Below are 45,536 nucleotides of genomic sequence, written 5' to 3'. Positions count from 1 at the left end.
GAGTCCCGTCCAATTCTTCGCGAGACAGCAGCCTTGACTCAACCTCGAATAGCTTGGGATCGCGAGCCGAAATCTACGCGGGACGTAACAACGTTTGCGGCGGTGCCCGCCGCGGCAGTCGTCCTTGGAGGCGTCGCTGCGGCCGTGCGCACGCCGGGACCGCGAGTGCAGAGTGCCGTCCAGCACATCGCGGCTGGCGTGCTGTTCGCAGCGCTCGCGACGGAACGGCTGCCCGACGTCGTGCACCGCCGCCTGCCGTGGGTGACGCTCGGCGGCTTCGCTTTGGGCGTCATCGCGATGCTGCTGCTCAAGGCGCTGGCACGCCGACTTGAAGCGCGGGAGGAGGAGACATCTTCGCCGTTGGCACTTCCCATCAGCCTGTTGTTGGCATCGGCACTCGACATCGCTCTGGATGGACTGCTGATCGGCGTGAGCTTTGCTGCCGGCGAGCGCCAGGGATTGCTGATCACGATCGCGATGACGCTGGAGGTGCTGTTCCTCGGCGTCGCAACCGCAGCGGCGATGCGCGGGCCTAAAGCGAGAAGCCAGGTGCTGGCCACCACGATCACCTTTGCCGTGCTGCTTATGGCAGGCGCCGGAATCGGTGCGTACTTCCTCGCGAGCGCCAGCCCGCCCGTGCTGGACGGCGTGCTGTCGTTTGGCGTTGCGGCGCTGCTCTACCTGGTCACCGAGGAGCTGCTGACTGAGGCGCACGAGGTCGACGAGACTCCGCTGCTTACGTCGATGTTCTTCGTCGGCTTCCTGGCGTTGCTGATGATCGAGATGATGGTTTGACTTCGACCTGACCTCATGGGACGCATGAAGTACCGAGCGTCGAATGCCGGGCCGACCCCTGCAGCACCCCGGCCGTTCCTGGCCTCAATGTCGCGGCGGCCGCCGTCTACTCAGCGGCGCGGGTCGGTGATCGCCATCTTGAACTCCTTCAACTCGTCGTCCAGCGATGCCACGGCGAGCTGATGAAGGATGGAATTCTGGGCGAATGACGCTCGCTCGCGGTCCATGTCGACGGTGTTGCTGTCGAGACCGGTCTGGGATTGCAGTGCGTGCTGGGCGAACTGCAGCGTGCTGCGTGGCGCGACCAGGCTGGGCGCAAGGTGGCCTGGCGACGTGGTCGCCATCGGCGCGGCAGGTCGAGCCCGATTGGCATCTTTGAGCGCTGCCGAGAAGCTGATGTCACGCGCCTGGTAGTTGGGCGTGTCAGCATTGGCGATGTTGCTGGCAATCAGCGCCTGGCGCTGACCTCTGAAAACCAGCGCTGTGGCCTTCCAGTCGTCATCGATCGCCGTGGTGGGGGCACCGCTGCTGGGGGTGGGACGGAGTGCGTTGGACATGGGCACCTCCTGCGGAAAAAGGGGAGCGCCGAAGCGCTTCCCCTCACAGTTGCCGTGGTGATCAGAAGCTGTGGCGCACGCCGACTTCCATGCCGGACGAGCTTTCGCCACCGCGCATGCCGGTCGGCGTCGTGTAGAGCACCGAGCTGCGCGCTGCACCCTTGTTGCTGATCTTGGCGTAGGTGCCGTACAGCGCAGTGCGCTTGGACAGGTCGTGCACGTAGCCCAGCGCGACGCGCGTGCTGTCGTCGGCGTCTGCATATCCAGAGCCGGCCACGCCACCCGAGCGGTTCACGTTGGTGTAGCCAACTCGGATCGAGCCTGCCTGGGTCACCGGGACGGTGGCGCCAACCGAGAGCTCTTGCGCCTTGCGCTGACCCCACTTCTTCACGTCAAAGAGGGTGTGCAGCGTGCCCCAAGGCGACTTGTAGTTGAACAGCAGGTTGTAGTTCTTGAACTTGGGCTGCGTGCTGCCGACGTCGGTCTGGCCAACAGCACCACTGAGGAGGAAGGTGCTGTTCTCAAAGCCCAGGCGGCCGCCGGTGTATTTGTTGCCGACCACGCCTTCGCCAGCGGCCACGTGCGCCTGACCGAACCAGCCACCCAGGTTCTTGGGCAGGAAGTAGCTGACGCCGTTGTCGCTGCGCTGAGTGGTCGTCGCGCCGCTACCCAGGGCTGCACTGGAGCCGTAGACGAAGACGCCGCGCGACCCTACGCCGACGATTCCGAACTCGTCGTTGAGCGCGTTGTTGTAGGTGGGCGTGGTGTCCCGTCCCAGGCGGATTTCGCCGAAGTCGCCCATGAGGCTGACAGTAGAGCGGCGGTTCCAAAATTTGCTGGCGTTGGAGGCGCCAGTGTCCAACTCGATGCCGGATTCCAGGTGAAAGCCTGCAGACAGGCCGCCACCCAATTGTTCAACTCCGCGAACGCCCAGGCGGCTGGTCGTGTTTGCACCGGACGCCACACCCTTCACAGTGCCGGCGCTGCCGTTCTTCACCTGGCGTACTGCCGCGTCAGCAACGCCATACAGCGTGACGGACGACGTTTGCGCGAAGGCAGAACCGGCAACTGCGCTGCATGCCAAGGCCAAGAGGACTGGCTTGTTCATGTACTTCTCCTATTCATTGGTCGATGCCAGAGGGCTGGATCGCCTCCAGCGCCTTGAAGGCTAGGGAAGCGGGCTAGGGAAATCCATTACTTCAACCATTTGGGCGGGTTCCCGCTGGTACGAGGCCATCCAAACCTTGGGTTCACGTGCCTCCAAATCGACACGACTGCTTTTTACGGACAGCGTCTCCCTCATTCACGCCGCCGTCACAGCTTTGAGCATTTTGGAACGCGGCGCACCGACCTGACAAAACCGTAATGTGTTGGACTGGCAGCGGTCATCTGCCGTTCCTTAAGCTCCTTGGTAAAAGCGACGTCTAAGACGTCGATCAATTTCCAACAGAGGGCTTGGCAATGCGCCAGTGCATTGAAGGCGCAGGATGCGACGGCCCGATGCTCAGTTGATTTCGAGGGCGAGGCGGGGAGATGTCGCCGCATGCTTCGAGGCTGGCAGGAAGTACCTACAGGGTACGAATGGGTTTCCACGTCACGTCCCGCTAGGTCTGGAGTACCTGCAGCAGGCTGAGCCGATCCGCGCAGATGATGCGCAGCAGCTGATCGTCGAATCACTGGACCTCTATGAGATCGTGGCGCATGGGCGCATCGCGACGCTGCAGCAGGCCGCGCATTCGGGACGTGTGACTGCGCAATTTAAGTTGGCAATCTGGACCTCGCTGACCGCGGCCGATTCTGACGAAGGGCTGCGTTGGTTCCGCAGCGCCGCAGCGGGTGGCGACGAAGCGTCGAGAAAGGTGCTCTGCCGCTACGCCCCGCACGAGCGCTCCGACGAGGAGATCGTGTCGCGTCTGAGATCGTTGAAAGACTTGCCGGGCATCGGCTGGCCTCACTTGCTGACATTCGCGATGGATCGGGCGCTGATGAGGCAGGAACCGCAGTTGCTGTTCCGCGCGCTAGCGCTTGGTCTGAAGCCAGGCGCGACGCCGGATGCTGGTCTCGCAGACAAGGTATTCGAAGCCTTGACGCATGCGAGTTCGATTCCCGGCGCGTCCATCGCCGTGGACCGCCGGGCGATTGAGACCTTGCTGGATGACTGCGTGGCACGGGGAAGCAGCGGCGCGGCTCTGATGCTCGGCCAAGCGCTGAGCGGAAACGACGTCGGAAGCCTCGGCTGGAACTCGCTGGTCGCGGGGCAAAACTTCCGGAAGGCCTCGGCGCTGCTGATGCGGGCAGCCGACGGTGGACACCTGGACGCTTGGACCCGGCTCTACGAGATGCACTCGAATCACAACGGTTCGGTGGCCAATCCGCCTATGGCGAGGTTCTGCCTCGAAAAGGCCGCAGCCAATGGCGTGGTGTTGGCTCAGCGCCGGCTTGGTGCGACCATCCTGCGGTCATCCGGGTCGTTGCGTGAGGTGGAACAGGGAATGAACTGGCTGTTCATCGCTGCGCAGTCCGGTGACAACCATGCGTTCAGGCTGCTATGCACCTTCGTTCTGCCCGTTGACGGGCGAGACGAGGACTACAGTATTGCTCTCACGGCTATTGGGCAGTCCGATCCTGGTCTGGCACTTCGACTGCAGGTGGCAAGGGACTTCGGGCTCACGAAGCTAGAGGCAATGACGGTAGACCTGGTGGACGGGCAACGACCCTGGGGCCTGGTGGTTGGGCGCAACCCTTTCATTCGTCATGCCAAGCTGTCATCCCCACGGGCGGTGCCGGCGCTGTCAACAGCGGTCCAGGAAAACCTTCGGCATATCGCAGCTCAAGTGGCAGGCGGTGGCGTGCGCGGTGCGGAGTCCCAAGATTTCGACTTGCGCTATCGCATGGCCAGGGTCAAACAGGTGCTGCATGCTCACGGACTTGCCGAATCGATGTTTTTTGCCCGGGCGCGCTCCAGCGACCTCGAGATCCTGCGTGGTGGCGGCCGGTGGGCGCGAACGGCCAAGATTGAACTCGACGCCGCGATGGCAACGCCCTTGGGCGAGGCCGAAGCGAAGGTGAACGCGCAGGCATTGCACCGGCCGTCCAGAAGGTTGGAAACCATTCGCAAGGTCGGGCCGGATGCGCAAGAAAAGATGACGCCGCTCTGCGCGCCCCAGTGATTTCACGCTGCCATGGCATGGACCAGCAACGGCGGCATATTCAGACATTGGCCCGGGAGATGTCATGAAACCCAGCCCCCTGCTGCGAGCGAATCGGCGTGTCACGTCCGCCCAGCGCATTTGCAGCGCAGCACTTGATCGATTGCAACTGGGCAACACGGCATCGATGACTAGGCTGAGCAAAGCCTCGTACGTCCTCGGCCTGGCTCGAGAGCGCTACGTGCAGCTCTCGAAACTGAACTCTCGCCTCGACATCTGAGGGATCTGGGCGACGCAACGGGCGCCATCGCCACGATGCATTGCGGGTGATGCCCCGCGAGGTGGTGTAAGTTTTTAGGCGAGGCTGCCCGTAGAGGGTGGCCATCGTGGTCCCGGATAAGGTTGAGGTGCGACCCAATAACCCTTGTCCAAAGGAAGACACGATGACCGCCTCAACTATCGCATTGGCCGAACTTGCCGAGAAGGGAGCCGACGTTGATGTGCTGCGCCAGATGGTGCAGTTCATGGCCCAGCGGCTCATGGAGATCGACGCCGAAGGGCGCTGCGGCGCCGGCTATGACGAGAAGAGCGCCGAGCGCATCAACAGTCGCAACGGCTTTCGAGATCGAACCTGGGAGACGCGTGCCGGCAGCGTCGAGCTCAAGATCCCCAAGCTGCGCCAGGGCAGCTACTTCCCCGAGTTCCTGGAGCCGCGCAGGACCGCCGAGAAGGCGCTGACGGCGGTGATCTAGGAGGCCTACATCAAGGGCATCTCCACGCGCTCGGTGGACGATCTGGTCAAGGCCATGGGCATGAGCGGCGTGTCCAAGAGCCAGGTGTCGCGGCTGTGCGCCGAGCTCGATGAGCGCGTCGGCGCGTTCCTGAACCGGCAGATCGAGGGCGACTGGCTATACCTGTGGATCGACGCGACCTACGTGAAGACGCGCGAGGCTGGTCGCATCGTGAGCGTCGCGGTGATAGTGGCCGTGGGCGTCAACACCGAGGGACAGCGCGAAGTGCTGGGCATCAAGGTTGGGGCCAGCGAGGCCGAGCCGTTCTGGACGGAGTTCCTGCGAAGCCTGAACCGACGTGGCCTGCGTGGCGTCAAGCTCGTCATCAGCGACAGCCATGAGGGCATCAAGGCGGCTGCGGCAAAGACGCTCAAGGCCACCTGGCAGCGCTGCCGCGTGCACTTCATGCGCAACGTCCTGGCCTACGCCAACAAGACGCAGCGGCGCATGGTGAGTGCGGCCATCGGCACGGTGTTCGTGCAGGAGACGCCGCAGGCGGCGAGGATGCAATGGCGCAGCGTGGCGGACCAGTTCCGAGAGAAGCTGCCCAAGCTCAGCGCCATGATGGACGCGGCAGAGCACGACGTGCTGGCCTTCATGGGCTTCCCCAGGGCGCACTGGCCGCAGATCTACAGCACCAACCCGCTGGAGCGGCTCAACGCAGAGATCAAGCGCAGGACCAACGTGGTGGGCATCTTCCCCAACGACGCCTCGATCACGCGGCTCGTCGGCGCCATGATGCTCGAGCAGAACGACGAGTGGAGTCTGAACCGCCGCTACATGCAGCTCGAGGGCCTGCAGACCCTCAGTGATACTGTTCCCACTCGGCTGTCCGCAGTGGCACGCTGAGTAACCCCGCGCATCCCAGCCTGTCCGGGCTGTGGACTTACACCACGCGCCGGGACATCACCGTGCTTGACCGCCGAAGGCGAGCAATCCGTCCTTGCAAAGCGACGGAACCACACAGACGACGGAAGACGAAAAAGAGCTTGACCCTGTAGCTACTTCATGGATTGAAATTCGACCCGTTGCGATAGGTGTCGATCGATGAAGAACGTTGAAGCGCGTGCGATCCAAGAACAGAACGGCGTTTGCTCCGCCGTCCAGTGCCGGAACCCTTCCATTTCCCCGCCACACTGCGCCATGGAAGTGCCCAGGCGGTCCGGCCGATCACCTTCAGGGGCGCGGTCTGGTCGGAGGGGTTGGCCATCGTGCGCGTCGTTGGCCCTGACCACGGCCGTGCTCCTCGCTCCTGGTTTAAGCTGCGCGCAACCGGATCAGGCTCAGCCAATGGCCGGGCCGGCAAGTTCCCCAGCTTCGTTGAGCACATTCACTCTCGAACAGGTCTTGGCACTCGCCGAAGCGGCCAACCCCGTGCTCCAGGGAAAGCAAGCGCAGTTGGCGGCTGCGGAGGGCGCTGTCACGGATGCCGTCGCCCTGTTTCAGAACAACCCTCAGGTATCGATCGAGAGCACCCGGAGGAAGGTGCCCGATGCGTCGTCTTTGGAGCGTCGCAAAGAATGGAGCGCCGGCGTTTCTCAGACCTTCGAGATCAGCGGACAACCAGGACATCGCCGTCAGGCCAGCGCAGCCGCCCTGCAGGCCCTGCGACTGGAAATAGATGACATGCGGCTGCAGCAGCGCGCCGAGGTGGCGCAGCGCTTTTACCGGGTGTTGGCCTTCCAGCGGCGCGTCGAGCTTGAGACCCAAGCCGTCCGGATGTTCGATGAAACGGCTCGGGCCGTCGAGAAGCGCCGTGCGGCCGGCGAAGACACGCGACTCGATGCCAATGTGGCGCTGGTGGAAGCCGAGCGCGCTCGCAATCAGCTCGCAACTGTCCAGGAGCAGCTGATTGAAGCCCGCAGTGCTCTCGCAGTGCCACTGCAACTGCCACCCTCGGGCCTGCCTGAGGTGGCCGGGGCTCTTGAAGCTGCGCGATTGCCGTATTCAGAGGGCGAGTTGCTCGATCTGGCACAAACGCAGCCCCGCCTGCGCGCGCTTGCATCCCGCCAGGACAGCGCTTCCGCTCGCCTGCAGCTCGAGCGCGCCGCTCGCTATCCGGATGTGACCGTCGGGCTCAACGTCGGGCGCGAAGGCGCCATGGACGCTCGCGAACGGCTGACAACGTTGACGGTGTCGCTGCCGCTACCGCTGTTCAAGCGAAACGCAGCAGGGATAGGCGTCGCGGCGACCGAAGCTGCGCAGGCTGATATCGAGCGCCGCGCCGCCGCGCGGAACGTCCCGGCCGACATCCATGCACTCTGGGTGCGACTCCAAAGCATGCAGCAACGGGTTGATCGCCTGCAGCTCTCCGTGATGCCAACGCTGGCGAAGAACGAAGAGCTATCCAAGAAGTCGCTGCATGCCGGCCAGATTGGCTTGATGGAGCTGATCTTGACGAACCGTCAACTGATCGACGCAAGGCGTGACCTGGTTGAGGCACTGCTCGACTACCAGACCACCCGGCTGAACCTGGAAGCGGCTGCCGGTTGGACCGTGCAGCCGTGAAGAACCAAAGAATGTCAAACCAGACGATGAATTCAATGACTTCCTTTCAAGCGTTCGGGTTGCTGACGCTCGCCCTCGCATTGACCGCATGCACCGGCGCCGACAAGGACGGCCAAGCAGCGCGCACGGACTCATCGCCAGCAAGCGGACCGGCTTCCAAGCGCGCTGAAGCAGGCGAGCGCGGTGGTCCGGAAATGGAAGGATCACCTGGCGTCGAAAACAAGGAGGCGGGCGACATCAAGATGTCTGCCGAAGATGTCAAGCGAGCCGGAATCCAGGTTGTGGAGCTCCAGCCGCGTTCGGAGGCCGACGTGGTGACGGTCACCGCGACCGTGAAGCCAAATCAGGATCTCCTCGCGCGTATTGCTCCCCGTGTTGAAGGGCGCATTTTGCGAGTCGACGCGAATCTGGGTGACAGCGTGCGCGCTGGCCAGCCCCTGGCAACGTTGGATAGCGTGACGCTCGGTGAAGCGCAGTCCAACTTGCTCCAGGTGCAGGCGACAAACCGAGTCGCTCAGGCCGACTTCCAGCGGGCACAGAGCCTGGCGGCCGAGGAAATCATTCCGCAGCGAGAGTTGCTTCGTGCCAAGGCCGAACTGGAGAAGTCCAATGCCGAACTCCGGGGCGCACAGGACAAATTGCGGCTGCTTGGTGCATCGGCATCGACCGGCACCGAAGGAACGTTCTTGCTTCGGGCGCCCTTCGCCGGCACCGTCGTGCAAAGAAAGGCTACCTTGGGTGAACTCGCTACTCCGAGCGAAACAGCGTTCACCATAGCCGACCTGTCGCGAGTCTGGATCGAGGCCAACATCACTGAAGATCTGCTCAGCCGCGTCAGGTCCGGTGCTGTTGCGACAGTGACGGTCGCCGCATACCCCGGCGTCATCTTCACCGGGAAGGTCACCTACATTGGCCGACTGCTCACGCCCGAGACTCGCACAGTCGCCGCGCGCATCGAGGTGAACAACAAGGATGGGCGGTTGAAGCCCGAGATGTTCGCAACGGCGAATATCGAAGTGGGCCAGATGACGTCCAACGTGCTTAGCGTGCCCGACGCTGCGGTGGTCCTGCTCCAGGGACAGCCGACCGTGTTCGTCGCCGAAGGAGACGGTTTCGAACCCCGCCCTGTCGAGACGGGCGACAAGCTAGGCGGCAGGACCGTGATCCGCTCAGGCGTCCAGGCTGGCGATCAAATCGTGATTGCCGGCGCGTACGCGTTGAAGGCCCGCCTGCTGAAATCGCAAATCAGCGACGAACATTGAACGAGGCCAACCAGCATGCTCAATGCCATCGTCGACGCTTCACTGCGTTACAAGGTCCTCGTACTCGTTGCCTTCGTCGTCATCATCGGCCTGGGCGTGCGCGCCTTCAAGCAGGTACCGGTGGACGCCTTTCCAGACGTGACCCCGATCCAGGTCAACATCTACACCGAGTCACCCGGTCTCGCCGCTGAAGACGTTGAAAAATTGCTCACGACGCCTATCGAGGGCGCCATGGCGGGCCTACCGGGCGTCGAAGAAGTGCGATCCGTGTCGCTCTTCGGCCTGTCGTATGTGGGGGTCTATTTCAAGGACGACGTCGACATCTACTTCGCCCGCCGCTTGGTCGGCGAAAAGTTGCAAGAGGCCAAGGAGCGTTTGCCAGACGGATATGGCGAGCCCGTGTTGGGACCGAACAGTTCAGGCCTCGGCCAAGTCTTTTGGTACACCATTGAGTCGGCTGACAACAAGTTGTCAACGATGGATCTGCGCTCGTTGCAAGACTGGACGGTGCGGTTGATTGTGCGGACCGCACCTGGCGTGGACGATGTCATGTCCTGGGGCGGCCACGAAAAGCAGTACCAGGTGCAGATAGACCCGCAGCGGCTGATCAAGTACGGTCTGACCTTCAAGGAGGTGATGGAGCGACTGACGGCGAACAACCGGCAGGTGGGCGGCCAGTACATCAACCTGGGGCCTGAGCAGTACCTGGTGCGAGGGCTCGGCCTGGTCAGCAACACCGTCGAGATCGCCGGCATCATGGTGGCGGAGCGCAACGGCGCGCCGATCTACGTGCGTGACGTGGCACAGGTCAAAGAGTCGCCCGCCCTGCGCTCGGGCGCCGTGACGACCAACGGCAAGGAGGCTGTGCTGGGCATCGCGCTGGCGCGCGTCAATGAGAACGCGAAGAACGTCGTTGACGCCGTGAAGGCCAAGCTCGCCACCGCGCAAGCGGCCCTGCCCAAAGGCGTGACGCTCAAACCGATCTACGACCGCACGGAGCTCGTGGACAAGGCGCTGCACACCGCGGAGAGCTCTCTCGTCGAGGGCTCGATCCTTGTGGCGGTGATCCTGTTCCTGTTCCTTGGAGAAATCCGCTCCGCGGTGGTGGTGATCGTGACGCTCCCGCTGGCCATGCTGATCGCGTTCATCCTCATGCAACAGTTCGGTCTGACGGCCAACCTGATGTCGCTGGCAGGCTTGGCGATCGGTACCGGCATGATGGTCGATGGTGCTGTGGTGATGGTGGAAAACGCTTTCCGGCTGCTGTCTCACGCCAAGGAGTCGGGCCAACCCATCAACAAGACGCACCTGATCCTCCAGGCGGCCCGCGAGGTGGTGAACCCGATCGCGTTCGCAATCCTCATCATCATCGTGGTGTTCCTGCCGCTGTTCTCGTTGACCGGCCTGGAGGGCAAGCTCTTCAAGCCGATGGCGCTGACCATCACGTTCGCCATGGCCGGCTCGCTGCTGCTGTCGCTGACGCTGGTACCTGTGCTGGCCGCGCTCATCCTCAAGCCCAAGGAAGAGCGTGACACTTTCTTGGTGGCGCGCGCCAAGCGGCTGTACTTGCCCTTGCTGGATTGGGCACTGGAGCGCAAGAAGCTGGTGTTCATCGGCGCGGTGGTCCTGCTGGTCGGATCCCTGGCGATGTTCCCTTTCCTGGGCAAGGAGTTCATGCCGACGCTGCAGGAAGGGGCGATCATGTTCCGCATCACCGGCATCCCTTCCACGTCGTTGGACGAATCCATCCGTGTGTCCCAAGTCGTTGACGTTGAGTTGCGCAAGCAGTTTCCACAGGTGAAAACTGTGCTGGCAACGATTGGCCGGGCCGAGCGCGGCGACACGGCCGACGTGAACTACATGGAGGTGCTGCTCGACTTGAAGCCGCCAGAGGAATGGCCCGAAAAGAGGTCCTACACCGCACTGGGCCACGACATGCAGGAAGCCCTCGAAAAGGTGGTCCCGACTGCCGTGTTTGGTGCCACCCAGCCGATCCAGATGCGCGTGGAGGAGCTCATCTCGGGCGTGCGTGCCACGCTCGCCTTGAAGCTCTATGGGGAAGATCTGACAACGCTGGACCGCCTCACAGGGCAGATCCAGGGCGTTCTCAAAACGATCCCCGGGGTGGCTGACCTCTCAGCCGAGGCCAACAAGGGCAAGCCACAGCTCGTGATCAGGGTGGATCGGGCGGCCGCATCACGTTACGGCATCAACGCCGACGAGATCCTCGAGGTGGTGCAATCCGGAATCGGCGGCAGCAAGGTTTCCACGTTGATCGAAGGCACCAAGCGCTTTGACATCACCGTGCGCCTGGCGGACGAGTACCGCGCTTCGCCCAGCACCATCGCCTCGATTCCGCTGCGCACTGCCGAAGGTGCCCTGGTGCCGTTTTCCCAGGTGGCCAAGATCGAACTCGACGAAGGCTACTCGTTCGTGCGTCGTGAATCACTGCAGCGCTATGCGGTGCTTCAGATGGACGTGAAGGGGCGCGACGTCGATGGATTTGTGAAGGACGCCGACGCCAAACTCAAGGCTTCGGTGCAACTGCCACCTGGTTATTGGATGGAATGGGGCGGTGCCTTCGAGAACCAGCAGCGGGCCATGGCTCGCCTGGCAGTGATCGTGCCGCTGACTATTGGTCTGATTTTCATCCTGTTGTACACGGCCTTCAACTCCTTGCGTCATGCAACGTTGATCATCTCGAACGTGCCGTTCGCCATCATTGGCGGAATCGTTGGCTTGTTCGTCAGCGGTCAGTACCTGTCGGTCCCATCTGCAATTGGGTTCATCGCGGTGTTTGGCGTGGCGATGCTCAACGGCATCGTGCTGGTGTCCTTCCTCAACGGCTTGCGGCAGCAGGGACTGCCGCTGCGCGAGGTTGTGAAGCAAGGCGCTTCATTGCGGCTGCGACCCGTGCTCATGACCGCCTCGGTCGCCATCTTGGGTCTGGTCCCGATGTTGTTGTCCACCGGGGTGGGCGCGGAGACCCAGCGGCCGCTGGCAACCGTGGTTGTTGGTGGGCTCATCACCTCCACCGCGCTCACGCTGCTGTTGCTGCCCATGATGTATGAATGGGCCGAAGGACGTGCCGATCGGCGCGCCGCCGGGGCGCATGCATCGTCTGAAGGAGAGTCCGCATGAAAGAGATCAAGGCGTACGTCCATGCCAATCGCATTGGTGAGTTGATGGCAGCCCTCAAGTCGTCCAATGCTTGGGGCGCCGCCGCCGTCGACGAACACAACCTGACCGTGTACGTGGTCCAGGGCACGCTGCTGCCTATTGATGATCGCGAGCGCCACTTCTCGGTGGAGCTGGGCGATGAGGTGGTCAACGAATACAAGCTCGAACTGGTCTGCGACGACGGCCAAGTCGACGGGCTGGTGCAGCTGATTCGCACCGTGGCACGAACTGGTCAGGCAACGGCTGGCTGGGTGTACGTGACGGATGTTCGGGAAGCGCATCGGATCCAATAGCTTGATCTATAGCAGCTGGTGCAGTGTTTTGAATAGCCGCGGAAAACTAGATTTGTCCTGCAGCATGGGCAGCTCGTTGCGGTCGCTTTTCCTGTGGCTGACTCTTGCTTTCATCACGGCAGGACTCGGATCTCCCAGTGTCTGGGCGGGCAGTCCCCAAGGGCCAACGGGTCGGGCGCCGGGGCAAGTCCGCGTCATCGGCAGTGGAGCCTGCGTTCTTGCCTCACGGTGCTGTCGGCCCTTGGCACAGACAATCACGGCAGGAGATCAAAGCGGCGCTGCTTCAAAGTCCTGCGGAGCTTCAGCGAAGCGCTGTGTTTGTGAAGCGTGTTGTACGACCCTTTGCCTCCCCAGAGCGCAGGCTTCGTCACTTGGAGCGGCGTTGTTGCACGTCTGGCGGTCTGCATCACTGTTTGAGCCCATCGCGCATGTGCCGCAGGTGCCGAGGCGTCCTCCTAGGAGGCTTTCCTAGACTGCTGTGCCAGTAGGTACGCAGGCTATTGGCAACGACCCCACTTTCTGAACGATGGCAGACCCCAGCTGATGCTGCCATTTCTACTCTCAATTAGGAACACTATGAAAACCTTTGTCCAAGTTGCGTTCGCCGCTTCCATTGCTCTGGCGAACCAGGCATTCGCTCAAGTCCCCAATCCATATGGCTCGGCTGCATCCACGGCGGAGGCAGAGCGAACAATCGAAATACTGCCCACGACGCGATTCATCAATGTGACTCGATTTGAGACAGTTCGGCTGGCTATCAAGGAAGGCAATGAGGTGAAATACGTCGTCTGGCGTTTTGACACCCTGTCTTTGCAGCCGTTCGATCTCGGTACAGTTGTCCCGTCACTCGCGGCGCGTTCTGTCAAGGTCTACGTCGCCCGTAGCCACCTGGACAGGAACTGATGTTTGAGGGCCGCCTTTAAACGGTGGCCCTTTTTTGGCGGTGCGCCCGGCAGGGCGCACCTACTTGGAGGTGGAAGTCCTCTACCAGCCCGGCAAGGGGAATGGTTACGTGTTCGGCAACCGGCGCGCCAACCGCATGAAGGTTCTCGTGCACGACGGCATCGGCGTGTGGCACGCGGCTAGGCGGCTCAATGCCGGCCGGTTGCCCACCCACTCCAAAGCCGGATCGACGAGTTGCTGCCGCACCGCTGGTCAGCGCGAAGCTGACTGCGTAGCGGCAAATCCCATCCCCGGTGTCCGGGGCTGGGAATCTGTGCCGGCCCCAGGGCTGCAACCGTCAGGACAACCTTGCCTCGACAAACGGAAACCTTGACTCTGTACCCACTACAGGGTGTGCAATCACGGCAGATCAAGGGACGACATGACCGCTCACGAACACCTCCCGGGCGCCAGATCGCCCGGAAACGAAACCTTCTTCACGATTTCGGACATGGACTGCCGCAGCGAGGAGGCGGCGATCCGTGAAAGGCTCAACGGGATGCAAGGGGTCGAATCGTTGGTGTTCGATCTCCCGCGCCATCGATTGACTGTCCTGCACACGCTAGCGACGGCAGAGCCGCTTTTGGACGCTCTAACAAGCATCGGCATGCAAGCTGCCATTGAGCCCGGCCCGGCTCCCACAGCCGCTGCATCCTGCAGGGCTGCGTGTTCTTCCGGTGGCAGCAGTGCCGCCTCAACGAAAACGGTGTTCGTCGTCTCGAATATGAACTGCCGCAATGAGGAGAGTGCAATCCGAGCCAGGCTCGAAGCGCTCGACGGCGTGAAAGGGTTGTCCTTCGACCTGCCAGCAAGACGGCTTGTGGTGTCTCACACCTTGCCTTCGTCGGAGCCGATCCTCACGCGCCTTCGCGAGATCGGCATGGATGCCCGCCTTGCCGGAGCGGTGGATGGACCTGCCGCAACGACGGTCGCCGAAGTGCCGCCACCTGACAACGCGATATCCGCTTGTCGCCCGTGCGGCACATTGACTTCGACGCCGTCTCCGGCCGCCAACGGGAACACGACCCAGTTCATCATCACGAACATGGACTGTCCTACCGAGGAAGCGCTGATCCGCAAGCGCCTGGGCCGCGTGGAGGGCGTGGACCAACTCGAGTTCGACCTCATCAACCACCGGCTGGCTGTCCAGCACCGCCTGGGCGACCCCGCGCCGGTGCTGGACGCACTGCGTGAGATCGGCATGAAAGCCACCGTCGAGCGGGAGGCCGGCGCGAGTCCGAAGGGTCAGGCCATCTACCTGATCGAAAAGATGGACTGCCCGACCGAGGAAGCCCTGCTTCGCAAGGCCTTGGAAGGGCTGCCAGGCGTGAGTGCGCTCCAGTTTGACCTCCTGGGCCGCAAGCTGACCGTCGCCCATACGCTAGACGACCTGGCGCCAGTCACGGCGGCCATCGGCCGGCTGGGCATGTCGCCCGTCCTGCAAGACAGCAGCCAGCCGGCGCCATCCGTCACCCGCGAGTTCGGATCTGGCATCTCGAAGATGCAGTGGCTGAAGATGGGAGCCGCCGGCGTCCTTGCGCTCGGAGCTGAGGCCATGGCTTACGGCGGTTTCGGAGAGTCGTCTCTGCCTGTGGTGGGTGCCTCATTGGCGGCCATCGCCTTGGGCGGCATCGAGACCCTCAAGAAAGGGTGGATCGCGCTGCGGACGCTTTCCTTGAACATGAACTTGCTGATGACGATCGCCGTGATTGGCGCAGCGCTCATCGGACAGTGGCCTGAAGCCGCCGTCGTGATCTGGCTGTTCGCCATCGCCGAGATGATTGAAGCGCTCAGCCTTGATCGCGCTCGCAATGCGATCCGCAGCCTGATGGAACTGGCGCCGGAAACGGCTTTGGTCAAGCAACCGGACGGCCGCTGGGAAGAGGTCAAGGCGGAGACCGTCGATTTGGGTGCGCTGGTGCGGGTGCGCCCAGGCGAGCGCATTGCGCTCGACGGCGTCATTCGGTCAGGAGCGTCCGCGGTCAACCAGGCTCCGATCACCGGCGAGAGCATGCCGGTGGCCAAGGAGGTCGGCGACACGGTCTTCGCAGGCACGATCAACGAACGCGGCACGCTTGAGTTCGAAGTGCGCTCACGCAAGGGCAACACCACGCTCGACCGCATCGCCCGGTCGGTGCAGGAGGCACAAGGCCAGCGGGCGCCGACCCAGCGGTTCGTGGATCGGTTCGCGAGCATCTACACGCCGTTGGTGTTCGCGCTGGCCGTGGGCATCGCTGTGATTCCGCCCTTGTTCTTCGGCGGCGTGTGGTCTGACTGGGCCTACAAGGCGCTGGTGATGCTGGTCATCGCATGCCCTTGCGCCTTGGTGATCTCAACGCCGGTCACAGTCGTGAGCGGCCTCGCTGCCGCGGCTCGCAGGGGCATCCTCGTCAAAGGTGGTCTGTACCTTGAGCAGGGGCGTTTGCTGCGCGCGGTGGCGCTGGACAAGACCGGCACGCTGACGCATGGCCGTCCCGCGCTGACGGACACCTTGCCGGTTGGGGACTTGTCGCAGGCGGAGGTTCTGCGGATCGCTGCCAGCATCGATGCCTTGTCAGAGCATCCAGTGGCCACGGCGATCGTCCGCGCGTACGGCGACCTCCCGCATGCGACCGTCGACCGGTTCGAGGCGCTCGCAGGCCGCGGCGTGAAGGGCGATATCGACGGGCAAACCTACTACATCGGCAACCAGCGGCTGGCCACCGAGCTGGGCGTCGCTTCAGAGGCAGTCCGGGCTCAGCTCGAACGGTTGGAAGCCGAGGCGAAAACCGCCGTGGTGCTGTCCACGGACAAGGTCGCGCTCGCCGTGCTGGCCGTGGCGGACACCGTGCGCGACAGCAGCAAGGAGGCGGTCGCTTCGCTCAAGCGGCTTGGCGTGGAGCCTGTGATGTTGACAGGTGACAACGGCAAGACCGCCGCGGCCGTCGCTAAGTTGGTGGGCATCAATGACGCACGCGGCGATCTGCTTCCCCAGGACAAACTGGAGGCGATCGAGCGACTGGCGGCCCAAGGGCCCGTCGGGATGGTGGGCGACGGTGTCAACGACGCACCAGCTCTGGCGAAGTCGAACATCGGCTTTGCGATGGGCGCGGCGGGCACCGACACCGCCATCGAGACGGCCGACGTGGCGCTGATGCAGGACGACTTGCGCAAGCTGCCGGAATTCATCGCCTTGTCGCGCCGCGTGGGCGGCGTGCTCAAGGCCAACATTGCCTTCGCGATCGGGACCAAAGTCATTTTCATGGTGCTGGCCTTCACCGGCCACGCGAGCCTCTGGTTGGCCATCCTTGCCGACATGGGCGCGAGTCTGGTGGTCGTGTTCAATGGGTTGCGGCTCCTGCGCAGTTCCAAGCCAGAGGATCGAAGCCATGGAGCCTGACCGCGGCGCTCGGCGGGGCTTTGTGCTGGCTGCGACAGTTCTCGGCGCGGATCTGGCGACGAAGGCGGCCATCGTCGCGACGGTGGACTTCGGGGCGACGCATCAACTGGCGCCCGTGCTGAACATCGTGCATGTGCTGAACCGCGGCGCCGCCTTCAGCTTCTTGCATGACGAGGGCGGCTGGCAACGCTACTTCTTCATCACTATCGCGCTGGCGGCCTCGGCGTTCCTTGTCGCCATGCTCCGGCGAGCCTCCACCTCGAACACTGAGCGGATCAGCTTTGGATTGATCCTGGGAGGCGCGTTGGCCAACATGTTCGACCGGATCGGCCGGGGCGCCGTCGTTGACTGGATCGACCTGCATTGGGGGCCGCATCACTGGCCGGCCTTCAATATCGCGGACATCGGCATCACCGCAGGGGCGGCCCTCTTGGTGGCACACGAGCTCTTCCGCAGGAAGCCGGCTCGACAGACGGGCGACTGAAACCCGGGTGCGGTTTGATCGACCGCAGTTGAGCATCGGCCGGGGATGGCCGCCTAACTACGCAAGGTAACCGGAGAACTCATGAGTCCCATGTCGTCGACTACCGGATCTGCATCAAGAACCGTCGCCATTGCGCTTTTGGCGTGCTCCTCCATATTGATGGCCGGCTGTGCCAGCCCTCGTCAGCCGCCTGACAAGGACGGCGAACCGTACTGCTTTCGCGTTGGTCGCGGCCACAAGCGCGCCACTTGTACGCAAGGAGCGGTCCCTGGCAGGGCAGTGGAGAGCGAGGCCAAGCAGTTCGTTGCTCGCCCTGACGTACTGACCTTGTACATCGTGCGTAGTCGTTGGCGTGATCTGGTCTATCGCGTCGCCGTGAGCATCGATGACGGCCAGCCAATTCAGACGGTGCCCAACTCCTTCGTGCGAATCCGCCTGTCGCCCGGAGAGCATCAAGTCGTGCTGCAGTGGAAAGACGTCCGACAGGTCATCATCGTCCGCGGCGCAACGGGGAGCATCGCCTTTCTTGAACTGGCCGGTAGCACCGGCCTCTTCCACACAGAGTACGGCTGGGCGAACGTTTCTGACGTGGACGCAAAGCGCAAGATCACCGCCGCCCATCTGATCGCTGACTTGGATTCCCCGACCTGACTTCTTTTCCTTCTAGGCCTCAGCCAATGCGGTCCACTGAACGCACAGCCAGGCAGGCGATCACGTTCTGGCGCCCTCGCGCGCCTTCAACGCATTGAAGCCGAAGCCGGCCAGCGCGGCCAGCAGCACCAGGATCTGGGCAAGATTGGTTTGCAGCGTCGGATAGACACCCAACACCGGTAGTCGAAGCCAGTCAATGGGTGTCGCGGACAGCCACCCTGCCTCCTGCAACCCGGCGATGCCCTTGCCGACAAGCACGACGGCCAGAACGGCCACCAGGACCGAGCTTGCTGCAAAGAACTTGCCGATCGGCATGCGCGCGCTTGTGCGCAGAAAGATGAATGCGATCAAAGCCAAAAGTGCCGATCCGGTGATGAGGCCGGCGACCATGGCGGAACCGTAGCCATCGGCGGCGAGGGCCGAGAAGAACAAGACCGTTTCAAAAACCTCGCGGTAGACCGCAATGAAGGCCAGTGCGAACAGCGCCCATGCTGAGCGTCTGGTGAGAGCCGCGGACAAATGCGCCTTCAAGTAGGCCTGCCAACGCCCGGCACTGCTCTTTTGATGCATCCACAGGCCAACCGAAAGAAGGACCACAGCGGCGAACAGCGACGACAAACCTTCGGTCACTTCTCGGCTGGCGCCACTGACGCTCACGAAATAGGTGGCGACCCACCAAGTGAGCCCCCCCGCCGCCAAGGCTGCGACCCATCCGCCGTGGACATAGCGAAGCGCTTCCTGACGATCAGCCTTGCGCAGGAAGGCAATCATCGCAACCACGATCAGCAGCGCTTCGACCCCTTCACGCAGCAGGATGGTCAGCGCCCCGAGAAATGTCGTGAGGGGATCGGCCGCGCCGGCGCTGAGTTCCGCTTCGGCGCTCGTGATCAAGGCCTCGAGCTGCTTGGCCGCTGCCGCGGCTTCCTCGACCTTGCCGGCGCTCAGCGCTGATCGATACGCCAGCATCTTGGTCTCTACCTCGGCCAAGAGCGCCTTGTTCCTGACGCCAAGCGTTGGCTCGACCGGCTCGAAGCCGTCCAGGTATGCCGACAGTGCGAGCCGGGTCGCTTCGGATGAGTCACCAGCGCGGGCGGCAGCCAGGCTCTTGGTGAGTTGCAAACGCGCAAGGGCGAGCCCGCTGGGCTGGTTGGCGACCAGCACTTTGGGGTCGCTGCGCAGGTAGGCGGTGACATCCTGGGCGCGCTCTTCGCCGAGTGTTTCAGCTGCCACTGCTTCGGATGAGGTTGTGAGCTTGGCCAGGTCAGGGAAGGCGGCCCGAGCCGCCGCGTCGTTCTTCCACGTGGCCTCACCGCGATCCCGCCTGGCCGCGTCGTACGACAGCGTGCCGGCGTAAAAGGCGACGGCCCAGCGATCTGCTTCGGGCAGCGCCGCGAAACTGGCCATCGACGTGCCTGACACCCCCTGCGTGACAACTTGGTACAGCGCCAGCAAGCTGCGGGACCGGGCGCGCTCATGTTCGGAGAAAGCGACGGGTCTCGGATCCAGCTTGGCCGAGAGCGGGCCGTCCGCATGGCCAGTCGCGCCGTGGCAGGCCGCGCACTGTGCGCGATAGACCTCGGCACCACGTTGCAGGTCGGGCACGACGCGCGGAGCGACAGGGACCGGGTACTGCGCCAGCAGCAGCTCGCTCGCTCGACGCGACAGTTGGGACACCTCGGCAGGTTCGGCTCGCCGCTCGACAGCCTGGTTCAGCGCCTCGATGGCGGCGATCACTTGGCTGCGGCCTGCACTCGGCGGCAACCCGCGTGCGCCGGTCAAGGCGTTGCCGACGAACTCACGCATCTCCGCGTACTCGGAAGCGCTGGCCACTTGCCCATGCGCCACAGCGCCGCCGTAGTCCACACCGACATAGTCGATCTGCTGCCAGATCTGCCGCACGGCTGTCTCCGGCACCACCGCCTGCGCAGTTGCCGCAGTGCTGCCGAGCAGGTTCAACACCAGGAGGGCGCCAAGGAATCGAGTGAAGAAGGTCCGCATTTGCAAATGATTCTCGTTTCCCGCATTAGAAACCCTGTAGCAGGTATAAAGTCAAGTACGACTGCTCAAAGCAGAGCTGGGCTAGAGGTGAATATGAAGATCGGTGAGCTTTCAACTGCGACGGGAACGCCCGTAGAGACAGTGCGGTTCTATGAACGTGTCGGGCTGCTGCCGGCTCCCAAGCGAACGAGCGGCAACTTCCGGATCTACGACGAGACCCATGCGGAGCGGCTCGCGTTTGTCAGGCACTGTCGGTCGCTGGATATGACGTTGGATGAGGTGCGGGTACTGCTGCAGTTCCGCGACGCGCCTGAGCGAGGCTGCGGTGAGGTCAACGAGATGGTCGACGCCCACATTGCTCATGTGGCCACCCGCATCCAGGAGCTTCGAGCCCTGGAGAAGCAGCTCAAAGAGCTTCGCAGGACCTGCGGTGATGCCCGGGCCGGCGGTGAGTGCGGAATTCTGAGTGGCCTGTCCTCCGCGGCAGCGACCTCGTCCAAGCCGTCGAAAAGCCATGTACGGGGCATGCACGGTGAGAAGCCGCGGATGCAACCGCCCGGTCGTGCCACCGGCTGATCTCGGCGCATGTCAGCCAGCCTCGGAGTCGTTCAGGTCATAGCACGAGGTCTGCAGAACGCGAGCCGCCAGGTATGGCGTTCACGCTTGCCTCGCATCAGCACATAGGCTGCCGGAATCACGAACATCGACAGTAGCGGCGCCGTGATCATGCCTCCCGCCATGGGCGCGGCGATCCGCTGCATTACCTCCGAGGTGGCCGAACTGCAGACCCGGGAAGGGCAAGACACGTACCGTCGACGCAAGGCCATCGTCGAGCCGCCCAACGCCTGGATTCAGCAGGTGGTGAGGTTCCGGCAGTTCAGCTTAACGGGGTACGTCCATGTTTAACGGCGGCGCATCGGGTGAGAGCGGTCCGTAGTCGTGGCCATTAGCCTATTTACAAATGATAATGCGTCTCATTATGAATTAACATGCGGCCCCACCGAAGCCAGCGGCGTTTCACGCCGCTCACTTCCAACCGCTCCGTTTTCATCAGATGCCCCCTACGTTTACCCTGGTACGCCTGAGCCCGCTCGCCGTCGCCACCCTTGCCGCCCTCGCCGTTCCACCGGCGACCGCCCAGCCCACCGACCCCACACTCGAACGCGTCGTCGTGACCGCCACCCGTGGCAGCAAGGCGATCGACAAGATTCCCGGTGCCGTCTCCGTCATCACCGCCCAGGAGATCGAGACCCAGACGCTGATCGCCGAGGACCTGAGCGCCGTGCTGTCCGTGCTGGCGCCTTCGTATGCGCCGTCGCGGCAGAAGCTCACCAGCTTCGGCGAGTCGATGCGTGGCCGCACCGCGCTGCTGCTGTTCGACGGCGTTCCGCAGAGCAACCCGCTGCGCAACGGCGCCCGCGAGGGCTACTTTGCCGATCCGTCGCTGATCGAGCGCATCGAGGTCATCTCCGGCGCCTCTGCAGCGCAGGGCCTGGGCGCGACGGGCGGCATCATCAACTTCATCTCGCGCACGCCGCGCGAGCCAGGCACCCGCCACAAGGTCGAGCTGAAATACGGCACCCAGGGCCGCAGTGACGACGCGCTGTGGAAGGCCGGCTACACGCTGGAGCACAAAGGCAGCTTCGACGCGCTGCTGCACATCGGCATGACTCTGCGCGGCTTGGGCGTCGACGGCAACGGCCAGCGGCTCGGTCTGGAGGCTGTACAGGGCGACACGCAGGACTCGCGTGCCGGCGACCTTTTCCTCAAGCTCGGCCACGACTTCGGAACTCAACGTCTTCAGCTGTCGGTCAACAAGTTCCGGCTCGAAGGCGACGGCGACTGGAAGCCCCTGCCGGGCAACCGGGCCGCGGGCCAGCTCACAGGCGCGGCGCCCGGCACGCCGCCCGGCAAACCGCCGCGGAACGACGTGCGCACCGTCTCGCTGGACTGGACCCACAACGACCTCGCCGGTGGCCAGGCGCGCGCCCAGGTCTATAAGCAGGACTTCGCCGCCCTCTACGGCGCGACTGCCGCGACGACCTTTCAGGACGTGCGCATCGCGCCGCAAGGCCAGCTCATCGACCAGTCCGAAGTCGTCGCCGACAAGGCCGGCGTCAAGCTCAGCTGGGTGCGCCCCGATCTCTTCGTCAACGGCCTGGAGCTGACGAGCGGCCTGGACTGGCTGAAGGATACCTCGCAGCAGCGCCTGGCGCTGACCAACCGCACCTGGGTGCCGCCGCTGAAGTTCACCAGCACGGCGCCGTTCGCGCAGCTGGAGTACGAACTCGGCCCCGTCACCGTCCGGGGCGGCGCGCGACGCGAAAGCGCCATTCTGGAGGTCGACAGCTACCGGACGCTGGCCTTCTACAAGAATACCGCCGTGCAGGGCGGCGAGCGCAGCTTCAGCCAGTGGGTGAAGAGCCTGGGCGCGGTGTGGCGGCTGGGTGGCGGCTGGTCCACCTTCGTCTCCTATAACGAAGGCTTCGGCGTGCCGGACGTGGGCCTGGTGCTGCGCGCGGTCAACACAGCCAGTCAGTCGGTGGACAAGCTGATCTCGCTGGAGCCCGTCGTCACCGACAACCGCGAGATCGGCCTGGCCTGGCGCGGCCGCCTGGGCAGCTTCTCGGCGTCGGCCTATGACTCGCGCTCCGACCTCGGCTCGCAGATCCGCGTCGACGCCGCCACCGGCGTCGGCAGCGTGCTGCGCGTGCCCGTGCAGGTCAAGGGCTTGGAGTTCAGCGGCGAGTTCAAGCCCGCGCCGGACTGGACATTGAGCGCCAGCTACGCCCGCACCCGCGGCAAGACGGCGGCCCTGCCCGACACGCCGCTGGACGTGACCCTGGGCGCCCGCTCGCAGGGGCCAGACAAGCTCGTCTTGGCAGCGGCCTGGCAGTTCGCATCCAAGGGCAACGTACGCCTGCAGGCCACGCGGCTCGCGTCGCGAGACATCAACGTCGGCCGTGTCGTCGGCACCGCCAAGCTGGAAGAGCACTTCAGTGGCTACACGCTGGCCGACTTGGCCGCGACCTACGGCACGGCCTGGGGCGATTTCGGCGTCGGCATCGAGAACCTGTTCGACCGCCAGTACGTGGGCTACTACGCGCAGTCCAACCCGGCCGGCACCAACGATGACTACTTCGCCGGCCGAGGCCGCACGCTGACGCTCAGCTGGCGGCGCAGCTTCTGATGCGGCGCTTCTGGCTGCTGCTGCACCGCTGGCTCGCGCTGGCGTTAGGGCTGCCGCTCATCGCCGTGGCGCTGCTGGGCAGCAGCCTGGTGGTGCTCAGGCCGCTGGATCGCTGGATGAATGCGGAATTGTTCAGCGTACCGGTCGGCCCGGCGGCGTCTGACCTGCTGGAGCGCACACGCGGTCAGTTGCAGGCGGAGTTCGGGCCGGGCGCCTCCTTTGTGCTGCGCCCGCCGCGTCTGGCCGGTGAGAGTCTGCGCGTGACCGTGCGCGGGCCGTGGGACGGTTTCGTCTACCTGGACCCGCGCGACGCGCGCGAGCTCGGCCGCCGCGGCGAGCGCGAGGGCCTGTTCAACTTCGTGTTCGAGCTGCACAGCGGGCTGCTGATGAACGACGCCGGTAGGCCGCTGCTCGCCGTGCTGGCGCTGACGTATGTCATGCTGCTCATCGGCGGACTGGTGATGTGGTGGCCCAAGCTCTGGAACCAGGCGTTCACGCTCGCGCTTGATCGCGGCCTGCTGCGTGGCCTGTTCGACCTGCACCGCGCCGGCGGCGCCGTGCTCGGGGTGTTGATTGCCGTGCCCGTGGCCAGCGGCGCCTACATGGCCTGGAAGCCGCTGTCGCAAGCCGTCACGTCGCTGTCGGGCGAGCCGCCGCTGGCGCCGCCCAGGGTCAAGTTGACCGTCCCTGCATCGCCACCGGCGTCGCTGGACGCGCTCGTCGCCACGGCAGTCGCGCGCTTCGACGGCGCGCCGGTCGGCTACATCGCGCTACCAGCTGGCGCGGCCAAGCCGGTGCGTGTGCGGCTGATGCTGGCCGACGACCCACACCCCAACGGCCTGACTTCCGTCTGGCTGCATCCACAGACCGGCGCCGTGCTGCGCGCTGACCGGTGGAACGAACTCGACCTGGGTGCACGCGCCAACAGCGTGGTCTACCCCTTGCACACCGGTGAGTTGGGCGGCCTGGCCCACGAGGCATTGAACGCACTGCTCGGCCTGACGCTCGCCGCCCTCGGCGTGGCGGGGCTATGGGTGTGGTGGTTGAGACGGCCCCGCCGCAGCGTCTAGCCGGTCGACTCGACGTTGGAGAGCAAGGGCCCTTCCGCAACAACCGCGTACAGCCCCGGCGCCTCTCGGCAGACCGCTCGCCAACAAGCAACTGGGGCGCGCTGATGATCGCGGCTCTCCATCAAAACTCTGGAGCGGATTGTGCCCCTAGGGAATGATCGTTTGCAGCGATACAGAGCATTGATCATGTACCGCCGGCAGACCATCGCGCTTCAGGTCTGCCTTTTTGGCTCCCGGCCTCAAGTGTGCAGTTCTGAGCGGCCTGTCCTGTTCTCGGGGGACCGCGACCAGGGAGGCGAAGACATGTGCGAGGAGCGCACATGGCTTGAGGCCGCTTGACCGAGCCGCAACCCGCTTTCGCATATGAGAGAAGTCTGCTTGCGTCTCAAGCTTCGCAGCCCGGTCACTGACCGCCGCTGTGCTCTCCCCGCGGCGACCCGTGGGATCCTCGCAGTGGCTCCAATTGCCTGAACGGTTGGTAGTCAACGATGCCGAAATGCTTCTTCAGCTCCATGCGCATCATCTCGATGTCCGAGATCTGGCTGTGCCACATGCCCTGACATTCGCGCCGGAGTTCGTCATGCGCCAGGTCCGTCCCGGTCATGCAGGCGTTGACGGGTTCCATCAGGGTGTAGTGGTGCCGGCTCAGCACTTCGTAGAACGAGTGGTTGAAGTCCGCCCCGGGTTGGGCGCGCTCCAGGATGGCGATCTGGCCCATGTTTTCTGGGCGGACCCTGGGCTGGTAGCGGATGCCGTACCAGTCGCGCAGGAACCCCTGCAGGGTCAGGATCTCTTCCCGTTGCATGCGGTTGTTGCGCCGGGCCATGGACTTGAGGTCGTCGAGCGTCGCCCTGGCTTGCGTCGCCGGGAAGCCCATGGTCGGCGAGGTGCCGTCCTGCGGGCTGATGTCGGCGCTGCGCTGAAAGTCCGTGCCAGCGGCCAGCTCGGTGATGCGCAAGGCGGCGAAATGGTGGTCGATGGCCATCTGCATGAACTCGACTTCGAACCGGGCCGTCAGTCCCTGACCGGGACCCTCAGCCAAGACAGGGGTCGTCAAGACGGCAGCGGCCAGCGCCACCAGTGAGGCGGTGAATTTCATCGGAATCTCCAAGGAAGGCCCGCGCCCTGCGCGGGCTGTTAAGTGGCAAGAGTGCTCAGGCAGCCATCTGGCGGCACTCAGAGGCGCAACGCCGGCACGCCTCTGCACAAGCCTGGCAATGCGAGTGCTCGTGCTTTGCGCATTCCTCAGCGCAGGCGTCGCATACCTGGGCGCACAGCTGGCACACGCCCTTGGCGAACTGACTGCCGCGCGCCATGAAGCCGGCAGCCAAACGGCAGATCGCCGCGCAGTCCATATCGAGCGCGATACACCGCGCCATCATCTTGACGTCCTGCTCTTGCAGGCACGCCGTGGCGCAGTGGTCGCAGGCGTCGGCGCATTCGTTGCAAGCCTTGACGCAGGATTCGTGGGTTTGATGCATAGGTTTCTCCATCAATGCGGTCGAGGGGTTTTCAGGTGCTGCCGCTGTTTGGCGGCACCCGCTTTGTGCGAAGCGCCTTAGAACTTTGGCGGATGCCTGGGTGGCGGCCAAACGACAGACGCGTAGGCAGTGCAGTACCCGGGCGACCAGACCGATGCCGAGCCTTCCAGTGCCCTAGCGACATTTCCATCGATGACAGCGGGGACGAACATCAGATGGCAAGGTCCGCTGTGGTGTAGCGGTGTCGCACCATCGCCAAGGGCATGGTCCTCGGCGCCGCTTTGGTGGTGGCCCATGCCCAGTCCCAGCATCTCTGGTGCAGCGCAGTCCGCCTCACAGGCAATCGCCGCTATAGAGGCAGGCAGGTAGGTTGCCAAGACCAGCACGATCAGTACCCGGTGCTGCAGTTGCCGTAAACAATGCAAACCGACGGCTGCCAAGCGAGGCATCGTTCCGAAATACCGCCGAAGTACGTGCCGAGTCGCGGCAGTGCCTTGCTGCGCGAGCGCGGCGATCGCTGCCCCTCCTTGCGAAGGGCTCATGCCGTATACCGAGCGTGAATGCTGTCCAGCCATGCTGGGTTTCTATTTGTCCGAAGAACATGCCGTGCCAGCCGCAACACCGGCAAGGCGGCAATCGGCGTTCCACACAGCTATTGGTCGGCGGCAGCGGCCTTGATGCCGCTCCAACTCCAACGTTCACCAGCCCGGCTCAGCATCAACGGCGGTGTATCAAACATTTCCTCCACGCCCACAGCGTGAACGTGTACAGCCCCGCGAGCACCCCGACGTGTCGTGCATCGCACCGGGCAATCGAGGAGGCGTTTTGCCCAGACTGTTCCTACAAAGCGGGGCAGATCAAGACGCAAGGCAGCGGGCGACATGACGAAGCGCATGTACGGAACCGGAGGAACGCGAGCGCCACTTGATTTCCATCAACAGGCTGGCCGGGTGACCTTCCTATGCTCGGCCACGAAACGGGCCCAAGCCACCCCGCCATCACTTCCAAACAAGACGGAGCACCCGATGACACGCCCCACCCAGCCGCAACCGGCTCCCGCCCTTCAAGCGCAGGTCGGCAACGGCACGCGCCGACAGACGCTCAAGCGCCTCCAGGTCGAGCTGGTCAAGCTGCAAAGCCACTTGATCGAGTGCAACGAGAAGGTTCTGATCCTCCTCGAGGGCCGCGACGCAGCTGGCAAGGACGGCACGATCAAGCGCATCGTCGAGCACCTGAGCCCGCGCGAGACGCGGGTGGTCGCGCTCGGCAAGCCCAGCGACCGGGACCGCGCCTCCTGGTACTTCCAACGCTGGACGCCGCACCTGCCCGCGACCGGCGAGATCGTTCTGTTCAACCGCAGCTGGTACAACCGCGCCGGCGTCGAGCGGGTGATGGACTTCTGCACCAAGGATGAATACAAGGAGTTCCTGGTTTCCGTGCCTGCCTTCGAGCAGATGCTGCAGCGGGCTGGGATCCAGCTTCTCAAGTATTACCTCGACATCAGCCGGGGCGAGCAAAAGAGCCGGCTCGCCGAGCGAAAGACGAACCCGCTCAAACAGTGGAAGCTGAGCCCGATTGACCGGGCCGCGCCCGGCCTGTGGGACGAGTACACGAAGGCGCGCGACGCGATGTTGGAGGCGAGCCACACCGAAGAGGCCCCTTGGACGATCGTGCGTGCCGACGACAAGGTCGACGCGCGCATCAACCTCATCAAGGACGTGCTGTCCCGTGTGCACTACAAGCCGAAGGCAAGAAAGCTCATCGTTCCGGACGAGCGCGTGGTGTTTCGCTATGCGGGCGACGCGCTGGAGACCGGCTTGCTTGCCGTGTGACGGTGCGGTTCCCGTCCATCGCGTGCCAGCCGCCCAGGGCCTCGTGACGCGGCTAGAAGCCCGCTCACCGTCCGGACTTGACACGCATCAACCGCAGCAGCGTGCTGCCCGTCCAAGATGCGTCCCGATACAAGGGAAAAAGGACACATCACTTTGCAGGGCGCGACAATGGATTCGCTCGAAACGCTGCGGGCCCTCGGCGCCGCTCTGGCGGTTGGTTTGCTGGTCGGCACGGAGCGTGGCTGGCGCGATCGGGAACTTGCCGAGGGCGGGCGCGTCGCGGGCCTTCGCACCTTCGCGCTCGTCGGCTTGATGGGCGGCGTCGCGGCGATGCTCAGCGTATGGGCCGGCCCGTGGGCACTGGCCGTGGCACTTGCCGGTCTGGCGGCGCTGCTCGCCGTTTCCTATGCCGCGGGAGCCAAGGTGTCGGGCAGCGTGAGCGTCACGACCGCGGTGGCGGCGATGCTGACCCTGGCGCTCGGCGCCCTCGCCGCGCAAGGGGAAGCCGTCGCCGCGATCGCCACCGCCGTCGTCGTTGCCCTGCTTCTCGACCTGAAGCCCGTGCTGCATCGCTGGCTTCGCCTGGTCGAACCGCGCGAACTAACCGCGGTGCTGCAACTGCTCGTGCTGTCGCTGGTTATCTTGCCGGTCCTGCCCGATCGCGGCTTCGGTCCGTTTGACGCCGTCAACCCCTACCGGCTCTGGTGGGCAGTGGTGCTCGTCGCAAGCCTGTCGCTCGTGGGCCACGTCGCGATGCGGCTGTCCGGCCCGCAGCGCGGCTTGCTGTTGAGCGGCCTGTTGGGCGGCCTGGCCTCATCGACGGCCGCCACGGTCGCGTTGGCACGCCGGGGCCGCCCGCATCCCGACGCCGCCGCGACGCTAAGTGCAGCCATCCTCGCCGCCTGCGGCGTGATGTTCGTCCGCATGGCGGTGCTCGTCGCGGCCCTGCAGCCCGCCTTGCTCGCGAGACTGGGCGGCATTCTGGTGGTCATGGCGCTGGCCTCCTTCGCCGCGGCGGCTTGGCACTGGCGACGGCACGCTAGCGAAGAAGCGCCCGACGGCGCTGCGAGCACCGAGGGATCGTTGTTCGATCTGCGCTCCGCGCTCGCCTTCGGGGCCCTGCTGGCGGCCGTGGCGGTCTTTACGCGTGCTGCGAACGACGCCTTGGGCGCCGCAGGGCTATATGGGCTGGCTGCACTGTCGGGCCTCGCTGATGTGGACGCGATCGTCATCTCGCTGATGCGCATGAACGCCGATGGCGAGCTCGCTGCCAGCGCGACCGCCCTGGCGGCGGTGATCGCTGCGGCGAGCAACCTCGTGATGAAGGCCGGCATTGCATGGACCCTTGGCAGCCGCGCTATTGGCATCCGGGTTGCCGCGTCATTCGGGATCGTCGCGCTGACGGGCAGCGTTGCGGCCCTCGTCACGTCGGCCTTGTAGACGCACCCATCCCAGGTACTCGGTGACGTACGCCTCTACCTGTTTGAACAAGCTGGCCGTGGTCGTGCCACTCATTGCGCGCGCCGCTGGCCTCGTTTCGCGCCGGGCCGTCGGCAGGCAAGTGCGCAGCCAGGTCTGGCGTAGGCTGCCGCCAGCAACGCGACTTGACGCCGCTCAATGCTGCGTTCACTGGTGCCGCTCCAAAAGCGCCCCGAGTGCCGCCAGCACGCGTTCGGCGGCCGGCCGGCGCCGCCACTGGGGTTCGGTCACGCGCTCACACCGTGCCAGGTCGGCCGCGAAGTCGCTTTCCAGGCGCGACGCGAGCGCGTGACCCTGCACCGCCAGGTTCACCTCGTCGTTGAGGCCGAAGGACCGGTTGTCGAAGTTGGTCGAGCCCAACACCGACCAAACGCGATCGACGATGAGTATCTTGGCGTGCATCATCGCACCCTGGTACTCGTGCAGGCTCACGCCGGCCCGCAGCAGTGCACCGTAGCGGCGCCGGCTGGCGCGGCGCGCGATCGGGTGGTTGTTGAGAACGCCCGGAACAATCACTTGCACGTCGACGCCACGCGCCACCGCTTGCGCAAGTTCGCGCATCATGCTGCGGTCGGGTAGAAAGTACGCGAGCTTATCTTGATCGACGAGCGTGCGGAAGCGATCAGCAGTTGGAACAGCATGCGCGCGCGTGTGGCCTTGCCAGCGGAGGGCGCGCTCGTGACGACCAGTCCTTTCGCGACGGCCGTCGCCGGCGCGTCGGGGCCCGCGCGGCAGAACGGGAAGTCCTCCGACTGCGCCAGCATCTCGCCCTTGCTCTCGAGCCAGTTCTCGGCGAAGGAAGTTTGCAGTGCCGAGGCGAGCGGGCCGCGCACGCACACGACGGTATCGCGCCACGGCACGCCCGCGGCGCCCCCGTCGTCCCACCACGCGGCCACGCCGGCGCCGCCGACGAAGGCGGTCTCGCCGTCAATCACGAGCAGTTCGCGGTGGGTGCGGTTGTTGAAGCGCTTGAGCGTGGACCAGCGCACGGGCTGGTACCACATCACCTGGCCGCCGGCGTCGCGCAGACGGCGGAAGTAGGTGTCAGGGGTCAACAGCGATCCGATCGCGTCGATCACCATACGCACCCTGACGCCGGCCCGCGCACGTTCCTCGAGCGCCTCCAGGAAGCGCTCGGCAACGGCGCTGCGGTGGAACACATACGCTTCGAGATGGACGCTGTGCCGCGCCTGCCGAATCGCTGCCAGCTCCTGCGCATAGACGCTGCGGCCATTGTCCAGCACCTGGGCCTGTGCGCAGTCCATGACCGGCACGTCGACCAGCGCGGCGATCAAGCCGCGCGATTCGTGGCCGTCGCACTCGGGCAATGGACCATGGACCGTGTAAGGCAGCGCGGGCTCGAACAGAACCGCCAACAGCAGTGTCGCGAGAACAAGCAACGCGCCGAGCGCGAGCAGGTGGAACCCGGTGAACGCCATTTGCGGTGCTGGCTACAGCAGCGGAGGTGAATGGCTGAGTTCGTTCGCCCAGTCCGGCGCCGCCGATGTCAGTGGCAAGCAGGTGCCCCCCCAGTCATGGCCGCGGACTGCCGGTCATCGGAAGCTGGCGCCTTGATGTCTTCGTGCAGATCGATGCGCTTCGGGTTGCTCGCCTCGAGGACCGCTCGAGCCTTCGCCATCTCGTCGGTGGATCCGTGTCCGATCACGAGGAAGCCATCCGTCTTGACGGCTTCCTCGTACTGGATCACGCTGTCTTTCGGGATGCCGATGCTGTAGAGCGCCGCGCCCAAGGCGCTGAGCCCACCGACCAGAACCGCGCCCTCGACAGCGGCAACGACCATGGCGGCCAGGTGGCCGAGCACCATGACCGGTCCGATCACAGGGATGGTGAGAAATATGCCCCCGAAGAACAGGCTCCACAGGCCTCCCCAAAAGGCGCCGTTCTTACCCCAGAACTTGATCCGGTCCCCGGTGTTGTAGAAACCGACCACCTTCTCTTCGGAGTGGAAGCCTTGTCCGACGATGCTGAACTGCGTCATGTCGAAGCCGTCACCGGCGAGTTTGCGTATCGCGTCCTCGGCATCCTGGTGACGCTTGAAGACGGCGACCACCGCGTTGCTTTGTTCAGTCTTGTGTTGCATTTGGGTTCCTTCGCATTGAGAGATCGAGTCGGGACGCCGATTCAGCTCGCCGTTATGGGTCGAAGCTCCACACGCCACGCGGCCCATCCAGGCAGGCGGAGCGGCCATCGCTTGATTGCGTCGGTGTCATCACAACACCACCGGCCTGTCTGGCAGTTCGTTCGCAATCCGGCCGCCGTCGGCAGGAAAGTGTTCAACCAGATGCCTTGTCACTGCCTGCACACCATCGATCACACCGCCCTCAAAATTCGATTGCTGGAAGGCAGCTTCCATGTTGCGGCAAACCTTGCTCCATTCGTGCGGGTTCACCTTCGCATGAATCCCACGATCGGCCACGATCTCCACCGCCCGATCGGCGAGCAGCAGGTAGATCAGCAAGCCGTTGTTGTGCTGGGTATCCCAGATGCGCAGCTGCGAGAACACGTCGATCGCGCGCTCCCTGGCCGGCTGCCCCTTGAACAGCGGCGCGCCGTCCAATGCACCCTCGACCGCGAACCGGACTTCTCCGGCATGGGCGGCTTCGCTCGCCTTGATGGCTTTCTCGATCGCGGCCAGGGTGCTAGGAGGAAAGGCCCGCCTGACCTGCGCGTGAGACGTTGTCAGGTGCTTCGCGATGCGTTTGATGTTCATGATTACCACCTCCCCGACGCACCGCCGCCACCGAAGCCGCCGCCACCGCCGCTGAAGCCGCCGCCACCGGACCCGCCCCGACCCATTCCCCCGTAGTAGCCGCCGTATCCATGTCGACCAGTACCGATACCCAGCAGGGTGACGAACAATGCGATCGCGCCAGCGGCCAACGCCATCGACACGGCGCCCGCAATGAACCATGCGATCACTGCGACAGCGCCGCCCGTGACCAGCGCGCCGGGCACCTTTCCCAGAGCGGAGCGAAGCACGCCGCCTACGACGACGGCGAGGATGAACAGGATCGGGACGTATTGGCGAACGTCTCCGAGGTTCTCTGAGGACGTCCTGCTCGGCTCCGGCAGAGGCTCACCGTCGACGACGCGCATGATTTGGTCGACCCCCGCCGTGATGCCACCATAGAAGTCCTGGCTCTTGAATCGCGGCACGACGACTTCGCTGATGATGCGTTTGCTGGTGAGGTCCGTGAGCACGCCTTCCAGGCCGTATCCCACCTCGATGCGTAGCGCGCGGTCATTCTTGGCGACCACCAAGATGGCGCCGTCGTCGACCCTTTTCCGGCCGAGCTTCCATTGTTCGGCCACACGCAAGGCGAACGGCTCGATGGCTTCCGGTGCCGTCGAGGCCACCATCAGCACCGCGAGTTGGCTTCCCTTCCTGGCTTCGAAGGCCGTCAGCGACTGCTCCAAGGTGGCCTTCTGCTCCGCGCTGAGTGTGGCGGTCTGGTCGGTGACATGCCCCGTCAGGGGCGGCACCGGCACCTGCGCTGCAGCGAAGACAGACCAGCAGAGCGCTGCTGCAGACAGCAGCGCCCTGGCCGTCCGCCTTGCGCCATCTCTTGCCGTCACCGGGCCGCTCCCGAAGCACTGCCATTCGACGGGGCCGGCGTCGTGTCAAAACCGACGACGGGCGGCTTGGAGATTTCCTTTTCGTTGTCGACGGTGAAGTTCGGCTTTTCCTTGTAGCTAAACACCATCGCCGTCAGATTGGAGGGGAACGTCCGCACCGTCACGTTGTAGTCCTGCACCGACTTGATGTAGCGGTTGCGAGCCACCGTGATGCGGTTCTCGGTCCCTTCCAACTGCGCCGACAGATCCCGAAAGCCCTGGTTGGCCCGCAGGTTCGGATAGTTCTCCGAGACGGCCATCAAACGCGACAACGCGCCCGTCAATTCACCTTGGGCAGCCTGGAATTTCTGGAAGGCCGCGGGGTCGTTGACCAATTCCGGCGTCGCCTGGATCGACGTCGCCTTCGAGCGCGCTTCGATCACCTTGGTCAGGGTGCTCTGCTCGAAGTTCGCTTCGCCCTTGACGGTGTTGACGAGGTTGGGGACCAGGTCTGCGCGGCGTTGGTACTGATTGACGACCTCGGACCAACTCGCCTTGACTTGCTCGTCGTTGGTCTGGAAGGTGTTGTAGCCGCAGCCGGACAGCGTCAGTGTGGTGACTGCCAGCGTGATGATGAGCTTGCGCATCGGGGTTCTCCTGTCGAGGTTCGTATTGGTGAGACGGGGTGTGTGGCCGGAAGGCGCTGAAAGCGGAGGCGCGAGCCATGTCGCGATGCTAGGCATCGACGTGCGCCCGCACTTGATCGGCATCAAGCGAAACGATGGGAGCGCGAGTGGCGCGCGCCGTGGCTGCGCCGATGACGGCGTACTTCAATGCCTTGCCGATGAGCAACGCGCCGAACACCGATGGCCACCGCATGCCGAGCACCGCACCGAGGATCAACGCCGGCGTTTGTGCGAACGGTGTGGCCGCGATAGCCGCCAGCGTCAGAAACCCATAGTTGGCGGTCCACTCGACGAGAAGGTGCCAATGTTTCGAGCTGGCGAGTTGCGGCAGTTGCCGATCCATCCACGCCATGCCGAAGTGACCCAGCAGGTGCGTGAAGAGGGCACCAGCAACCGCGCTCCCCAGCACCGCCCACAACACAACGGCCCGCCAGCGGCGCGGGTTCAGCGCCACCACAGCGATCAGCACCGGCCCGACCGGCACTGTCAGGCTCAGCGTTGCTGCCGCCGACAAGATCGCCGCGATCGGCGGGAACCACCAGCGGTCGGCGAATGGGAACAGCTCTCCGATCCAGCGCCGTATTCCGGAGTTGTGGCCGAACTCGAGCGCCCTTGCAACGAAGCGCATCACGATCGCCTCAGCGCGCTGTACAACGCCATCGTGCCGAAGACCGTCGAGAAGGTCTGCCGCTGCGACACTTCCGTGAAGCCTGCGCCGCGGAACAGCTCGAGCAGCCTCCCGTCCACGTTGTCCTGCGTGTTGGCGAAGCCGTCGAGGAGCTGGATCGCCACGAAGGCAGCCCGCATCAAAGGGCCGCTGGCACGCCCCCAGTCTGCCACGTGCAGTTCGCCGCCGGGACGCAGCACGCGGTGGATCTCCCGCGCGGTGCGCTGCTTGTCATCCCACGACAGGTGATGGAAGAACAGGCTGCAGAACACGCGGTCGAAGCGCGCGTCGGCATACGGAAGACCGAACGACAGGCCATGGTCGAACCGGATCGCGACGCCCGCTCGCTTGGCCTTGCGCTGCGCGATCGAGAGGATGTTCGTGTCGCCGTCGATGCCGACCACATCGATGGTCGGATGGTGCTGCTTGATCCGGATCGCGAGCGTGCCGGTGCCGCAGGCGAGGTCCAGCACCTGCTGGCCCGACGCCAGACCGGCCTGTTCGATCAGTGCCTGTTTGAAGCGGCGCTCGCGCGTCGTCGCGGCGACCACGGCGTCGTAGGCCGGTGTCAGCCAGTGGAAGCCAAGCGCCGGGACGTAGCGGCTTTCACGGCTGTCGGGCATGCATGCTCCTGCGCGCCGAGCCTAAGCCACCATCCCGGTCCGATCGAGAGTCAGCCGTCATCGTCGCTCCGATTGCGTAGGCCAGAAGCGATCTCTCCGTCGCGCGCCGGCCCCCAAAAGGCCAGCGCGACGCCGGCTCCCAGCACCAGCACCAGCGCCGCCGCCCAGAACGGCGCCACCGGCTGCCATGCGAACAGCAGCCCCGCACTGACCGAGCCCAATGCCTGACCGAGGTTGCCGGCCGCCGCTTGCCCGCCGAGTAGCGCACCGCGCGCCGCATCGTGGCGCTCGAGCAGTTCGTACGACAGGACCGGCCCGATCATGCCGACCCCGGTGGACACCACGGCGATCAGCAGGCCGAGGGCCGCGGCGTCCGGCACCCTGGAGGTGAAAGTCAACGCGAGCGCCGCGGCACCGAACGCCGCTGCGACCCAGCGCTGGTTGATGCGGCGGCGCACCTCTTGCAGCAGCAAGGTGGATTGCGCCGCCAGCATCGCCAGACTGCAGGTGACGAACATCAGTGCCATCGTGCCGCTGGCGAGTCCCAGCGTCTGTCCGCCGAACAGCGTGAACCCGACCTCGAACGTGCCCACCGCAAACGACGCCAGCAACGCCACGCCCATCGATGCACGGACGAAGCGCCGGCGTTCGCGCGACACCTGCCGCGACGTCTCGCCCGAAGCCATGGCGCGCACGCGGCCGAGACCCCAGCGGGCGAGCAGCAGCAACGGCAGGCCGCCCAGCGCTACGCCGAGCGCGGGCCAGTTGATCATCCCGGCCATGCGCCCGACCGGCATGCCCATGACCGGCCCGGCGATCCAGCTACCAAAGGGCGGGCCGGCGAGGAAGCCGACAAAGGAGGCGCTGCCGAGCAACACGAAACGCCGGCTGCGCACGACCGGCGTGCTGACATCGGCGATGTACGCCTGGGCCGTCGGCACGATCGCGGCGGCGCCTGCGCCGGCCAGAAGGCGCGCCGCGTACACGACACCCAGGTTCGGCGCCAGCGCGGCGGCAGCCTCGCCCACCAGGAAGGCGGCGAAGCCCGCGGCCAGCACCGCGGTGCGGCCGTACCGGTCCGACAGACGACCCCACAACGGCGCGAACAGGAACAGCGCGAAGGTGTAGACGCCGCCCAGTATGCCGACATGCCAGGCGAGCGCGGATGGCGTCGCAGCACCAAGGTACTGGCGCAGATAGAGCTGCAGCAACGGCAGTCCGGCGCCGTAGCCGAGCGCGACGACGAACACGATCGCGCCCAGCAGCAGCATAGCGCGCGCCCCTCCCGGGACCGAATCGGGTCGCGCCAGCGCATCGAGCCCCGCTGTCTTGATCACGCCCGCTCTCGCTTCAGACCGCAGCCGGGGCGGCGCGCGCGGTGCGGTCCGCCGCGCCGGGAATCGCCTGGCCGCGGCGGATGCCGGTCAGCCGCGTGCGCTTGAGCATCAGCGCGTTGATGGCGACCAGCGCCGAGCTGCCCGACATCGCGATCGCCGCCACCTCCGGGCTGATCGTGAACGGATAGAAGACGCCGGCCGCGAGCGGAAAGGCCACGACGTTGTAGCCTACCGCCCACCACAGGTTCTGGTGCATCTTGTGCAAGGTCGCGCGCGACAGCTCGATCGCGCCGACGACGTCCAGGGGATCGCTCTTCATCAACACCACGTCGGCGCTTTCCATCGCCACGTCGGTGCCGGCGCCGATCGCGAAGCCGACATCGGCCTGGGTCAGCGCCGGCGCGTCGTTGATGCCGTCGCCCACCATGCCGACCTTCTTGCCCTGTGCCTGCAACTCCTTAACCTTGGCCGCCTTGTCACCCGGCAGCACGTCGGCGAGCACGATGTCGACTTGCAGGTCGCGCGCGATGCGCTCCGCGGTGGCACGGTTGTCGCCGGTCAGCATCGCCACCTGCACGCCCTTCGCGCGCAGCGCCGCGACCGCGGCCGCCGAGGTCGGACGCACGGCATCGGCGATCGCGATCAGGCCGATCAGGCGTCCGCCGTGCGCCACGTGAACGACGGTGCGCCCCTGGCCCTGCAGATTGCGCGAGTCGGCGCTGAGCCCGTTGAGGTCGACGTTGTTGACGTCCATCAGCTTGCGGTTGCCGAGCAGCGTGCGCTGGCCGCGCACCATCGCTTCGGTGCCCATGCCGTCGACGTTGTTGAAACCTTCGACCGGCTCCAACGGCAGGTTGCCGGCGCGCTTGAGGATGGCGAGCGCCAACGGATGCTCCGAGAGCTTCTCGACCGAGCCGGCAATCTGCAGCAAGTCGTCCTGCGTGGTGCCTTGCGCTACCGCCAGATCGACGACGTCGGGTTGCCCAAGCGTCAGCGTGCCGGTCTTGTCGAAGATCACCACGTCGAGCTTGGTCGCGTCCTCGAGCGCCGAAGCGTTCTTGAACAGGATGCCGTTCATCGCACCCAGCCCGGTGCCGACCATCACCGCCATCGGCGTGGCCAGGCCAAGCGCGTCCGGACAGGCGATGACGAAGACCGTGATCGTCAGCGTGAGCGCGAGCAGCACCGGCTGGCCGAGCACGAAGTACCAGACCCCGAAGGTCGCGAGGCCGATCAGGAAGGCCACCAGGACCAGCCACTGCGAGGCCCGGTCGGCCAGCAGTTGCGACGGCGCCTTGGAGTTCTGCGCCTGCTGCACCAGCTTGACGATCTGCGCCAGCGCCGTGTCCGCGCCGACCTTGGTGGCGCGGTAGCGGAAGCTGCCGCTCTTGTTGATGGTCGCGCCGATCACCGTGTCGCCCACCGTCTTCTTCACCGGCATCGACTCGCCAGTGAGCATCGACTCGTCGACCTGCGAACCGCCTTCGAGAACCTCGCCGTCGACCGGGATCTTGTCGCCCGGGCGGATCAGCACGATGTCGCCGGCCAGCACCTCGGACGTGGCCACGGTGGTCTCGACCCCGTTGCGCAGCACGGTGGCCTTCGGCGGCGCGAGTTCCATCAGCGCACGAATCGCCTCCGAGGCACCCGCGCGAGCGCGCATCTCGAGCCAGTGGCCGAGCAGGATGAAGACTAGCAGCACCGACACGGCTTCGTAGAACTGCGCGCCCTTGAAGAAGAAGGTGGCCCCCAGGCTGAAGAGATAGCCGGTACCCACGCTCAGCACGACGAGTACCGCCATATTCAGCACGCCGTTGCGCAGCGCTCGCCCCGCTGCCACGAAGAACGGCCAGGCCGGATAGATCACCGCGCCACTCGCGAGCGCGAATAGCCAGACGTTCAGGTCGAGTCCGAACGGCGGCGCGAGCTTGATGAACGACATGCCCATCGGCGCGTACAGAAAGATCGGCACGGTGAACGCGAGGCAGATCCAGAACCGGTTGCGCATGTCGCGCGCCATGCCTTTGGCGTCCATGCCGGCGCCATGGCCCATTTCGTGGGCCATCGCGTCCATGCCGCCGTGGTCCATGTCGTGAACGTGTGCGGCAGGAGGCTTGGGACTCGCCTTGGGGCTCACCCCGGGCGCTGCGTGCCCATGGTCATGGGCGTGAGCATGCGCGTGCGCATGGCCGGCGTCCTCGTGCGGTGCGCAGAGGTGCCGCGGAGTCGCCTCGCCGCGACAGTGGTAGCCGCACTCTTCGATCGCCGCGCGGATGCGATCCGCGCCGATCGTGTCGACGTCGAACGTGACGCTTGCCGAGCCGGCGACGTAGTTGACCTGCACCGCGCTCACGCCGGGCAACTGCGACAGCTGCTTCTCGACGCCACGAGCGGACATCGACGACAGCAGGCTGCCGACTTCAAAGGTACTGTTGGTGTTCATGGAATTCCTTGTTGCCGCGAGTTCTCGGCTGTCAGCCGATCAGCGTGCGCAGCGCATCGAAAGCGACCTTGGGATCGGCGATGCCGTGGTAGATGGCCGGGATCTCGCGCGTCAGCCCGAGCAGGCCGTACACGCCGTGCATCGCCCCGCGCACCGAATACTCCACCGTGAAGACCACGTCCTCGGGGATCTCGACGTACTGGCCGAGCAAGGCGAAGTTCTTCGCGCCAGGCGGGATCACCGGCGGCCGGTCGGTCACGTCGCGGCGTTCGAACTCGCTGGTGATGTAGGGCATCATCACCGGGATCACCGTTGTCGCGTAGCGCACCTCATCGAGGATGTCTTCGCAGCCCAGGTGGTGCATCAACTCGGTCAGGATCTCCTGGCCGCTGCACTGCGCCATCGGCTTGTCGACGTAGTCGCCTGGGTTGTCGATGAACAGCCCGTAGCCCCACAGCGTGAACACGTCGTCGGGCTGACCCGCGAAGTGAGGTGCGTGGGGCACGACGGCGGACATCAGCCAGCTCGAGTCCTTGAACGTCATCAGGCCGCCGGTGCCGGGCTTGTTGCCGGTGAATTCCTCGATCCGCTGCACCAGCACCGGCGTGCGCATCGTCAGCGTGAAGGACTCCCACTTGCTCTCGTCGACGTTGCCGCTGAACGCATTGGGTCGACCGAAGCCGGGCGCCTTGCGCGCCATGTTCTCCCACAGCGTCCAAGCGCCGTCGCGCTTGTCGCGCACGAGCTCGGGTGCACGATCGTCGTCTCCGCAGCGCGAATCGGCGGTCATCGAGCCGATCGTGATGAAGGCATAGTCGTCGCGGCCGACGGGGTAGCTGAAGTTCTCGCCCCGGCTCGTGCCGTGGAGCGCCTCGATGCGGCGGCCGTCGGCGGCCTCGAGGAAGTCGACATCGGTCACCTTGGTGCCGTATTCGAAGCGAACGCCCTGCTCAGTGAGCCACTTCTCGAGCGGGCGCACGACCGAGTCGTACTGGTTCAACGCGCTGCGCCGCACGCCCGCCAGCGTGTGGATGCGCGGGAACTCCTGCAGGAAGCGCAGCATGTAGCGCTTGAGCTCGATCGCGCTGTGCCAGTTCTGGAACGCGAACGTCGTGCGCCACATCGCCCAGAAGTTCGTCGTGAAGAAGTGCGGCGAGAAGCAGTCCTCGATCCGCTTCGTGCCGATGGCCCGCTCGGGCATCGCGAGCAGGCGCATCATCTCCAGCCGGTCGTGCAGGCTGAAGCCCAGATCGGTCGCGTCCACGATCTTGCGGCCCTTGCCGATCAGGCGCGCGTGCGCGTCTGAGCGCCACGCTTCGTTGAAGGCCCACACATCGTCCTTGACCGACTTGGCCGGATCGGCCAGCGTCGGGACGCTGTCGAGCACGTCCCACAGGCAGACGTAGGCTTCTTCCGTCCACATACGCCCGCCGCGCGTGACGTAGCCCTTCACCGGGTCGCCCGAGCCGTCGAGCGCGCCGCCGGCCACGTCGAGCTCTTCCAGGATGCGGATGTTGGAGCCGCGCAAACCGCCGTCGCGGATGAGCAGCACGGCCGCCGACAGCGCGGCGATCCCGCCGCCGACGATGAAGGCTTTGGCTTTGTCGAAATTCTTCATGGCAATCCCTCTTGTTAAACGTTGATCAATGAAGCTGCGAGGCACTTCTCGCCCGCGCACCATGGCTGCGGGTATCGGGCACGCGCTGGTGGAGTCCGACCCTGGGGTTCCTCAAGTGCAGATAGACGACGCCGCTGAGCACGGCCGCGAAGAAGCACCACACCGAGATGAACCACAGGGCATAGAACGCGTAGGCGGCGGCGAAGGACAGCAGCGCAAGGAGCCCGAAGACCTTCACCAGGCGATGCGCGGAGAACAACAGGCTGACGCCGGTCGACAGCAGGTACAGCGTCATCGCCACCGCGGCGAAGAAATGCGGCGAGACGTACTCGACGTGCCGTCCGGTCGGGCGGGAGACGATGCCATATCTCGCCATCGCGTACAGCAGCCAAGTGCCGACTGCGATGCCTGCAACGCTGAATGCGATCAGTGCCTTGCGGCGCCAGCCCGGTGGCTCGATCAGCAGTACCGCAAGTGGCACGTAGATCGGCCAAAGGACGTGCGAGAACAGCGAATAGGCATAGGTTAGCGCGGTGTTCAACCACGGCGCCTTGTCGGGGAACGTCAGCCACAACGCGCCCTCGATGAGCTGCTGAACGGCGAACAGGAGTGGGATCAGCGCGAACGGCAGTTCCGGGCGTCGCCGGACCTGGCGCGCCGTGGCGGCGCCGACGAGCAGCAGCCCGGCTCCGGCTGTGAAACTGGCGGTGGCGGAAAAGCACATGTCAGTCAGTCCCGAGCGCGGCGGCTTGCGCCGAGGTCACGAAGAGACCGAACGCCTTCCCGCTGTCCACCGCGTACAGGTCGCGACGCGTGAGGGGCACTTGCGGCTCTCGACCGCGGCGCGAGGCGAGCATCTGGTAGACACCGGTGCCGCCGGCTTCGAACTCGAGCGCGCACGCCGCCATGTACAGCCGCCAGACGCGGTAGGTCGGTTCGTCCACCTCGCGCAGCGCGGCCTCCCGGCTTGCCTCGAGCCGCTGGACCCAGTGCCGCAGGGTCAGCGCGTAGTGCGGCCGCAGCGCTTCGACATCGTGAATTTCAAAGCCTGCGCGCTCCATGCCGAGCTGGATCTTGCTGACGCAGTCGAGCTCGCCGTCGGGGAATACGTAGCGGTTGATGAATTCGGTCGCGATGGTCTTGTTCCAGCCTTCCTCGTCGTGCGTGATGCCGTGGTTCAGGAACAGTCCGCCCGGCCGCAGGACACGCTGAACTGCGGCGAGGTAGGCCGGCAAGTTGGCGAGCCCGACATGCTCGAACATGCCCACGCTCGACACCTTGTCGTACACCCCCTCGCCGGCGAGGTCGCGGTAGTCGCGCAGCTCGACGGTGACGCGGTCCTCCAAGCCTTCGTCGCTGATTCTTTGCAGCGCGTAGGCGTGCTGCTCGCGGCTCAAGGTGATGCCGTGGGCCCTCACGCCGTGGTACTTGGCGGCCCAGCACACCAAGGCACCCCAGCCGCAGCCAATGTCGAGCAGGCGCTCGCCGGGCCGCAGCCGCAACTTGCGGCAGATGTGCTCGAGTTTGTTGCGCTGGGCCTGCTCGAGCGTGTCGTTCGGGCTCTCGAAGTAGGCGCAGGAATAGACGCGCTGCTCGTCGAGCCAGAGCCCGTAGAACTCGTTGGAGACGTCGTAGTGGAAGGAGATGGCCGCTCGGTCGCTCTTGCGCGAATGCCGGTGCGAGAAGCTGCGCGCGATGCGCGAAGCCATGGTGTTGCTGGGCTTGAGGCTGGCGTCAGAGCGCGACGGCAGCCGCCAGGCGTCGCGCAACAGCGCGAGCTTGTCGCGCCAGCTCAGGGAAACGCGCTGGAAATGATCCTTCAGCGTGAGCGCGCTGTAGAGGTCGCCCTCGAAGTCGAGCTGCCCGTGGAAGTAGGCGTCGGCCAGCAGCAGCGGGCTGCGCCCGAGCACCAGGCGCCGAAGCAGCGCCGGGTCGCGCAGCACCAGCGTGAACGTGGCCGTCCCGCCGCTCGGCGCGTGCACCGTGTCGTTCCACAGGCGCAGAGCGGCAAAGCCGTCGAAGCCACGCATCAAACGCTCGAAGATCCGGATGGCGGGTTCGTCGTGCGCACTCCGGCGTGCCTGCGGGTGGTGGTCCAGGACGATGCTCATGGGTGTTTTCCTTCTTCTTCGTTGCGTGTCGACCGATCGACTTTGTCGTCGCTGGCGCCCGACTCGGAGTTGCTGGTCGCCACGTACAGCAGGACCAGACACACGGGGATCGACAACATCAGCAGCGGTCCCCAGGCGTGGGCGTGGTGTTCGGCGAGCAGTAGAAGCAGCACCACGACCGCGAACGCGACCAGCACCCAGGTGGCGGCTTTGGACGAATCGATGCGCATGGAATCCCCTCGTTCGACCGACAGCTGTTGGCTAGCGGCTTTCCCGATGCGGGGACCAGGCCGATATCGGGAACTCGACCTCGTTCGGCCGATCGGCCAGCCTGGCGAGAATGCGGAACTGGTACGGGCCGTCCTTGGCCATGGAGAACACCTGGCCATAGGAGGCCAGCCCGTTGATCGTCATCGGCGTCAGGTACTTCGGTGCGGCGTTCACGATGCCGACCTCGTGCAGTTGGGCTCGCAGGACTGCGTCTCCGATCCGCCGCCCGTCCTTTGCGTCGACCAAGGCCGCGACCAGGTGATGGACCTGCCCGCCGTCCTTGGGTACGACACCGTGCATCTCCTCGAGCGGGTGCTTCTCCGCCACGATGGCCGCCGGGACGAGCCCCCAGTACAGGACGACGCCGTCGCGTTCCACCCGTGCCTGGGCCATCGCGGGCTGGATGGCGAGCGGCAGCACGGCGAGTGCGAGCAGCGCGGGAAGACGTCGTGCGCGCAAGACTAGCCGCAGCGCGGCGAAGCAAAAGCTCGGGACGGACATGGCGATCTCCTCATAGGGATGGGAAGGCAAGGCTGGTTCGCTGCCCGGCATGCTTCAACAGGGGAAGCACCGCCGCGGCGAGCGAGGCGCCGAGGCGAATGCGGTTCGAGGGGTGAGCGATCGTGTCGCAGCTCGCGATGTCGGCTGAGCCGGCCGCGCGCAGGTCGTCGAACGCGGTCTGCGCGAACACCGCGTGCACGGCCAGACACACCGGTGCGGCCAGCCCGGCGCGCCGCAGATGGACGACGGTTTCGATCATCGTGCGGCCGGTGGAGACGATGTCGTCGACCAGCACCGGCGTGTGCGAGCGCCAGCGCTCGACGTCCGGCACCGACACCTGCACGTCACGATCGCCGCGGCGCGTCTTGCGCAGCACCACAAACGGCGCATCGGCGCTGCCCGCCACCTGCTCCACCCACTGCATGCTTTCCTCGTCCGGGCCGATCAGCAATGGCTGCCGCACGTGCGTACGCAGCCATTGCGCCAGGTTGTCGGCAGCGTGCACCGCGAACGCTGGGATGGTGTAGACCTGCGACAGCTCATTGATGCGGTGCAGATGCGGATCGACGGTGACGAGCCAGTCGAAGCGGCTGGAGATCCACGCCGCCACGTGTTGCGCACTGATCGTCTCGCCGGGATGGAAGCGCGTGTCCTGGCGCATGTAGGCGAGGTAGGGCGCGACCAGCCCGACCGATCGGGCCCCGCTGTCGCGTGCGGCTGATGCCAGCAGCAACAGCGGCACCAGCTTGTCGTCCGGCTGGTCGAGCGTGCACACGATGACGGCGTGCCGCCCCTCCAGCGCGGATTCCACGCGCACGTAGGACTCGCCGTCCGGGAAGCGCCGCACCGTCGCCGCCCCGCATTCCCCGTCCAGGCGCTGCACCAGTTCGGCCGCCATCGCCTCGTTGCCCGGCATCGAAATCACGATGGGCTTCATGCGGGATGGCCCTCCAACGCGATCGCCGGGTGCGCGTCGTGATAGCGGCGTGCATACGCAAGCTCACCGGGCGCCTGGGCATGCAGGGTAAACAGCGGTTGGCCGGCTTCGACGTCGTCGCCCAAACGCACGTGGAGCTCGAGCCCGGCAGCGGCTGCCGACGGCGCGCCGGCGAGCTTCGCGACGCGGGCAAGGCGCCGGTTGTCAATGGCGGCGACGTAGCCGGCCGAGGCCGCGAGCACCGGCTCTCGCAGCGGAGCCAACGCCGGCTCGCGCAGGCCCCCTTGGGCCTCGCAGATGGCCTGGAACTTGGCCCAGGCGGCGCCGCTGTCGAGCAATCTCCAGGCCTCGGACTGCCCCTGGCCTGGCCGTGAGTGGCCGCAGAACTCAAGCAGGTGGGCGGCCAGGGCCAGTGCGCGCATGCGCAAATCCACCGGCGCGTGGGCCGCGCCGCGCAGCACGGCGAGCACGTCGTGCGCTTCGAGCGCCGGACCGATGCCGCGGCCGACCGGCTGGCCGCCGTGCGTGCGCAGCACCCGCAAGTTCAACCCGTTCGCATCGGCCACCTGTTCAATCAGGCGTTGCAGACGAAGGAAGTCCTCGTCGCTGCGCACCTTGGCGGTCGGTCCGACCGGGATGTCGATCAATGCATGCGTGGCCCCGGCAGCGATCTTCTTCGACAGCACCGACGCGACGAGTTGGGCATCGCTGTCGAGGTCGAGCGGCCTCTCGACACGGATGAGCACGTCGTCGGCCGGGCTCAGGGTCAGTGCGCCGCCCCAAACCAGGCAGCCGCCCTCGCGCTCGACCACGCGGCGCATGGCGGTCACGTCGAGATCGACGCGGGTCAGCGTCTCCATCACGTCGGCAGTACCCGCGGGCGACGTGATCGCCCGTGACGATGTCTTCGGCATCGTCAGCCCGGCTGCCGCGACGATGGCCACGACGATCGGCGTCGTGCGGTTGCCGGGCAGGCCGCCAACGCAATGCTTGTCGGCGATCGGCGCGCGGCCCCAATCGATCCGTTCGCCGGCTGCGACCATGGCTCGGGTGAGCGCGATCGTTTCCTGCACGTTCATGCGCCCGCCCGCGCAGGCGCTGAGAAAGGCGGCGATATGGATGTCTGGATAGCGGCCGGCAGCCACGTCGGCGACGATCGCGTCGAACGCCGGCGCGTCGAGGCGATTGCCATAGATCTTCGCGCGCACCTGGCTCATCGAATCGAGCGCCGGCGCGTGCGAGACCGTGGCGCGGTCGCCGGCAGCGGCGTTCAGCGCCCGCCAGGCACTGTTCGACAGGCCGGCCTCGTCGACGGCGAGCAGTCCAGGATCGACGACGTTGAGCGTGGCGATGATCGCGCGGCCGTTCAGATGCACCTCGACCCGCGCCTGCGCCTCAAATCCCTCGGACCGGCAGACGTGGCAGTCGGCGTGCATGTAGACCACGGACTCCTGGAGCGTATCGATGCCGATGCGCCGCAGCAGCAGGCTGCCGTCGCCACGAGGTGTCGGCAGGACTGGCTGGCTCACGACGGGATCTCCACCGTCTGCCCGAGCGACGGCACCGTGGCCGTCCATCCGAGCTCGCGCTCGATGCGCTGGCGCAGTGCATCCGCCGGACCGGGCTCGCCGTGCGTGATGAACACCCCGCGCGGCGCCTTCGGCGCGCTGCCGAGCCAGCTCACGATTTGTTGTGCGTCGGCATGCGCCGACAGCCCTTGCAGCGA

The 45,536-nt window shown here is 65.3% G+C and carries 40 protein-coding genes and 1 pseudogene (1 of these 41 running past the window's edge); 18 read left to right on the top strand and 23 right to left on the bottom strand.

The window, feature by feature from the left end; genetic code table 11:
- The first annotated feature begins 165 nt into the window (after positions 1-165).
- Positions 166-795 carry a ZIP family metal transporter gene (locus tag EV671_RS14710; RefSeq protein ID WP_243655730.1) on the top strand — a complete coding sequence of 210 codons (630 nt, stop codon included), beginning with the start codon at positions 166-168 and terminating at the stop codon, positions 793-795.
- Between the two features lie 110 nt (positions 796-905).
- On the opposite strand, the gene flgB is transcribed toward EV671_RS14710, so the two are convergent.
- A complete protein-coding gene (flgB, locus tag EV671_RS14705) occupies positions 906-1,352 on the bottom strand; it encodes a flagellar basal body rod protein FlgB (RefSeq protein ID WP_132572935.1) in 447 nt (148 codons plus the stop codon).
- Between the two features lie 61 nt (positions 1,353-1,413).
- On the bottom strand, positions 1,414-2,460 hold the full coding sequence (locus tag EV671_RS14700) for a porin (RefSeq protein WP_132572932.1): 1,047 nt from the start codon (positions 2,458-2,460) through the stop codon (positions 1,414-1,416).
- A 379-nt stretch (positions 2,461-2,839) separates the two neighbouring features.
- On the opposite strand from EV671_RS14700, the gene EV671_RS14695 reads away from it, so the two are divergent.
- From EV671_RS14695 to EV671_RS14645, 11 genes and pseudogenes are all read left to right on the top strand, one after another.
- Positions 2,840-4,522 carry a tetratricopeptide repeat protein gene (locus EV671_RS14695; RefSeq protein WP_132572929.1) on the top strand — a complete coding sequence of 561 codons (1,683 nt, stop codon included), beginning with the start codon at positions 2,840-2,842 and terminating at the stop codon, positions 4,520-4,522.
- Between the two features lie 422 nt (positions 4,523-4,944).
- Positions 4,945-6,141: pseudogene (locus tag EV671_RS14690) on the top strand (IS256 family transposase).
- A gap of 498 nt (positions 6,142-6,639) precedes the next feature.
- Positions 6,640-7,800: a TolC family protein gene (locus EV671_RS14685; RefSeq protein WP_243655729.1), complete on the top strand. Its 1,161-nt coding sequence runs from the start codon at positions 6,640-6,642 to the stop codon at positions 7,798-7,800.
- A gap of 35 nt (positions 7,801-7,835) precedes the next feature.
- Complete coding sequence (locus tag EV671_RS14680; protein WP_132572965.1) at positions 7,836-9,062, top strand: efflux RND transporter periplasmic adaptor subunit; 1,227 nt, start codon at positions 7,836-7,838, stop codon at positions 9,060-9,062.
- Positions 9,063-9,077: 15 nt separating this feature from the next.
- A complete protein-coding gene (locus tag EV671_RS14675; protein ID WP_132572926.1) occupies positions 9,078-12,203 on the top strand; it encodes an efflux RND transporter permease subunit in 3,126 nt (1,041 codons plus the stop codon).
- Positions 12,200-12,535 (top strand): P-II family nitrogen regulator, encoded by a 336-nt coding sequence (locus EV671_RS14670; RefSeq protein ID WP_132572923.1) that lies wholly within the window; start codon positions 12,200-12,202, stop codon positions 12,533-12,535. The genes EV671_RS14675 and EV671_RS14670 overlap by 4 nt, the downstream gene beginning before the upstream one ends.
- Before the next feature lie 576 nt (positions 12,536-13,111).
- The gene (locus tag EV671_RS14665; protein ID WP_165917579.1) at positions 13,112-13,438 is read left to right on the top strand and encodes a CzcE family metal-binding protein; all 327 of its coding nucleotides are present in this window, start codon (positions 13,112-13,114) and stop codon (positions 13,436-13,438) included.
- 40 nt (positions 13,439-13,478) lie between these two features.
- The gene (tnpB, locus tag EV671_RS27980; protein WP_420893161.1) at positions 13,479-13,811 is read left to right on the top strand and encodes an IS66 family insertion sequence element accessory protein TnpB; all 333 of its coding nucleotides are present in this window, start codon (positions 13,479-13,481) and stop codon (positions 13,809-13,811) included.
- Positions 13,812-13,859: 48 nt separating this feature from the next.
- A complete protein-coding gene (locus EV671_RS14655) occupies positions 13,860-16,856 on the top strand; it encodes a heavy metal translocating P-type ATPase (protein ID WP_243655728.1) in 2,997 nt (998 codons plus the stop codon).
- The gene (gene lspA / locus EV671_RS14650; protein WP_132572917.1) at positions 16,846-17,340 is read left to right on the top strand and encodes a signal peptidase II; all 495 of its coding nucleotides are present in this window, start codon (positions 16,846-16,848) and stop codon (positions 17,338-17,340) included. Before EV671_RS14655 ends, lspA begins: the two co-directional genes overlap by 11 nt.
- Positions 17,341-17,667: 327 nt before the next feature.
- Positions 17,668-17,991 (top strand): hypothetical protein, encoded by a 324-nt coding sequence (locus EV671_RS14645; RefSeq protein WP_132572915.1) that lies wholly within the window; start codon positions 17,668-17,670, stop codon positions 17,989-17,991.
- A gap of 60 nt (positions 17,992-18,051) precedes the next feature.
- Here the strand turns inward: EV671_RS14645 and EV671_RS14640 are convergent, their stop codons facing one another.
- Positions 18,052-19,989 (bottom strand): cytochrome c/FTR1 family iron permease, encoded by a 1,938-nt coding sequence (locus tag EV671_RS14640; RefSeq protein ID WP_132572913.1) that lies wholly within the window; start codon positions 19,987-19,989, stop codon positions 18,052-18,054.
- A 93-nt stretch (positions 19,990-20,082) separates the two neighbouring features.
- Here EV671_RS14640 and cadR point away from each other — a divergent pair, with 93 nt between their 5' ends.
- From cadR to EV671_RS14620, 4 genes are all read left to right on the top strand, one after another.
- Positions 20,083-20,565, top strand: a complete 483-nt coding sequence (gene cadR, locus EV671_RS14635) for a Cd(II)/Pb(II)-responsive transcriptional regulator (protein ID WP_132572910.1) — start codon at positions 20,083-20,085, stop codon at positions 20,563-20,565.
- A gap of 144 nt (positions 20,566-20,709) precedes the next feature.
- On the top strand, positions 20,710-20,895 hold the full coding sequence (locus EV671_RS26785) for a transposase (RefSeq protein ID WP_165917578.1): 186 nt from the start codon (positions 20,710-20,712) through the stop codon (positions 20,893-20,895).
- A gap of 148 nt (positions 20,896-21,043) precedes the next feature.
- Positions 21,044-23,179: a TonB-dependent receptor gene (locus EV671_RS14625; protein WP_132572904.1), complete on the top strand. Its 2,136-nt coding sequence runs from the start codon at positions 21,044-21,046 to the stop codon at positions 23,177-23,179.
- Positions 23,179-24,249 carry a PepSY-associated TM helix domain-containing protein gene (locus EV671_RS14620; protein WP_132572901.1) on the top strand — a complete coding sequence of 357 codons (1,071 nt, stop codon included), beginning with the start codon at positions 23,179-23,181 and terminating at the stop codon, positions 24,247-24,249. Before EV671_RS14625 ends, EV671_RS14620 begins: the two co-directional genes overlap by 1 nt.
- A gap of 403 nt (positions 24,250-24,652) precedes the next feature.
- Here the strand turns inward: EV671_RS14620 and EV671_RS14615 are convergent, their stop codons facing one another.
- Positions 24,653-25,348, bottom strand: a complete 696-nt coding sequence (locus EV671_RS14615) for a DUF305 domain-containing protein (protein ID WP_132572898.1) — start codon at positions 25,346-25,348, stop codon at positions 24,653-24,655.
- Between the two features lie 55 nt (positions 25,349-25,403).
- Positions 25,404-25,730, bottom strand: coding sequence for a four-helix bundle copper-binding protein (locus EV671_RS14610; RefSeq protein ID WP_243655727.1), 327 nt, complete (start codon positions 25,728-25,730; stop codon positions 25,404-25,406).
- A 1,025-nt stretch (positions 25,731-26,755) separates the two neighbouring features.
- Between EV671_RS14610 and ppk2 the strand changes: the two genes are divergently transcribed.
- Both ppk2 and EV671_RS14600 read left to right on the top strand, forming a co-directional pair.
- Positions 26,756-27,562: a polyphosphate kinase 2 gene (ppk2, locus tag EV671_RS14605; protein WP_132572895.1), complete on the top strand. Its 807-nt coding sequence runs from the start codon at positions 26,756-26,758 to the stop codon at positions 27,560-27,562.
- A 168-nt stretch (positions 27,563-27,730) separates the two neighbouring features.
- On the top strand, positions 27,731-29,002 hold the full coding sequence (locus EV671_RS14600; protein ID WP_132572892.1) for an MgtC/SapB family protein: 1,272 nt from the start codon (positions 27,731-27,733) through the stop codon (positions 29,000-29,002).
- Positions 29,003-29,188: 186 nt separating this feature from the next.
- On the opposite strand, the gene EV671_RS14595 is transcribed toward EV671_RS14600, so the two are convergent.
- From EV671_RS14595 to EV671_RS14510, 18 genes are all read right to left on the bottom strand, one after another.
- Positions 29,189-29,605, bottom strand: a complete 417-nt coding sequence (locus tag EV671_RS14595; RefSeq protein ID WP_132572889.1) for a phospholipase D-like domain-containing protein — start codon at positions 29,603-29,605, stop codon at positions 29,189-29,191.
- Entirely contained in the window at positions 29,602-30,480 is an 879-nt protein-coding gene (locus tag EV671_RS14590) for a phospholipase D-like domain-containing protein (protein ID WP_132572886.1), read from the bottom strand. The genes EV671_RS14595 and EV671_RS14590 overlap by 4 nt, the downstream gene beginning before the upstream one ends.
- Before the next feature lie 68 nt (positions 30,481-30,548).
- Positions 30,549-31,142 carry a general stress protein gene (locus EV671_RS14585; RefSeq protein WP_132572883.1) on the bottom strand — a complete coding sequence of 198 codons (594 nt, stop codon included), beginning with the start codon at positions 31,140-31,142 and terminating at the stop codon, positions 30,549-30,551.
- 129 nt (positions 31,143-31,271) lie between these two features.
- On the bottom strand, positions 31,272-31,772 hold the full coding sequence (locus tag EV671_RS14580) for a TPM domain-containing protein (RefSeq protein ID WP_132572880.1): 501 nt from the start codon (positions 31,770-31,772) through the stop codon (positions 31,272-31,274).
- A gap of 2 nt (positions 31,773-31,774) precedes the next feature.
- Entirely contained in the window at positions 31,775-32,638 is an 864-nt protein-coding gene (locus EV671_RS14575; RefSeq protein WP_132572877.1) for a TPM domain-containing protein, read from the bottom strand.
- A complete protein-coding gene (locus EV671_RS14570) occupies positions 32,635-33,264 on the bottom strand; it encodes a LemA family protein (protein WP_132572874.1) in 630 nt (209 codons plus the stop codon). The genes EV671_RS14575 and EV671_RS14570 overlap by 4 nt, the downstream gene beginning before the upstream one ends.
- 88 nt (positions 33,265-33,352) lie before the next feature.
- Complete coding sequence (locus tag EV671_RS14565; protein WP_132572871.1) at positions 33,353-33,931, bottom strand: YqaA family protein; 579 nt, start codon at positions 33,929-33,931, stop codon at positions 33,353-33,355.
- Positions 33,931-34,593, bottom strand: a complete 663-nt coding sequence (locus EV671_RS14560) for a class I SAM-dependent methyltransferase (RefSeq protein ID WP_132572868.1) — start codon at positions 34,591-34,593, stop codon at positions 33,931-33,933. The genes EV671_RS14565 and EV671_RS14560 overlap by 1 nt, the downstream gene beginning before the upstream one ends.
- A gap of 50 nt (positions 34,594-34,643) precedes the next feature.
- Entirely contained in the window at positions 34,644-35,930 is a 1,287-nt protein-coding gene (locus EV671_RS14555) for an MFS transporter (RefSeq protein WP_243655726.1), read from the bottom strand.
- 13 nt (positions 35,931-35,943) lie between these two features.
- Complete coding sequence (locus EV671_RS14550; protein ID WP_132572865.1) at positions 35,944-38,373, bottom strand: heavy metal translocating P-type ATPase; 2,430 nt, start codon at positions 38,371-38,373, stop codon at positions 35,944-35,946.
- 31 nt (positions 38,374-38,404) lie between these two features.
- Complete coding sequence (locus tag EV671_RS14545) at positions 38,405-39,991, bottom strand: oleate hydratase (RefSeq protein WP_132572862.1); 1,587 nt, start codon at positions 39,989-39,991, stop codon at positions 38,405-38,407.
- 25 nt (positions 39,992-40,016) lie between these two features.
- Positions 40,017-40,715 carry a DUF6629 family protein gene (locus tag EV671_RS14540; protein ID WP_243655725.1) on the bottom strand — a complete coding sequence of 233 codons (699 nt, stop codon included), beginning with the start codon at positions 40,713-40,715 and terminating at the stop codon, positions 40,017-40,019.
- 1 nt (position 40,716) lies between these two features.
- On the bottom strand, positions 40,717-42,102 hold the full coding sequence (locus EV671_RS14535; protein WP_132572859.1) for an SAM-dependent methyltransferase: 1,386 nt from the start codon (positions 42,100-42,102) through the stop codon (positions 40,717-40,719).
- Positions 42,099-42,332: a hypothetical protein gene (locus EV671_RS14530; RefSeq protein WP_132572856.1), complete on the bottom strand. Its 234-nt coding sequence runs from the start codon at positions 42,330-42,332 to the stop codon at positions 42,099-42,101. Before EV671_RS14530 ends, EV671_RS14535 begins: the two co-directional genes overlap by 4 nt.
- Positions 42,333-42,363: 31 nt before the next feature.
- Positions 42,364-42,873 (bottom strand): hypothetical protein, encoded by a 510-nt coding sequence (locus EV671_RS14525; protein WP_243655724.1) that lies wholly within the window; start codon positions 42,871-42,873, stop codon positions 42,364-42,366.
- Between the two features lie 10 nt (positions 42,874-42,883).
- Positions 42,884-43,810: a ribose-phosphate pyrophosphokinase gene (locus EV671_RS14520; protein ID WP_132572853.1), complete on the bottom strand. Its 927-nt coding sequence runs from the start codon at positions 43,808-43,810 to the stop codon at positions 42,884-42,886.
- Positions 43,807-45,387, bottom strand: a complete 1,581-nt coding sequence (locus tag EV671_RS14515) for a thymidine phosphorylase family protein (RefSeq protein WP_132572850.1) — start codon at positions 45,385-45,387, stop codon at positions 43,807-43,809. The genes EV671_RS14520 and EV671_RS14515 overlap by 4 nt, the downstream gene beginning before the upstream one ends.
- On the bottom strand, positions 45,336-45,536 hold the 3' end of the coding sequence (locus tag EV671_RS14510; protein ID WP_132572847.1) for an MBL fold metallo-hydrolase. Its footprint extends 1,161 nt past the window's final position; only the last 201 of its 1,362 coding nucleotides appear in the window; the start codon falls outside the window, past its right edge; its stop codon occupies positions 45,336-45,338. Before EV671_RS14510 ends, EV671_RS14515 begins: the two co-directional genes overlap by 52 nt.

Source organism: Roseateles saccharophilus, assembly GCF_004342485.1.
Classification (GTDB): domain Bacteria; phylum Pseudomonadota; class Gammaproteobacteria; order Burkholderiales; family Burkholderiaceae_C; genus Pelomonas; species Pelomonas saccharophila.
This window is presented reverse-complemented; position numbering and strand designations above follow the sequence as displayed.

Coding starts and splice junctions, on each gene's coding strand:
- EV671_RS14525 (WP_243655724.1), bottom strand. CDS start 42,873: ATGTCCGTCCCGAGCTTTTGCTTCGCCGCGCTGCGGCTAGTCTTGCGC.
- EV671_RS14590 (WP_132572886.1), bottom strand. CDS start 30,480: ATGGCGTTCACCGGGTTCCACCTGCTCGCGCTCGGCGCGTTGCTTGTT.
- EV671_RS14610 (WP_243655727.1), bottom strand. CDS start 25,730: ATGCATCAAACCCACGAATCCTGCGTCAAGGCTTGCAACGAATGCGCC.
- EV671_RS14620 (WP_132572901.1), top strand. CDS start 23,179: ATGCGGCGCTTCTGGCTGCTGCTGCACCGCTGGCTCGCGCTGGCGTTA.
- flgB (WP_132572935.1), bottom strand. CDS start 1,352: ATGTCCAACGCACTCCGTCCCACCCCCAGCAGCGGTGCCCCCACCACG.
- ppk2 (WP_132572895.1), top strand. CDS start 26,756: ATGACACGCCCCACCCAGCCGCAACCGGCTCCCGCCCTTCAAGCGCAG.
- EV671_RS14560 (WP_132572868.1), bottom strand. CDS start 34,593: ATGCCCGACAGCCGTGAAAGCCGCTACGTCCCGGCGCTTGGCTTCCAC.
- EV671_RS14565 (WP_132572871.1), bottom strand. CDS start 33,931: ATGCGCTTCGTTGCAAGGGCGCTCGAGTTCGGCCACAACTCCGGAATA.
- EV671_RS14520 (WP_132572853.1), bottom strand. CDS start 43,810: ATGAAGCCCATCGTGATTTCGATGCCGGGCAACGAGGCGATGGCGGCC.
- EV671_RS14640 (WP_132572913.1), bottom strand. CDS start 19,989: ATGCGGACCTTCTTCACTCGATTCCTTGGCGCCCTCCTGGTGTTGAAC.
- EV671_RS14695 (WP_132572929.1), top strand. CDS start 2,840: ATGCGACGGCCCGATGCTCAGTTGATTTCGAGGGCGAGGCGGGGAGAT.
- EV671_RS14595 (WP_132572889.1), bottom strand. CDS start 29,605: ATGATGCGCGAACTTGCGCAAGCGGTGGCGCGTGGCGTCGACGTGCAA.
- EV671_RS14600 (WP_132572892.1), top strand. CDS start 27,731: ATGGATTCGCTCGAAACGCTGCGGGCCCTCGGCGCCGCTCTGGCGGTT.
- EV671_RS14665 (WP_165917579.1), top strand. CDS start 13,112: ATGAAAACCTTTGTCCAAGTTGCGTTCGCCGCTTCCATTGCTCTGGCG.
- cadR (WP_132572910.1), top strand. CDS start 20,083: ATGAAGATCGGTGAGCTTTCAACTGCGACGGGAACGCCCGTAGAGACA.
- EV671_RS14515 (WP_132572850.1), bottom strand. CDS start 45,387: ATGGACGGCCACGGTGCCGTCGCTCGGGCAGACGGTGGAGATCCCGTC.
- EV671_RS14615 (WP_132572898.1), bottom strand. CDS start 25,348: ATGAAATTCACCGCCTCACTGGTGGCGCTGGCCGCTGCCGTCTTGACG.
- EV671_RS14655 (WP_243655728.1), top strand. CDS start 13,860: ATGACCGCTCACGAACACCTCCCGGGCGCCAGATCGCCCGGAAACGAA.
- EV671_RS14545 (WP_132572862.1), bottom strand. CDS start 39,991: ATGAAGAATTTCGACAAAGCCAAAGCCTTCATCGTCGGCGGCGGGATC.
- EV671_RS14670 (WP_132572923.1), top strand. CDS start 12,200: ATGAAAGAGATCAAGGCGTACGTCCATGCCAATCGCATTGGTGAGTTG.
- EV671_RS14585 (WP_132572883.1), bottom strand. CDS start 31,142: ATGCAACACAAGACTGAACAAAGCAACGCGGTGGTCGCCGTCTTCAAG.
- EV671_RS14680 (WP_132572965.1), top strand. CDS start 7,836: ATGACTTCCTTTCAAGCGTTCGGGTTGCTGACGCTCGCCCTCGCATTG.
- lspA (WP_132572917.1), top strand. CDS start 16,846: ATGGAGCCTGACCGCGGCGCTCGGCGGGGCTTTGTGCTGGCTGCGACA.
- EV671_RS14530 (WP_132572856.1), bottom strand. CDS start 42,332: ATGCGCATCGATTCGTCCAAAGCCGCCACCTGGGTGCTGGTCGCGTTC.
- EV671_RS14550 (WP_132572865.1), bottom strand. CDS start 38,373: ATGAACACCAACAGTACCTTTGAAGTCGGCAGCCTGCTGTCGTCGATG.
- EV671_RS14540 (WP_243655725.1), bottom strand. CDS start 40,715: ATGTGCTTTTCCGCCACCGCCAGTTTCACAGCCGGAGCCGGGCTGCTG.
- EV671_RS14625 (WP_132572904.1), top strand. CDS start 21,044: ATGCCCCCTACGTTTACCCTGGTACGCCTGAGCCCGCTCGCCGTCGCC.
- EV671_RS14535 (WP_132572859.1), bottom strand. CDS start 42,102: ATGAGCATCGTCCTGGACCACCACCCGCAGGCACGCCGGAGTGCGCAC.
- EV671_RS14700 (WP_132572932.1), bottom strand. CDS start 2,460: ATGAACAAGCCAGTCCTCTTGGCCTTGGCATGCAGCGCAGTTGCCGGT.
- EV671_RS14570 (WP_132572874.1), bottom strand. CDS start 33,264: ATGCGCAAGCTCATCATCACGCTGGCAGTCACCACACTGACGCTGTCC.
- EV671_RS14675 (WP_132572926.1), top strand. CDS start 9,078: ATGCTCAATGCCATCGTCGACGCTTCACTGCGTTACAAGGTCCTCGTA.
- EV671_RS14580 (WP_132572880.1), bottom strand. CDS start 31,772: ATGAACATCAAACGCATCGCGAAGCACCTGACAACGTCTCACGCGCAG.